This is a genomic window from Motilimonas sp. E26, from assembly GCF_021278025.1.
Taxonomy (GTDB): Bacteria; Pseudomonadota; Gammaproteobacteria; order Enterobacterales; family CBDFNC01; genus Motilimonas.
Window position 1 is genome coordinate 1 of the sequence record NZ_JAIBHJ010000032.1, and the last position, 41,979, is coordinate 41,979.

A 41,979-nucleotide genomic window follows, 5' to 3' on the forward strand; every position below is an offset into this window, starting at 1 on the left:
ACTTTTACAATTTATTTACCGCGCCAAAACTTGGCAAAATCAGCCAAACTCCATTACACCTGCATAAATAAACAGCAGGTATAAAAGTGCAGGTCCTGCCTATCCATTATGCCGCTAGGCTTAAACATACAGCAATTTGGGACACTTTTTCTCGTTGCAATCCTGTCACCATGCTCTGAATTCGCTAATTATTAATAAGCAAACCTGATGCATGAAGTTAAACCTTTTACGATTACAGCATTACTTGGCGCTAATAAGCTTTTAATAGGCTTCACTTGGGCTTTGGTATTACTCGAAAATGCGTTGATCGTCTTGATCCCCTTGTTCATCGGCTACGCCATCGATGGCTTATTACAAGACGACTTTCATGACTTTTATGTTCTGAGCACCATCTTGGTACTGATTGTCGCGTTGGTGGTAGCAAGGCGTATTTACGATACCCGAGCCTTTGGCACGATCCGCGTTAATCTTGGTTTGTCCGTTGCCGAAAAATTAGCACACTTGCCCATTAGTACTCGCAATGCACGACTTGATATGTCACGAGAGTTAGTGGATTTTCTAGAAAACGATATTCCACCGTTGATGACCGCAATTATCCAACTGGTAGCTGCATTAGTTATTTTAACGAGTGCCCATCTTGGCTTAGGACTCTCTGCCATCGTTGCCGGCATACTAATCATTGCAGCTTACGGCGCCGCCCATAGCCAATTTGTTACCACAAATGCGGCGCTCAATAATTGCAAAGAGCAACAAGTTGATGTGCTAGAGCAAGGGGTCAGTCGCTCTATTCACGCTTATTTGCAAAAGATAAATCTGAAAGAAATCAAACTATCTGATACTGAAGCCATCGTATTTGGTTTGATTTTCTTACTGCTCTTTATCTTTGTCTTGTTCAACCTTTGGCTAGCTACTCACAGCCTAACGCTGACGCCGGGCAGTATTTTCACCATTGTGAGCTACTCGCTGGAGTTCCTAGACGCCGCGATTTTGCTGCCCATCACCTTACAAACTTGGTCGCGCTTAAGCGAAATAATACAACGTCTTAACACCCCAGCCCCAATCAAAGTAAACGGAGAGATACAATGAAAAATAGCAAGCTAATGCCCCTGATTGGATCTGTTTTGCTGCTGGGTATTGCTATCACGGTCGTGGTATTACTTGAGCCAGTTCCGGCTGAGCCCAGCGCCAGAGTTGAGCCACATTTGCCAGTGTCGGTGATCCAAGTGACGCCCGCGCCTTATCGGCCCAAACTTACGTTAACGGGCCATACCGTGGCGCGCTGGCAAACCCAATTGAAAGCGCAAACAAATGCCCAAGTGACGCGCTTAGATACCGCCCTTGAGCCGGGAACGTTAGTCAAAAAAGGGCAAATTCTGGCAGAACTTGACACCTTGCAGCTTGAGTCTGAGCGCGCCAATGCCTTAAGTGAAATCAAACAAGCTGAGTTACTGCTGCAACAACAGCAACATGAACAAACCGTTGCGCTGAAAATGCTAGCCGGTAAACGCAGCTCGGAGTTTGCCCGTAAAATCCCGCAAATCGCCGCGGCCAAAGCTCAGTTAGCGCAGGCGAAACAACTTCTTAATTCTATTGAACAAAAAATACGCGACAGCCAAATTCGCGCTCCTTTTGACGCTATCATCTTGCAACGCTTTATTAGTCCTCAACAATTTTTAGACGTTGGTGAGCCATTATTTGAGCTTGCCGCCAGCGATAGTCTAGATGTTGTGTTGCCCGTGGCCGAACAACATTGGCAACTGATCCATGCCAGTTTCGGCCAACCTGACATTAAGGTGATCGACCGTCAATACCAGCAGTGGCCCGCCAAAGTACGATTTGTCGCGCCGCAAGTTGACCAAACCACCAAGCAGCGGCAAGTGGTATTAGCGATAAATAAACCTTTTCAGCAATCATCGCGTTTACTGCCAAATCAACCTGTCACCATTGAAGTTACCTTACCTGCTTTCCCGCTAGCTACCAAGCTACCTATCAGTGCGCTGACGCCAGATGGATTGATCTGGCAGATTAATAAAAACAATACTTTACAACAAACTGACGTGCGAATTTTGGAAACAACCCCTGATCATGTTTGGGTAACTTTTCCGTCAAATGACCAACAGCAAAATGCGAAAACGATCGCCGTATACCCACTTACGTCAATGCTAGAGGGGGTAAAAGTAAAGCCTATTCCTTTTGCTGAGCCAACAACAACCGCCGCTAAAGTTCATTTTCTGACAACACTGGGAGCACAACGATGAAATGGTTAACCCATTGGTTTATTCACAACCCTGTTGCGGCAAATTTACTGATGCTAGCCATGATCGCCAGCGGATTGCTCAGCTTATCGCAACTGCGGGTGGAATCCTTTCCACAAATCGCGCCCTCAAGTTTAACCATTACCATTGCCTACCCCGGCGGCACCGCACAACAGATTGATGCCAGTGTAACCCAGCGAATTGAAGACGCCCTTGGCGATGTAGCAGGGATCAAACGATTAGTTAGCCAATCTTCAGCGGGTATGGCGCAAATTCGCGTGCAAAAAAAATCCAACGCTGACTTAGGGAAGTTACTTGAGGATGTACGTAACCGAGTTAATAGCATTGTCGGATTGCCCACTCAGGCCGAACGACCTCAGATAACACGTGAAGACTTCACCAATTTAGCCGCCTTTGTCATTATTTCATCCAAGCAAACCGCTCAAAATTTGCAACCCATTGCACGCCAAGTGGCTCTGGCATTGAAACAACATCCCGACATTACCAAGGTGACTAATTTAGGTGAGCGTGCTCCGCTAATCGTCATTGAGCCCAATATTACGCAGCTTCAAATGGTGGGCCTTAACATTGAATCTTTAGCCCAGCGCATTGAACAAATGTCTATAGAAACCCGCAGTGGTGAGTTAAAAAGTGCGCAAGGCCGGATCACCTTACGGGGCGATGGCTACGCCGATAATCTCACCCTATTAAAGCAACTTGATATTATCGCGGAGCCCTCAGGCATCATCAAACTAGGTGATATTGCCAGCATTTACCGCGACTATGAAGCGACCGGAGCCATCGTGCGCAATAATGGCGGAAGTGCCATTGCGCTGCAAATTAATACCAGTCAAAACGATAACTTACTTCACATTAGTCAAGCCATCAGTTCTGTGCTCAAAGAGCAACAAGCCTTGTTACCCGCTGATATTTCCCTAGCGGTAATGGCGGATATGGCACCTTATATTGAAGACCAACTCAACCGACTAACGAACAATGCTTGGCAGGGGCTATTAATAGTATTGGTGATTTTAGGCCTGTTTTTACGCCTTAGATTGGCCATGTGGGTAGCTTTAGGGATCCCAATTGCCCTTTGTGGCACCTTAGGAATGATGAACGTACTTAACTACAGCATTAACGACATCACTTTATTTGGCATTATTTTAGTGTTGGGTATTTTGGTCGACGATGCCGTGGTAGTTGGCGAAAGCATTCATGAAACCCGTTTAACCAACCCCGATCCAAAACAAGCAGCATTTAAGGGGGTGGAATCAGTAGCGGTCGCCACTGTGTTCGGAGTGCTCACCACCGTGGCCGCCTTTTCTCCAATGCTCTGGATCAATAACGAGTTAGCCAAATTATTGGCCCGCTTTTCAGCGGTGGTGATTATCGCACTGTTATTTTCACTCATTGAAAGTAAATTTATCCTGCCATCACATCTTGCCGCCATGCCCGCTCAAAGTAAGCCATGGCCCGCAGTGGCGAAATTACAATCATCGGCGCAATCAGCCTTGCACTACTTTAATCGCCAGTGTTACGCGCCCTTACTGTGCTATGCTATCCGCCATAAAGCCGCTTGTTTAATCAGCTTTTTTGCTTGCGTGCTGCTAGCGTATGGTCTGTGGTCGACCGGCTTTATTCGCAGCTCTGCGTTTCCCGAGATCCCCGGCCGCTATCTCAGCGCAACCATCACCTTAACGCCTGGCGCGCCATTGCCGCTGCAGCAACAAGCCCAAATGCAATTAGAGCAAGGGGCCAATAGACTCAATCAACAGCTGCAACATGACTACCCATTGAGTGCTCCACCCATCACTAACTTATTGGTATGGTCAACCGGTTATGGCGAAATAGAAGCCACGGTTGAACTCACTAACGAAGCCTTAACCGTGTTGCCCAACAACCTGGCACTGAATCAATGGCAACAATACAGCGGCCAATTTGAAGGTGCATATGCGGTCTCATTTTCGGCAGCGGACGCCCCTGCGGGCGGCACTTTTATCAGTATTTCTTCAGCAGATCATGCCCTTGCGATGCAAGCCAGCAACCAACTGGCCAAACATTTAAGCACTTTATCCGGTGTACATGATGTGTATGATGACGGCCAAGGCGGCCAACAACAAATACGCATTACCCTTAATGAATTTGGTCATCAACTGGGATTAACACAACAGCAAATTGCGCTGATGATTGGCGGCGCTTATGGTGAACGTGAAATTCATCGCTTATTGCAACAGGGCCAAGAAACCAAAGTGATATTACGCTATCAGGCCAAGCAGAAAGCCACTCAACAACAACTACTGCAAACCCCTATCTTCTTATCTAGCGGCAAGACGGTAATGCTAGGAGATGTGGCTAATTTAAGCTTCGAGCAAAAGCCAGAGGTGATCTATCGACGCGACCGCCAGCAAGTGGTGAACTTATACTGGCGACAAGATCGCACGGTGCAATCGCCAGAACAAACGCTGCAACAGCTCAAGCCGCTGATGGAAGATCTAGCCACGCGCTACCCCGGCGTTCAGATTCAATCAGGGGGTGAGTTTGAAGAATTAGGCGAAATTCAAGCAGGATTTAAAACAGCGATGCTCTTAACCTTATTGCTTATCTACGCCTTGCTTGCTGTGCCGCTCAAATCTTACTGGCAGCCGTTAATTATTATGGCGGTGATCCCTTTTGGTTTTGCTGGGGCTATTTTTGGTCATGGCATAATGGGCTTACCTGTCAGCATTTTATCTCTGTTCGGCATGATGGCAATGACAGGTATCGTCATCAACGACTCGCTGGTACTGATGACACGGTTTAACCAATATTATCGCGCCGGCATGCCATTGAATAAAGCCTTAATAAAAGCAGGGACGAGCCGTCTTAGGGCTATCTTTTTAACCACCATGACCACGGTATGTGGTTTATTGCCGCTGTTATTTGAAAGCGCGGAGCAAGCGCAATATTTAAAGCCTGCAGCCGTATCCTTGGTATTTGGCGAACTATTTGCCACCAGTATTACCTTGATTATTATTCCTGTGTTGCTCGGCCTTTTTACATCTTCAAAGCAGCCCGCAATAGCAACTGAATCGATGAATCTCTTACTTAAACAAGTAGATAGTTAAAATGCAAATAACATCAGCTATGATTGAACCATGGCAATCGACAAAATTAAACCTGATGACAACTGACTTGAATAATACCGCGCGCCCGGAATCTGTGGCTAGCAAGCCTTTCATTCTTGTGCCAGAAATGGCGCTATTGGAGCAGTTGCCGCCTCATTTACAGGCGCGGTTTGAAAAAGCTTTACAACTAATGCATCACGCCTTGAGTGAAGGGCTAACCTGGCAACAAGTGGCTGAGCGCTGCGCGATTTCCCCTTCACATTTTCATCGTCAATTCACCCAAATTTGGCATGAAACACCGGGGCAATACCTAAACCGCATTCGGCTGCAAATAGCCGTGTATGAGCTATTTGAATTGCACCAATACAACATCACTGACATCGCCCACCGCTGTGGTTTTTCCTCTTCGCAAGCACTGGCTAAAGCGCTAAAACGAGAACTTAATATGAGCGCGAAGGCGCTGCGAGAAATGGCGCGTAGCGCAACGCCTGAACAAACGGCTCAGATGTTGGAAAAAATTGCCCATCCCACTTGTCCCGAGACTAATACCAAGCATGCAGCGAGTATCCAACTCACTTCTCAAGCCAATCATGCGCAAAAAGGCAACAGTAAAAACCTAGAGCAGCAACTAGCGCAAGATTTACCTTGCCAGCTTATTTGGTATCCTGAACGAAGGCTTAGCGTAACTAAACAAGATAACTTCAGTTGGGATCGAGAGTTTGTTACTAAAGGAAAGCAAACCAAAGGCTTATTCGCGCTATCGCCAGTCAACCAACTAACACGGCCATGGCATGAAATAGATGTTTGGCTCGGCACTGAAAATACAAATAACGAAGCCAACCTATTTCTGCCTGCAGGTAATTATTTATGCACTGAGGTTTACCTCGTGTCGGATATTGGCTACATCGCCGCTTGGCAAGGATTGCTCGATTATGCAGAGCGCCATCAGCATCAAATCGACCAGACAGGCTACAGTGTCGAGCAAATACGTGATCTGGAGCTAACATTAACCGGCGGCGCAACGTTCGCGATGCAGGTTCCAATACTGTGACTGGCTCCCAAGCTTATCAAGTGGAGCAATATTCCCCCTACTGACTTCTTATGCTATTGCGCCGAGTGCGCTAAACGCAAAGCATTAATCATGATAAACAGCTCTGCCGTGGCGTTAGCATCATTTAATGCACGGTGATGGCCATTAAGGGTGATGCCTACATCTGCGCAAAGTTTACCTAATGAATAGGAGTCGTGACCAGGCAGCCACTTTCTGGCTAACACAACGGTACACAACTTAGCGCGGCGATAACTTAAGCCACAACGCGCAAATTCCGCCTTGATCATGCCCATATCAAAATTCACATTATGGGCGACAAAAATCGCGCCTTGGCTAAAAGCATCTATCTTTTCGGCTAGCTGCGCAAAAACAGGCGCATCGCGCACCATTTGATTATTAATGCCCGTTAGCGCGGTAATTTGCCTTGAAATATGTTTATTGGGGTTCACTAAACTCGACCACTGATCCACCACCTCTCCTGCCACGACTTTAACCAAGGCAATCTCGGTGATCCTGTCATATTCTTTTTGCCCGCCGGTGGTCTCTACATCAACAATTACATACGGCTGGGCGGGATCAAGCTGCCACGCCACTTGCTGAATAGACACATCAAATCCTGCGCTTAGCAACTGATTCATGGTCACCATTTGATTGCGGCGCAAGCTGTCACCGGGCGCTTTAACCTCAACGCAAAACAACTTGCCATCGCGCACGCCAATCAAGTCAGGATAACCATCTTTTAAGCCGCGATAATTTTTACTCATGGCGCGCAGATGCTTGCGCAGCGCATCCATTGGGCTATGGCGAACCAGTAAACAAAGCTGATCATAGAGATTGTCATACCACGCCATAAAGCAGTTTGGCTCGCCATAATGGGCGGTTATTTGCTGCAACAGCCACGCTAGCATCGCCTGCGCATCAGTAAAGTGTTGCAGCCGCGTTTCTACCTCAGCGGCAAAAGTGTCGTAGAAATTATTTTCTTTAATGGATTTCGGGCGCAGCGCAAATTCGTTACTGAGTTGGTTTTTGTCACTTTGATAAAGCTCAGGCCAAAAGCTAAGGCAAAACAGCGCGCGCCAAATGCCATTTTCACTGTGGATAGCCGTGATACCATGGCGCTGGTAATAATCAATCAAACCTTGCTCTGGCGCGCCAACAAACGCTTCGTCCAGTGGAATAGCAGTCCCTGAGTTACGTAGCATCTCGGTCAGTAATGACGTGCGCTGGGAGCCAAACTTTAAACGCGAAAAATCCTGCGCAAACAGCAATAAAGATTCATCTGCCGAAGCCTCAAGAATGGCGTTTAATTTGGCTTGGCAAAGGGTCAATTCGCCCTCGCCGTACAAGGCGCGAATATGCTTTTCCTGCGCTTTAGGATGATCGCTTTGTGCCAGCAACGTCATTGCTATATCGGGCGCATGGGTCAAGCAGTGATGCGCCAATTTGTAGCTTAATAAGTTATATTTTTCTTGGCCGTATCGCCCTATCGGCTCGACCTTTGCTGATGTTAATAGCGCTTGTGCGAGGGCGGTTTTTTCCTCATCACTCATCACCTTTAACTGGTGCAGCCACTGGCTGTAGTAAAACGCAGTTTGCGCTTCTTCTAATTCATCAAAGTGCGCATTTAATTGGCTCGCGGCTGCGCTACTACTGTTGCCATTGGTTTTTAATATGCCGAGATCGCGCATCGAAAATTGCGCTAAGGTGCCGCCAAGGTGGGCAAAGTACAAATATAAAAAATAGTCAAAGGTGTCTTTAAAAGCCGACTGCACATAGGCCTGATAAGTGGGATCGCTAGTAGGTTTAATGGCGCAACTTTGCTTAAGTGCACAGTCAACCCACGCCTTTTTTTTGGCTGAGTTCGCCGGCATATCTACCACGCCCGCTTGAGCGCATACCTCTTGCAACTGCGCTTTGGTCAGCTCAGGCAATAACTGCTTGGCGGGTAATTGCGCCGCCGACGTGATCAACTGATGTTGCTCAAGCTCCGCCAATGCGGCAGTGATATCCAAAATTTCAGCGTAGTTAAATCGCGCCGGCGCAACAAAGGTACTTTTTCGATTTACAATGCGGATCAACAAGCATAACGCAGCCTCACTCAAGCGCTGCACAAGCGCATACTGGCGCTGCTGCTCTGCGTTAAGTAAGTGCATACTAGTGGCATCAATAAACGCCACCAGCTCGTAAAAATGGGCTAAATAATACTTTTCAGGAAGTGTTTTCATTACGCTTAAGCACTGTATATAGATACAACCTATAGTATGGCAAGCGAACGTTAGTGTCTAGTGTCTGGAAAGTTCGGCACTTTTTCCTTTGTCACACAGCTAGCTTTATAGATTGTTTTATATTTACAAATCGACTATTTTCTACTTTGCCCCTTGATTAAGTGATTTGCAAAACATGACTTGGATTAATCTGCTCATTACTCAACTTAAAAAGCACGCTTTTCTGTTTATGCTAATGCTCTCCAGCGCGCTGGTTTATATCGAAGTGACAGCGTCTCAAGAACAAATACCAACTAAATTGAGCTACCTCGTTGGCATTAGCGCAGCTTGGATTATCGCGTCTTTACTTTCTACTTTTAGCTGCGACAAGCAAAACAATGATTAGGTATTAGACATACAACAACTTCCTCTATTCAAACCCAGCACCATCCCTCACTGAAGACAAGCAGCTATTCCACATAAACTGGCATAAAACCATCATATAACTGAAACAAAATTAACATCTTGCCGCTATACCCTTTGCCGCTCTCAGACTTCCATTTTGAATCAATTTATAACAAATAAAGGCAATAAAGATGATCGTAAAAAAAGGGCTCCCTACCTTAGCCATGGCGCTATTGTTTAATACTGGTTTAACCTGCGCCGAAGCGCTCAACGTCAGTCATGTTGATTCACAAAATGGCGCGCCGTTGCCCTATCAAGTATTAAGAAACGATATTACTGATCATGCTAAACCCGAACATATGCTGGAGATCCGCAACGGCGGTTTCGGTTCAGATATGACCGCCCATCCAACCAACAAAAATCAGTTCTACGCATTAACCGATCGCGGCCCCAATGCCACTTATAAACAAGGTGAACACGGCAAAGGGAAGATTTTTCCCACCCCAGACTACACCCCTCGTATTGGCTTATTTGAAGTTAATGCCACTGGCAAAGTGACACTGGTTCGCACCATTTTATTAAAGCAACCCGATGGCACACCTATCACGGGGCTACCAAATCGCTCTGGCTTGGGCGGCACCGGCGAAACGCCCTACGACACAAAGGGCCAGCCTATTACGGTAAATGCAGACAAACCTTTTGATGCGAAAACCAACCCACTCAAGTTGGATGACTTTGGTCTCGACGGCGAAGGACTCGTCGCCTTAAAAGACGGCACTTTTTGGGTTAGCGATGAATACGGCCCACATATAGTGCATTTTGACAGTGATGGCGTTGAACTTAGCCGTATCAACCCCTTCCCCAAAGACAAACGCACGACTCTCAACCTACCTGCCGAGTTTGCTAATCGCCGCCCTAACCGCGGTATGGAAGGCTTAGCCATTACGCCCGATGAGTCCACCTTGGTCGGTATTATGCAATCAACCATGCATAACCCAGACAAAAAAGTAAAAGACTTGAATTTAGTTCGGTTGGTCACGGTCAACTTGAAAACAGGCGAGATTGGCCAGTATCTTTACCAACAAGAGAAGGCGCAAAATGCCAACTCAGGTATTGTTGCGCTCTCGGCTAACGAATTTTTAGTGATTGAGCGAGACGGCGCTTTTTTACGTGACGACCCTAACGCCATGAAGCATATCTATCGCATCAACCTTGCTAAAGCCACTAACCTAGAAGCCATTAAAAGCGGCGATACATTAGTACAAGATGAAAAACTGGGGTTAACCATAGCAGGAAAAACCCTTGAGCAAGTGGTCATGGCACAAGGTTGGGACGCGCTAGCATCACACCAGATAACACCGGTCAGTAAGTCTCTAGTGGCAGATTTAGTAAAAGAAGTGAAATATCCTCACGATAAATTAGAGGGCATGTGGCTAATCAACCCCACCACCCTTGGCGTGCTCAACGACGATGATTTTGCGACTTGGTCAAGTGACGGCAAGCTAGCGCAAAAATACCTTGATAAAGATAACAAAGTGATTGATGCCAGCACCCTTTACATCATTGATTTAAAATAAATGATTTAATAACTTCGCTGACGAGGTGGAATTCTTTGTCAGCGGGTTTAATCTAACCTTCACCTACTATTTGAACGCACCTCTGAATGGCTACCAAAGCAACTGAACTAGCACGAGCGTAACGCAAGACTATCTATCCGATTTGCATAAACTGTGGCATGACTCACTTTTCTGATATACTGCCGCCCTGCTCTGTTGCACCCTGTTCATCAAAAATATCGGCTGCACAGTTTGCCCCTTTTTATTTATCTGAGACACCCCATGCCATTTTCAACACTTGGATTATGCGCTCCAATCTTAAAAGCCATTAGCGAGCTTGAATACAGCGCGCCTACGCCGATCCAAAAACAGGCTATTCCTGAAATATTGCGTGGCAATGATCTGCTTGCCGCCGCGCAAACTGGTACCGGTAAAACCGCCAGTTTTGTATTGCCATTACTGCAAATGTTTCAAGACTTACCAAAAATTCGCCCTAAGCGCATTCGCGCCCTGATCTTAACGCCCACCCGTGAGCTAGCCGTCCAAGTGGCAGATAACATTGCTAAATACAGCAAATATTTGCCGCTAACCTCCATGGCCATGTATGGCGGCGTTGATATTGCGCCGCAAAAGCAGCGTTTAATTGAAGGGATAGATATTCTGGTCGCCACGCCGGGGCGTTTATTGGATATGCACAGCCAGCGCGCGCTGCATTTTGATGAATTGTCGGTATTGGTGCTCGATGAAGCCGACCGCATGCTCGACATGGGCTTTATTGAAGACATTAATAAAATTATTGAACGCTTGCCTACCGAGCGTCAAAATTTATTGTTCTCGGCCACCTTGTCAAAACAAGTGCGCTTTTTGGCAAAAACGGCGATTGAAGATCCCGTTGAGATTGAAATTGTTAAAGACAATGCCAGTGCGCCGCAAATTGAGCAGTGGCTAACCACGGTTGATAAAGACAAAAAGTCGGCCTTGATTAGTCATTTGATCACCGAACAAAACTGGCAACAAGCGCTGATTTTTATTCAAACCAAAAAAGGCGCGGCTAAGTTAGTCAGCCAACTAGAAAAACGCGGCATTGCTGCTGAGGCCATTCACAGCGGCCGCAGCCAAGCGATACGTGAACAACTATTAGTTGACTTTAAATCAGGTAAAATTCGCTTTTTAGTCGCCACCGGCATTGCCTCGCGCGGTATCGACATTGACGATCTTGAGCGCGTAGTGAACTACGACTTGCCCGATGAAGCCGATGATTACATTCACCGCATTGGTCGTACTGGCCGTGCTGGCGCCTGTGGTGAGGCGATTTCGTTTGTTTCTAAGGATGACTTTAGAAACCTGTGCGCCATTGAAAGCCGTTTAGGCCAGTTAATTGTGCGCAAAGAAATTGAAGGCTTTGCGCCAATCAAAGAAGTGCCGATATCTATTTTGAACTTTAAGCCAAAATTTAATCCTGCTGCTAAACCTAAGCAGCGTAAAGAGAATACTGGCCAAGACAAAAAGCGCAGCGCATCCGCAGGCACAGTGAAACCACGTCACGACAAAAGTGGCAGACCAGGAAGTGACAAACCCGCGCAACCAGCGAAAAGCGGCGAGCGTGAAAACCCATGGACCAGCGGCAAGTACCGTTAATAAGGCGATATGATGATTACTTTTACCACCAACGTGGGCGACATTGAGATTGAACTGGATTTTGAAAATGCGCCGCTCAGTGCAAAAAACTTTTTACGTTACTGTGAAGAAGGTTTTTACGATTACACCATTTTTCATCGCACCATCAAGGGCTTTATGATCCAAGGCGGTGGCATGACGGCAAAAATGAAAGAAAAACCGGCCCATGCCCCTATTCGCAATGAAGCCGACAATGGATTAAAAAATACCTTAGGCACCCTGGCTATGGCGCGCACCGACGAGCCACATTCTGCCACCAGCGAATTTTTTATTAACGTGGCCGATAACGACTTTTTAGATCACACTGGCCGCACTGCTGATGGCTGGGGTTACGCCGTGTTTGGTAAGGTGACTGCAGGAATGGAAGTGGTGAAAAAAATCGCCCGCGCTAAAACCACCACCGTGGCGGGCTACGATGACGTGCCTGTTGCAACCATTACCATCGAAAAAGTGGTCATCAACCTCAGCTCTGTTTAAGCCTATCGCAGCAAGATAAAGTATGCTTTACGGCAAAATTTCGTTTTCAGGGATGAAAACGCCAAGCGTATAGGGAAATATTTACAGCGTTTTTGCAGTAAAGCATACTATTGTGCTTATCCAAGGTTCGGGTTAATCAATACCGCGCACTCAATACTATAAAGCAGGCGCAAAGATAAACCACCTGCGAACAAGCAACGTAAGGTAGAATACCCATTTCATTACCAACGTAGTTTGAGCAATAATAACTATGGCGCATATTAATTTAGATTTTACGCAAAAAGTGGTTATCGATACCGCGCAGCAGCCTTGGGTCGACAGCCCACTGGCCGGCGTTACCCGCAAAATATTATCCCGCGAAGGCGCTGAAAGTGGCCACGCCACCAGCATAGTACGATACGCCGCTAACTCCTATTTCAAGCCTCATCATCATCCCATGGGCGAAGAAATTTTTGTACTTGAAGGCGTATTCTCCGATGAAAACGGCGACTATCCCGCCGGCACCTATCTGCGTAACCCGCCCGGCAGCTCACATCAGCCTTTTAGTAAAGAGGGTTGCGTAATTTTTGTAAAACTAAACCAATTTTTAGCCGATGATTTAACCAGCGTGCGGGTGAATACTAATGAAACACCTTGGTTAGCTGGGCAAGGTGGCTTGCAAGTAATGCCATTACATCAACACGATGTTGAGCACACCGCGTTAGTAAAATGGCCAGCAGGTGAGCAATTTGTGCCCCATCGTCACTTTGGCGGCGAAGAGATATTGGTGCTTAGCGGCGAGTTTTGTGATGAATACGCGCGATACCCAAGCGGCACGTGGCTGCGTAGTCCACATATGAGTGAGCATCATCCCTATGTTGAGCAAGAAACCGTTATTTTGGTGAAGGTCGGGCATTTGGGCACTGCTACTCAATAACAAAGATTAAGCGCTGTAATATACCCATGCAACCTCCAGATGCTTATCCAGCAAGTATTGCTTTTTGGATAAACCCTATTAAGGCGATCACAATTTAAGTCCCTTTCGAGCTAAATCAGCCTAATCCTCTTTCTAAATGCCAGTAGCTTATTGTATTTAAAATCATTATGCATACACTGGCTAGCATCTTGTTTCATCAAAATAATCTCTTTGCATAAATCAGAGTAGGCTCTATCACGTGGAAGTATCTGAATCTCTCGTACAAGAATTGGCGCCGGATCAAGCCTCAATTAATGCCGCAAAAAAATTACTTAAGCCCGGTAAGTGGCCGGCTTTAGGTCAAGCCGCAGATGTGAATACTATTTGGGGTGAGTGCCAAGGCTCAGGCTCAACGCCTTATTACACCATGGCTGATGTGTCTGATCACGGCTACAAATGCACTTGCCCGTCTCGTAAGTTTCCTTGTAAGCATGTATTAGCTTTGTTTTGGCAGTTTTCTGATTTACCCGACAACTTTACTAAAACCACGCCACCAGAATGGGTGAATGATTGGTTAGGCCGCCGCCGACGCAGCAGCGCTAAAGTGAGTGAGAGTGACGCCGCTGCAAAAGGCAATCACTCAACTGCCGCGACGAACGAGAAAAAATCAACCGCTCAAGTATCACTTAACCAAACAGTAACCGAATCGCCATTAAGTGAAGCAGCACAGGCTAAGCGCGAAGCAGATAAAGTCATGCGCGCGATGAAAAATCGCGAAAAAACGCGTGCCAGCGTGCAACAAGGTTTGGCTGAACTGCAACAATGGATTAATGACCAGCTAAGTAACGGCATTATTCGATTTTTAAAAGACAGCCAGGGTAAATGTCGACAAATTGCCGCACGCTTAGTGGACGCAAAAGCCGCGAATTTGGCCGCGCGCGTTGACGAACTCCCCGCCAGAATACTGGCTCGCCCACTGCAACAACAACCTAATGCAGTATTACAAGAATTGGCTAAGTTGGCGTTGCTCACTGAAGCTTGGCTAACCAACCCTGATGATATTGACGTACATCGCGCGGTGATAGCCAGTGAAAGCCGCGAGCAGTTAATCAATGCATTGAGCAATGAAACAAGCGATGAACCTAGCCATGAAGTAAACAGCATTAGTGACGCTGTAACTGGCTTGTTGCCACAAAAAGTAACCGGCACTTGGCAAGTCATCGGCGAAAAGTCTGAAATGCGTCGCAATGGTTTGCTAGCATCCCTGCGTTGGATTGTACGTTTGCCTGAGGAGGCAGAGGGATATCATGTTTCTCAGCCTGAGAATCTTACTTTAGCGTTACTATTAGATTACTTACCCGTATCCAGTGGCAGCAGTCAAATCAAAACTGCCATGGGCAAGCAAATCAAGGGGGATGTAATTTTTTACCCCAGCCGAGTCCCCTATCGTGCCATTTTGGGTGAGCATCAATATCTAACGATCTGTGACACCCCTTTAACAACCGACAATGGCGAGTCTCATCAAAATAAACCAGCCCTTAGCTGGCGCGATCACTTTTTAAGCCAACATCAACAGCAGCCTTGGACGCATGAAGTGCCCTTTATGGCGGCTTCGGGCCGTGTTAGCCAAGACGACGCTGGCCAATACTGGTGGCATAGTGATGTCAGTAATGAATCTGTGCTATTGATAAACCCAGATCTTGAACCTTTGGTGTTAGGTAGCCAGCTACGCTCAGCTTTGATGTTACTTGATGGACAATTCGCTGAGCTGATAAGTGTGGACACTGAAAAATGGGGAATGATTGCATGTCTGTAGTAAACAGTAGCGCCTCGCACAACACGAACGAAATAGAGCAAGCACTCCACCAAGGCGAGCAATTAGCAAAAAAATGGTTAGTGGGTCATGGCCAAATTCAGTTAGACGATTTGCCAAACAGCTGGCATGGGCAATTAGCACAACTAGAGCCAGCACAACTCAATTTGCATGGCTTGATTTTAACCCAGCAGCAGCAATTGGTAATGCAATATCAACAACCGCCCAAGGGCCTAATCGCTGCGCCAGACTTACCCGAACTTGATTTCCCCTGTATTGCCCCTTCATTGCGGCCATTGTTTAAGCGAGTCTTAGCTCAATGTAAGCAGCAGTTAAATGCTGGTCATTTACCAGTATTAAACTTACTTTCTAGCCGGCAAGTGTGCGCGCATCCCAACGACTGGATGCCAACCAAACACTCTAACACCACACCAAGCCTTTATATGCCTTGGTTATATTGGTCGAATAAACAAATCAACAAATGGCAAGGGCAACCCACTAGTGAGCTAGACCCACAGGCTTGGGCCGAGCTATTCCCCGCAGAGAAGCGAGAGCGGCTAACGCAACTGCGCCATAGCGACCCCATGTTAGCAGGTCAATTAATTCAGCAAATAGCGCAAACTGAGTTAGCGGAAAAACGCCTGCAGCTCTATCAAATACTGAGCGTCAATCTCAGCGCTCATGACCAACCTATTTTGCAAGCTTGCTTGACGGATAAATCAAAAAAAGTAGTGACACTCGCTAAGCAATTACTGGCTCGATTAGGTTGCTACATTGAAGACGAACAAATGCAGCAACAGGCTCAAGAATTAGCGCAGTGGTACCAGATAAAATCCAAAGGCTTGCTAAAGCACACTACCCTAGTGGAGCCTGTGCCATTAAAGAACAAAAAGCAACAGGCCCTACGCACCGAGTTTATTGCTGAAGTATCCTTACCCGCTTTGGCCAGCGCGCTTAACATTTCGTTAGCACAATTGTGCCAGGGTTGGCAATTTGACCAACAACGCGAACAAGACAATCTTGGTTTTATCCGCAACGTATTTGATTCACTGCCCGAGCCCGAGCTGGACATATTTATCACCCGTTGCTGTGATGAGCTAAGTGCCGACGGTGTATTTTGGCATGTGTTAAACGCCATTCAATTACGGTCTTCAACGCACGCCGCTGCCGCCGTGTTATATCAGCTACTCGACAAACGCACCCTGCAGTTAAGCTTTGCCAGCTGGCTTTCGTTAATCGATGCCCCTTTAGCAAAGCTGAACTGGCTACAATTTAGCAGCTGCCATGCATGGGCTGAGCTGCAACAAGAAATCAAACAAGAGCTTAAGGAAAAACATTACCTTGAGCACTATCACAACGAGGCAGAGTTACGTGCTCTGGGATTAGTTTTACCGCCAGAGGTCGCGCAGCGTGTCTATGATGAGCTGATCGCGCTGGGCATGATGGCTGCCGATCCTATGTTAGACGCACTTAAACTCAATATTGGGCTTGGCTTAGCGCAAACCCAAAATTCAAGGAATTTATCATGAGTGACACCCTTCGCTTACCCGTTGAGCAAACCTACCAACACGAACTTGACGCTTTAAAAGCCGAAGATACAGGCAACAAGCCTTATAACTGGGCATTATCCCCACAAGCAGTGGTGACCTATTTAGTGGGCGGTGAAACGCCATCAGGTGTCGAAATTTCGGCAAAATATATTGGCCAACGCCGCATCATTGAAACTGCTGTTGCTACCTTAGCCACCGATCGCGCTTTGTTACTATTAGGGGTTCCGGGCACTGCAAAGTCGTGGGTGTCGGAGCATTTAAGCGCCGCGATCTGTGGTTGCAGCACACAAGTGATCCAATGTACTGCAGGCACCGATGAAAATCAGATCCGCTACGGCTGGAACTACGCGCAACTGTTAGCTCATGGTCCAAGTAAAGCAGCGCTAGTCGCCACACCACTGTTTCGCGCTATGCAAGCAGGTAACTTATGCCGTTTAGAAGAACTAACCCGAATGGGCTCGGATGTACAAGATACCTTGATCACCGTGTTGTCAGAAAAAATGCTGCCTATTCCTGAGCTTAATGATGCCATCTTCGCGCAACGGGGCTTTAATATTATCGCCACAGCCAACAACCGCGATAAGGGAGTCAATGAGCTTTCATCAGCATTAAAGCGTCGCTTTAACGTGGTTGTGCTGCCCTTACCTGACTCTGTAGAACAAGAAGTCGCCATTATTAACAAACGCGTTGCCGAAATGGGTAAATCCCTTGATTTACCTGTACCGAAAAACACCGCCGCCGAAATAGAAAAAGTCGTCGCTATTTTCCGCGAGCTAAGAGGGGGAGAAACCCTTGATGGTAAACTTACCTTAAAAACCACTTCCGGTAATTTATCGACCGCGGAAGCCATTGCCGTGATGGTCGGCGGGCTTAGTCAAGCAAACTGGTTTAACCAAGGCCAATTAAGTGCGGCAGAGATCAGCCAAAATTTACTCGGCGCGATTGTAAAAGATCCGGTACAAGATCGCGCCGTGTTAGAAGAATACCTTGAAACCGTGCTGAAAAAACGCAAAGGGTTTGAAGACTATTACCATCACTTAAATCAGGTGTTATAAGGTTAGCTGATGGCACTTTCTGATATTCACTATTTTGGTATTCGCCACCATGGCCCAGGCTCAAGTAAACGGTTGTTGGCCGCCTTAGATCAATTGCAACCCACGCGTTTGCTTATTGAAGGGCCAGCCGACTGTGGCCAACTACTTCCTTTGCTTGCCCACCAGCAAATGAAGCCACCGGTAGCATTACTTAGCTACGTGGTAGAGCAAGCCGAAAGCAGTATTTTTTACCCCTTCGCTGAGTATTCTCCTGAATATCAAGCTTGTTTATGGGCGCGGCAACATCAAGTGCCCGTTGAGTTTATTGACTTGCCCATTGCGGTGCGCCTAGCGCAGATGCAAGTTGAGTTAGCGCCACTTCAAGCAGATGAAGCCCTAGGCGAAGCAAACGACAGCACTGATCAACCTGAGCCAAATTCCGAACTCGATGAAGATTTATCGGCTTTGCTGCGCGATCCCATTGCCGCACTCGCCCACATAGGCGGATACCAAGATGCGGAGGCTTGGTGGAACGACTTAATTGAACAAAACCGTGATGACAACTTGGCTATTTTTGCACAAGTCGAACTCGCAATGACGGCACTCCGTGACCCCATTTCCCAAGACTCGCCCGCGCTTGTGCAAGACCATTTGCGTGAAGCATTTATGCGTTTAGAGATCGCCAAAGCAGCAAAAACAGAAGATGGCCAGATAGCAGTCATTTGTGGTGCTTGGCATGTACCCGCTCTAAAAGCCAAACACGCGGCAAAAGATGATCGCGCTTTGGTTAAAACCTTACCCAAAAAACTCGCCGCCAGTAAATATAAATCAACTTGGATCCCATGGACCTCATCTCGATTAGCCAGCCAAACAGGTTATGGTGCGGGCGTGAGTGCGCCGATGTGGTATCAACACCTTTGGCAACATCGCGACAATGAAGATCATATAGCACCTTGGCTGGTGGCCATTGCCGAGCAGTTACGTAAGCAAGGCGCCATCATTTCAACTGCGTCAGTGATTGAGGCGCAGCGACTATGTCAGAGCTTAGCCGCCGTGCGCGAACGACCTCAAGCCAGTTTTGAAGAAATTATCGATGCAGTGATCAGTTGCCTATGTTTCGGCGAGCAGGCTCAGTGGCAACAAGTCAGCGATAGCGTGTTACTGGGGCATCAAGTTGGCCAGATCCCTGATGATACTGAGCTGGCGCCGCTGCTGGAAGACTTACAAAGATTACAAAAAAAATACAAACTCAAGCCGGAAGCGCTTGGACGAGAGCATGCCTTAGATTTACGTAGCGAGATTGGCCAGAATAAATCGGTATTACTGCACCGGTTGCAACTGCTTGAAGTACCTTGGGGCAAATTGCTCAGCGCAGGGAGCAGTCGCGGCACCTTTAGGGAAAAGTGGTTATTAGTTTGGCAACCCGAATACGCCATCAAGCTAGTTGAAAATATTGTTCACGGCAGCACCATTGAACAAGCGGCGAATAATAAAGTGATGGCCACTCTCGCCCAAGAGTCTCACTTAGCCAAGCTGGCACAATTAGTACATGGTTGTTTAACGGCAGAGTTAACCACTGCTACAGCGTTTGGTTTAAATCAGTTAACCTTACGCGCAGGCCATGTCAGTGATTGTCACGATTTACTCACCAGTATTGCCCCACTTATAGACATCAGCCGCTACGGTACTGCTCGGACCATGTCACTGGCACAAATTGATGATCTAACAGAACGCTTAGCCGTTCAAGCGGCGCTGGCATTGCCTTATGCTTGTCGTAATTTAAACGATGAAGAAACTTTGCACTATCGCGATAACATCAGTCAGGCTCATCGCGCATTAGTGCTGCATTTAGAGGCTGGGGATACACTCGCACTATGGTGGAAAGCCATTGAAACTATTGTACATAGTGACCAATCAAGCTTGTTATTAGTGGGGTTGTGCGCACGCTTATTGTATCAAGCTGAAAAGTTAAATCGTGAACAACTCAGTTTAATGCTTAATAGAATGCTCTCGCCTGCTTTACCTCCTGCTCAAGCGGCGCGATTTTTCGATGGTTTTTTCAGCGATGCCGTCGATCAACTCTTATATGACTCTGTGTTACTCAACGCAATAAACACTTGGCTACTACAACTGGAGGAAACGAATTTTATTGAGTTTTTACCTTTGTTCCGCCGTGTTTTTTCAAGCCTAGATACGATGGAGCGAAAACGGCTATTCGACACGCTATTTAATTATCGATTGCAAGGTGAAACCCTGCAAACGTTAGACATGACTCAACTCGATCGTTGGCAACATCAGCTACTGCAATTGACGAAACTCGCCCGCCGCGATAAGGATTGGCTTGCATGAACGATAATACAAATACGCCCCATCCAGACGAGTCTGGTAAGCAGCAAATAATTGAGCAGCCTGATGAAAAATCGCGCCGTTGGCGCTTAGCTTTAGGCGTCGATGATGAGCAACAACAGGCGCTGAGTGAACGCGACCAACGCCTGTCTGGCGCATTGTCTGCCTTGTACGGCGAAGACCCGCAAAAAAGTAGTGGCCGAGGTAGCTTAGGACGTTCAGCGCCGAAAGTATCAAAATGGTTAGGCGATATTCGCGAATTCTTCCCAGCACCAGTGGTTCAGGTAGTACAACGGGATGCCTTTGAGCGCTTAGGCCTAAAAGAAATGTTGATGGAGCCTGAGTTTCTTGCCGCCATTGAAGCAGATGTTCACTTGATTGCGGACTTAATCAGCTTGCGCTCGGTGATGCCTGAAAAAACCATCGACACTGCGCGCCAAGTGATTGAAAAAGTGGTCAATGAATTGCTGGCTAAATTAGAGCAAAAGACCAGCGAAGCGATTCGAGGCGCGGTCAATAAGTCGAAACGCAGCTTTCGACCTCGCTTTAATGATATCGACTGGCACCGCACCATTCATGCTAATCTGCGCCATTATCAGCGTGAATATAACACTGTAGTACCAGAAAAATTGATTGGATTTATGCGCCAACAGCGTCGTCTCGCCGATTTAGATGAGGTTATTTTGTGCGTTGACCAATCAGGCTCGATGGCAACGTCTGTGGTTTATAGCTCAATTTTTGCCGCAGTAATGGCATCAATACCGGCGGTCAAAACCAAATTGATTTGTTTTGACACCAGCATTGTTGATTTAACCGAAGAGTTAGCCGATCCGGTGAGTGTATTATTTGGCGTACAATTAGGTGGTGGCACCGACATTAACCAAGCCATTGCCTATTGTGAAAATCAGATTGAACAGCCAAGTAAAACCCATTTGCTACTGATCTCCGATTTATATGAAGGCGGCAATGAAACAGAGTTAAAGCAACGTATTGCACAGTTAATAAAGCAAGATGTTAACGTGATAACCCTGCTAGCACTGAGTGACGACGGTCGCCCTGCATACGATGCTGAAATGGCCAGCGAGTTTGCAACATTAGGCAGTCCGGTGTTTGCCTGCACTCCTGATCAGTTTCCTGATTTAATGGCCACAGCCTTAAAGCGTGAAGATGTGCTGGCTTGGGCTGCTGATCAAGATATTAAAGCCATTAGACCGACTGAATAAAAGTGATGATGGATAGCGGTGCGACAGCCAACGTGCCGCTATTGTTAACCAGTTAAGCTTAAGTATTAATCATTGATCTTTTTAACTCGCCCAACATCACCACTTTCTAATCGTACCTTTATGCCATGAGGGTGATTCGCTGAGTTAGTCAAAATATCTTTAACCACTCCATCGGTCAGCTTGCCGCTGCGTTGATCTTGTTTTAGCACTATCGACACGGACAAACCTTTTTTAATATCAGACCGATTAGTTCCATTCATTTCTTTTTATTCCCATTGTGTATTTTGAAGCGGCAGTGTGCCTGAAGCCCACTACCTGGGTCAACAATGCTGCAAGTCAGTGACAATGCCCCCTTGAGACTATTTGGCGTTTTTAAAAGATAGGAGAATTTCCCTTTCGGCTTAAGAAATCGTTAAGAAAACAGGGGAATACTCATCTGGCTCAAACCGCTAATGTTTATTTATTAGTTACTTTTATTAGGAGTTACCCATGTTAACGAGATTTAAAAACATCCCCTTTATTGCCCTTGCGTTCGTCGCCAGCGCCAGTTATGCCGATCCACAATGTAGTCAAGCACCAGAATCTGATTGGATCCCATTTGATACCGCCAAACAACAGTTAGTTGACGAAGGTTATACGATCAAAAAATTCAAAAAAACCGATACTGGCTGTTATGAACTTTACGGTAAAGACAGCCAAGGTGAGCGCGTTGAAATTTATTTCGATCCAACCAACATGCAAGTGATTAAAGAGGAGCGTGGCTAATGGAAAATAGTCCTTCACAACCTATTTGGGATATGGTCGTCAGACTCACTCACTGGGGGGTAGCAGGGTTATTTTTTGCTAACTTTTTCTTCACCGAAGAAGGCAGCGACATCCATGAATGGGTTGGTTATAGTTTAGTCGCCTTGGTTGTGGTGCGGTTGTGCTGGGGACTCATTACCGACTCTCCGGCTCGTTTATCACGCTTTTTTCCCTCTGTCACAGCAGCCATTGAGCACTTAAAAGAGGTTAAACAAACCAAGCAGGATACCCATCAAGGACATAATCCAGCTGGCGCGCTAATGGTTTGGTTTATTTGGCTCAATCTATTGCTGATAAGCTTATCTGGTTGGGCCATGGGAACAGATGCGTTTTGGGGTGAAGACTGGGTGAAAGAAGTTCATGAGTTTTTCGTCAACCTGACTATGCTAGCTGTTTGTGGCCACGTTTTTGCCGTGTTTGCCATGACCAAAATAACCAAAAATAATTACCTTAAAGGGATAATTAAAGGTCATCGCTAACTCATTATCCGCCGCCTGCAGGTAGCAATCTGCTCAGGCGGTGCATCATATTCTCCTATCATCACGCAACTAACTTAGGTCGCCTCATTTATCACTTATTGGTCAATGAAATTATTTTTTCCTGCTATGCTCTTTATTATCTTTATAGTATTACGTTTTGTGCATTTAGCTGTCGCGCAACAATTGCAATCCATTAACATAGTTAGGAATTAATTATGAATTTGTATCGTATCGTGTACGCCAGCACCCTCTCTGAATCGTTTAGCAGTCAAGATATTGAACATATTCTAGCGTCTTCTCGGCGCAACAATAAAAAGCAGGATGTGTCGGGTATGCTTTTATTTAGCCATCGTTATTTTCTGCAATGTTTAGAAGGATCGAGAGATAACATTAATCAAACATATCAGCGTATTTTAAGTGACGAACGCCATTGTCGAGTAACTATTGTCAGCTATGAAAATGTTACACAGCGTGAGTTTTGCGCTTGGTCAATGGGCTATGTGCCTGAATCTCATTTAACAAGAGAGCTGCTGTTTAAGTTCTCGGCTTCAGCAACCTTTGACCCTTATACTCTATCTAACGTCAGCGCATTGGCGTTATTAAAAAGTTTACATGGAACCGTTATTTAGAATAAAGCTTGGCAGTATCGATTAAGTAACCTGCCAAGAATGTTCAACAAGCAAGGTTTTTTGCTGAAAAATTTTACCCACAAACTGGTCGCCTACATTAAGTTTACCTACCCCTTGTGGTGTGCCTGTCATCAATAAATCGCTATCATTAAGGGTCATAAAACTGCTTACTTCTGCGACTATGTCTGCAGGCTTGTAGATCATTAAATCATAAGTGGCTAACTGAATCAGTTGCTCGTTAATATATAGCTCCATACGTAGCTCACTCACATCACCTTTAAACGGGACAAACTGGCTGAATACCGCTGATTTATCAAACGCTTTGGCTCGCTCCCAAGGAAGCCCTTTAGCCTTTAAAGAGGATTGTAGCGCCCTTTTCGTCAGGTCTAAACCAACACCCACTGCAAGTAATTGTCCAGACTGTAAAGCAAACGTTATTTCTGCTTCATAATGCACCTCATCATCGGCACTGGTACATAACTCCCTAGCAATAGCGGAGTTAGGTTTAACAAAGATCACGGGGTGATCTGGCGTTTCATTGCCCAACTCTTGGATATGTGCGACATAATTACGGCCAATACAAACGACTTTCGACGGATAAACTGTTTCGCCATCTACTAATACTCCATTCATGAACAACTCCTATGCTGATGTAACTTATACCCAATCAACCTAGAGATGCTTGGGTATAATCGATAAGCTCGCAAGATATCACCTTAAATCGATAGCAACAATGTCAAGCGTTAAGAGAATTGAGCACTAAAAACTCAACCTGTCTCAAGCAGTCTGTAGGAAAAAGCCCTGCAATCAGTAATGAAAGCAGGGCTATTGAATACTAACATTTAAAACGATTAGGCTAAGTCAAACCGATCGAGATCCATTACTTTAGTCCAGGCTGCGACAAAGTCTTCAACAAAGCGAAGATGTGAATCACTGCAGGCATAGACTTCGGCAATCGCGCGTAGTTGAGAGTTTGAGCCAAACACCAGATCAACTCGGCTACCTTGCCACACTACTTGACCACTATTACGATCATATCCCGTAAAGGTGTTTTCAGCCGCATCCACAGGTTTCCACTCAATGTTCATATCCAGTAAGTTGAGGAAAAAGTCATTACTTAACATGTCTTGCTGATGAGTAAAAACGCCAAGGGGCGATTGCTCGGTATTAATATTTAGTACGCGTAAGCCCCCCACTAACACTGTCATTTCTGGTGCCGTTAAGGTAAGGAGCTGGGCCTTGTCAAGTAACAGCTTTTCAGCAGGTACCGAATAGGCTTGTTTTAAATAATTTCTAAAACCATCTGCAATCGGCTCAAGCACAGCAAATGATTCAACATCGGTTTGCTGCTGTGACGCATCGGTACGTCCAGGTGTAAAAGGAACCGTGATGTCAACACCCGCGTTTTTAGCTGCTTGCTCAATGGCAACCGCGCCGCCAAGTACAATTAAATCCGCTAGGGAAACTTGTTTAGCGCTGGTTTGCTTTTGATTAAAGTCAGTTTGTATTGCTGTGAGCGCGGTGAGCACTTTAGTTAATTGCTGAGGTTGATTAACAGGCCAATCTTTTTGTGGCGCAAGACGAATGCGCGCACCGTTGGCACCACCACGCATATCTGAGCCGCGAAAGGTTGATGCCGAGGCCCACGCAGTGGTAACAAGCTCAGAAATTGATAATCCAGACGCCAGTATTTTTTTACTCAGTTGCGCAATGTCTTGATCATTAACCAGCGCATAAGTTTGCTCAGGGATCGGGTCTTGCCAGAGCATGGTTTCATCTGGTACTAAAGGCCCTAAAGCGCGAGATTTTGGCCCCATATCACGATGGGTCAGCTTATACCATGCGCGCGCAAATGCATCGGCAAGTTGCTCTGGGTGCTGGTGAAAACGTTTTGATATTTCTCTATAAATCGGGTCTTCGCGCAACGCAATGTCAGACGTTGCCATCATTGGGGCATGACGACGAGTAGGATCGTGAGCATCAGGTACACTACCCGCGCCCGCGCCATCTTTCGGGGCCCATTGCACCGCACCCGCTGGGCTTTTTACTTTTTCCCACTCATAACCGAATAACGTATCAAAATAACCATTATCCCAGACTATTGGATTGGGCGTCCAAGCGCCTTCAAGACCACTGGTTATAGTGTCAACCCCCTTACCCGTGCCTTGACTATTTTTCCATCCAAAGCCTTGTTCGGCTAATCCTGCAGCTTCAGGCTCTGGACCTACTTGTGCAGGATCACCCGCGCCATGGGTTTTACCAAAAGTATGGCCACCAGCGATTAAGGCAACGGTCTCTTCATCATTCATTGCCATGCGAGCAAATGTGTCGCGAATATCACGCGCTGAGCCAAGGGGATCAGGCTCACCATTTGGACCTTCTGGATTAACGTAGATAAGTCCCATTTGTACCGCTGCTAATGGATTTTCTAGCTCACGATCACCGTGATAACGTTTGTCATCTAACCAAGTGCCTTCGGTGCCCCAATAGATATCTTGCTCTGGCTCCCAAACATCTACTCGGCCACCAGCAAAACCAAATGTTTTAAAACCCATGGACTCTAAAGCGCAGTTACCAGCAAAAATCATTAGGTCGGCCCACGAAATTTTATTGCCATATTTTTGCTTAATGGGCCATAGCAAGCGTCGCGCTTTATCTAAATTACCATTATCTGGCCAGCTGTTTAACGGCGCAAAACGTTGTGAGCCAGAGCCCGCACCGCCACGACCATCTGCCGTGCGATAAGTGCCCGCACTGTGCCAAGCCATACGAATAAAGAATGGGCCATAATGGCCATAATCAGCAGGCCACCATGCTTGGGAATCGGTCATTAATGCATAAAGATCGGCTCGAAGTGCTTCGATATCTAAACTGTTAAATGCTTTGGCATAGTCAAATTCAGGATCCATCGGATTGGATAAAGAAGAATGCTGATGAAGAATGTTGAGATTAAGCTGGTTTGGCCACCAATCTTTATTTTGCGTACCGCCACCCGCGGCATGATTAAATGGACATTTACCTGATTCTGTCATTTACTGTCTCCCTCTCATAATATTGATTGTTCAGTCAGTTGCTTCGGTCTTCGTCGCATTTTACGTTGCGATAACAGCACCACATGCTAACGATGCAGTCTTCAACCTATTTCAAGTTAAGTACATGCTACGCTTACAAGTTTAGAATAGATCATTAATTATCTTTTAGTATTAAGCTGGCCGTCTCTGCTACCTCGGGATCAGCACATCAGCTCCTGCCAGCTTATTTATCATGGCCTCACCCGCAAGCCATTCTCCAAAACCTGCTTCAGTATGAAAATGACTGGCGCCTTTAAATAACACGCCCTGACTACCCCACTGGTCAACCATCCATAAGCTGCGCTCAAGTGCCGTATGATCGTCATTGTCGCTGTAGGCTAAAATAGTCGAAAATGGTAGCTGTTCTTTCGGTAACGGACGCTGTACTTGAATAGGCTTAATGGCAGAGTCTGCGTCAATATCCGCTGGCGCAACCAGTAAAGCGCCAATCACCTTACTGCCGTTTACATTGCTACCTTCATAAACGTTCGTTTTCGCATATTGTAAAGCCCATTGAGCGATGGCAACCGCACCGCAACTGTGCCCTACCAGAATGACATTACCTTCTATCTGGCTGACGGTGTTATTGACTCCCATGATCCATTGCTCTCGGACGGGGTTTTCCCAATTGTCTTGCTGCACCCGCACCACATTGCGGTATTTGTTTTCGATGATGGTTTGCCAATGTTGCGGCCCAGCATTGGTGTAACCAGGTACATTTACAATAGTGGTTGTTGTCATTTTTTATTCAACTCAAGTGGTTTCCTTAATAATCTATTGCACCATGCCACGGCTTACTAAGTAAACAAGCCAGCCAAAAAAGACTGGCTGCAAGTAACACAAGACTAAATGCCTTAAATAAATTAGGTTACTTTTTTGTTTAAGGTCAGTGAATACAAATCATGACGGCGATCTTTCATGGTGGTTACGCTGCCATGACTGTGTAAGGCTTTAAGCAAATCGAGATTGACATCCACAATGACGCTCATTTCTGAATTGGGTGTCGCTTCGGCTTTGATCCCGGTATTTGGGAACGCAAAGTCCGATGGTGTAAACAAAGCAGATTGTGCATATTGAATATCCATGTTGTTAACCTTAGCCAAGTTACCCACCGCACCAGCAATAGCCACGTAACACTCATTTTCAATCGCCCTAGCCATCGCGCAATGTCGCACACGGGTATAGCCATTTTGCGTGTCAGTCAAAAAGGGCACGAATAATATATTCATACCCTGATCTGCCAGTAGCCTTGCGTACTCTGGAAATTCAACATCGTAACAAATCATGATGCCAATTTTGCCGCAGTCGGTATCAAACACTCGGATATTTTGTCCACCCGTCATGATCCAGTTTCGGTCTTCTGACGGTGTGATATGTATTTTATCGTAGCGCTCCCATGTACCATCTCGGCGACATAAAAAGCCCGAGTTATAGAGCTCAGTGCCATTTAGAAATGGCATACTGCCAGTAATAATATTGATGTTGTACTTAATCGCAAATTCAACAAACTTGTCACGAATGGCTTCAGTAAACTCAGCCAATTTACGAATGGTTTCAGGAATACTTAAGTGATGAAACTGCGCCATTAATGGTGCATTAAACAACTCGGGGAATAGGATAAAATCACTTTCATAATCGGATACAGCGTCGACAAAGAATTCGGCTTGTTCAAATAAGTCTTCCAAGCCAGACATTTGTCGCATTTGCCATTGCACCAAGCCTAAACGCACCTCCGACTTTGGCGCATTAATCAGTTTAACCGAGCGGGTGTAGTAAATATTTGGCCACTCGATAAGCGTGGCGTATTCATGGGATTCAACGTCGCCGGCAAGGTAGTTTTGTAATAATTTCCGAACATGAAAATCATTTGCCAACTGAAAGCTTAAAACCGGATCGTGTATTTCTTTTACCTTAACTTTTTCAATGTATTCCTTAGCCGTCATTTTATCTGCAACTTTACTGTAACCTGGCATCCGACCGCCAGCCACAATCGCTCGTAAATTGAGGTTTTCGCATAATTCTTTACGGGCGCCATACAACCGCCGAGCTAAACGCATGCCTCGGTATTCTGGGTGAATAAAAACTTCAATGCCATATAACACATCGCCATCGGGGTCGTGGTGGGTAAACGTCATCTTTGAGGTAATTTCATCATAAGTATGATCATCACCAAATTTGCTGTAATTAATGATCAGTGAAAATGCGCACCCAACCACTTTACCGTCCACGCAAATACATATTTGACCTTTAGGGAAACGGGTGAGTAATGCATCTAAGGCTTTTTCATCCCATGCATTTAGCTCTTCTACAGGGTAAACGTCCGCGCATGCATTTCTTAGTTCTTCCATGTCAGCTTTGCTTAGATGACGCACTTCTATATGATTCGAACCCATGTTATTCCTTGACTTAAATAAAATAAATTGTCAGCTATAACCATATACTATTAAATTGAACAATAAAGTGAGTGATTGGTGATTATTTGCCCTTTCATGGATCTGACAATAAAAGCAGCTAAAGCTGAATAGGCATCTTCAAGTTGATTGGGTATAAACAACTTAGTCGATTATGTCATCGAGAGAGAATCAATATGGACTTAGAACTGGTCAAAAACGCACTGTCTTTTGTGCTATTTAACTATAGCGGTAGCCCTATCACAGTGGCTCAGTTAATGCTTGTACCTTGTTTACTCGTGTTGACTTGGTACTTAGTTAGCCGCTTAGGCAGACTGATCCGAAAAGCACTTCAAGCACGTAATGTTAGCCCTGATGCAGTGCATTTGTTTTCTCGAATTTATCTCGTGCTCACCATTACTATTTTAGTGATCACCAGTTTAGAGGTGCTTAATATTCCCCTCACAGCCTTTGCTTTCGTTTCGGGTGCGATTGCCATTGGCGTTGGCTTTGGCGCACAAAACATCATTAATAATTTCATCAGTGGCTGGATTTTAATGTGGGAGCGCCCCATTCGCATTGGTGATTTTCTCGAAGTGGGTGAAGCGCGCGGTGTGGTTGAGAGTATTAATACTCGCTCTACCCTGATCCGCCGTAATGATGGTGTGCATATGTTAGTGCCTAACAGCCAATTGCTTGAAAATACAGTGACAAACTGGACCTTGATTGATAATAACGCGCGCTCAACCGTTCGTGTCGGCGTCGCCTATGGCGAAGATGTGGTGTTAGTCGCCAAGCTGATACAACAAGTTTTGAATGAAAGAAAAGAAATTCTCAAGCAACCAGTCGCTTCGGTTATTTTTGAGGACTTTGGTGATAATGCTTTAATTTTTGACGCCGTGTTTTGGATTTGTGCCCATTCAGAAACCGATTTAAGGATGATTCGCAGTAATATCCGCTTTCGAATTTATGAGCTATTTAATGAACATAATATTGTCATTGCCTTCCCGCAACGTGATGTGCATTTAGATGGTCAATTAACCCTAAAGCAAGAAAAAGATTAGTTTTCGCTTTTTCGCCCACACAAAAAAACCGGCCGTATTTGGCCGGTTTGCATTGATAACTCATTAGTTAGGATTGCTTTTGTTTCAGCATTTGCCAGTATTTCTCATAAATCGCGTTAGCATCGCCAAGGTCGTTATGGAAGCTGCCTTTTTCAAGTACTTCAGCCGGTGGCACCACCATCGGATTATTACGTAGCTCTTCACTTAACAGCGGCACCGTTGCTTTGTTTGGTGTTGAGTAACCAATTTCCTCAATGATGATTTTGCCAATTTCTGGGCGCAATACAAAGTCGATAAACTTATGGGCACCTTCTACGTTGGCTGCGCCTTTTGGAATAACAAAGCTATCAACCCACAGCGTTGCGCCTTCTTCTGGGTAGATATATGCAACGGTATCCATTTCAACTTGTGCCATATAAGCTTCACCGTTCCACATCACGCCCATGGGCACATTGCCTTGGATCAGTGGACCTTTTGGTGAATCAGACAAGAATAGTTTTACATTTGGCAGTAAATCAACCAACAGCTCGTATGCTTGACGAATTTCATCTTCGTTACGGGTATTGTTTTCAAAACCTTTCACTTTTAATGCCATTAAAAAGATGTCACGGACATCGTCTAGCAATAAAATTTGACCTTTGTACTCAGGCTTCCATAAATCGGCCCACTTAGTAATAGTTTTGGGGTCAATTTCGTCAGTGTTAACGGTGATCGCCGTGCTGCCCCAAAGGTATGGCACACTGTATTGGTTATTAGGGTCATATGATTGATTAAGTAAGTTTGGCTCTAAGTTACCAAAATTTGTTAATTTAGATTTATCAATGGGCTGGATCAGATCGGCACGTTTCATACGCTCGATAAAAAACGTGGTCGGAATTGTAAGATCGTAACCTTTCCCTTTTAATAACTGTAACTTAGCAAACATTGACTCATTACTGTCAAACGTCGCCACTTCCACTTCAATGCCCGTTTCTTTAGTAAATTGCTTTAAAACGGTATCGGGAATGTAATCAGCCCAGTTGTATAACACTACTTTTTCAGCTGCTACTGCAGAAAAACTCATCAGCGTTGCCGCTGCAAGTGTTAACCATTTATTCATTTGTTTGTTCCTTTATACGCAAATGATTGCAAAAGTATATTTAAGCATCACTATTTACGCTTGTAGCGCAGTAATAGCTGTGAAATAACGATTAAGACTACCGAGCCAACAAACAGCAAGGTAGAAATGGCATTGACCTCTGGCGACACACCGACCCGCACCATGGAATACACTTTTAACGGTAATATTTCATAGCCCGGCCCGGTGACAAAGGCGCTAACAATCACATCATCAATTGATAAGGTGAAACTGAGTAACCAACCCGATGCCACTGCTGGCAAAATCATAGGCAGGATAATTTTGCTAAACACTTGCCACTCATTAGCGCCCAAATCGCGCGCGGCTTCGGTGACCGACATGTCTAAACCCTTAAGCCTTGAGAACACATTAATGATCACAAACGGTAAGCAAAAAGTAATGTGCGCTATCAATAAGGAAATATAGCCAAGCTCTATCCCTAAGGTGACAAATAAGATCAGCAGCGCAATGGCCATCACGATATCAGGCGTTAACATACTGACAAACACTAAAGACGATACTGCGCCTTTGCCGTAAAAACGATACCGCTGCAATGCCACCGCTGCTAACGTACCAATTACGGTGGCCGCAGTGGCACTGGTGATACCAACAACCAATGAGTGCCAAGCGGCTTGCATCAAGGCATCGTTTTCAAATAACTTTTCGTACCATTTAAAGGTAAACCCTTGCCATTTATTGCCATATCGTGAGCCATTTACCGAGTTCACCATTAAGACAAAAATCGGGCTGTAAACATAAAACAGCACTAAGCCAATAAAGCTTAATTTAAAAATCCGAGTCATTTATGCCCCCTTGACGGTTAGACAACTTAGTGGCTCGGTAATAAAGCCAGAGCATAAATGACAGCAGTAATATCATTAGTACACTTAGGGCTGCGCCAAACGGCCAGTCTCGGGTTTGAATAAATTGATTTTTTATCACGTTACCCAGTAATGCGTGTTTCGAGCCACCCAATAAATCGGCGACAAAAAACATGCCCATAGCTGGTAAAATCACCATCAAACTGCCCGCAACAATGCCCGGCAAGGTTAACGGCAAGGTGATGCGCCATAGCCGTTGCGCGGCGTTGGCACCTAAATCTTTGGCCGCATCCAATAAACGTAAGTCTAGTTTTTCCATCGCCGAATAAATCGGTAAGATCATAAACGGCAATAAGATGTAACTCAGACCAAAGATCACCGCAAACGGGGTGTACAATAAGTCTAACGGTTTATCAATCAGCCCTATCCCTAACATGGCATCGTTAATCAAACCTTTCTTACCCAGCAGGTATTGAATGGCATAGATACGCACTAACGAGTTAGTCCAAAAGGGTACGATTAATAAGAATAAGATGATCGGACGCCATTTACTTGGCAAGCTCATCAGACACATCACAAAAGGATAAGCAATTGCCAAACAAATACTTGCCGTGATCAGCGCCATCGACAATGAGTCCCACAGCAAACTTATAAAGCTTGGGTCAAACACGCTGCGCCAGCCATCAAGACTGAATTCAAAACGAATTAAAAAGTCTGGGTCGCGGGTTAAAAAGCTGGTGACTAATACCATTAAACTCGGCACTAATACGAACAGAGCCAACCAGCTAGTGGCAAGGCCTATCGCCCAGAACCGAAATTGATTAATTTGCATCTTCATACGGCAACACCACTTCCCAGCCTGTCGTCCATTGCAACGCTACTTTTTGTTCTAAGCGATAGTCAAAATCCGGATCATCTTCATCAAAAAATTCACTGGCGATCACTTTCGTCCCCGACGCTAAACGAATGTAAGAATCCAAGGTTTTACCTTTGTAATTACATTCATAAATTTGCCCTTCAACGTGCACCGTATTCAGGGCTAAATCAGGCTTAGTTAAACGCACATCTTCGGGGCGAAGTAGCACATGAACTTTGTCATTCGCGGCAAACGGATAATCGGTTTTCACTACCCAATCAGCGCCTTCGGCGATCACTTCTACGTGATCGTTATCAATGCGGCGCACCACATGGCCATCAAATTGATTAATTTCACCAATAAAACGGGCGACAAACAAATTGGCGGGATTCTCGTAGATTTCACGCGGTGTTCCTATTTGTTGCACTTTGCCTTTGTTAAGCACCACAATGCGATCTGACATAGACAAGGCTTCTTCTTGATCGTGCGTGACATAAACAAAAGTGATGTTCAATTGGCGTTGTAAGCGTTTTAGCTCAATTTGCATTTCTTGACGAAGTTTGTAGTCAAGGGCACTAAGGGACTCATCCAATAACAATAAACGTGGACGGTTAACCACCGCGCGAGCAATGGCAACACGCTGCTGTTGGCCGCCAGATAATTGATGCGGTTTACGCTGGGCAAAACTGTCAAGGCGCACCATGCGTAGGGCTTCATCGACACGAGTGTTGATTTCAGCTTTCGCTACCTTGTGCATTTTTAAGCCAAACGCAACATTTTCATATACCGTCATATGAGGAAATAAAGCATAGCTTTGAAACACAGTATTAACCGGACGCTGCTCAGCTTTAAGTACTGAAAGGTTTTGCTGATCGAGCATGACCGAGCCACAATCTTCTTGTTCAAAACCTGCAATAATGCGCAGTACCGTGGTTTTACCACAGCCTGAGGGGCCTAATAAGGTGAGGAACTCACCATCATAAATAGTGAGATCTAACGCGTCGAGCACCGTGTTGTCGGCAAACGTTTTACTGATCCCAGAGAGTTGCAAAAGAGGTTGATACTCAGTCACAGTCTATATTCCAAATGGGTAGCCATGTCGGTTATTCATTTCAAGATGAATAATGCCAATGGGCTGTCAAAATAACCTTGGCATGCACCCACACCAAGAATGATAAATCGTGTCATTTTTATTTACACTTCAAACGGGATAGCGTTGAAGTGTTAGCCTAGCTTGCGCTATTGCTGGCTATTTTATTACGTTATTTTGCCCTGAGATTTGGCCTCAGTGTGGCATCAAGCAAGACGTAGGCACGCTGCTGATTTTTCGGCATTTTAACTTGAAAAGCGCTAAACACAACAATTATATACCGCTTCAGAAAAAATAATTTAAACCAATTAAATTCAACAACTTAAACACAGTAATTTTTCCTCTTTACAGCAACTGTAGGGTACAAAGGGCAATCAACAGCTAATGGTAATCATAAATTACCTGCTTACTCATCACCTAAAGAATCGTCATTCATGCAACAAATATCTGGCCAATAAGGCACGCAGATGAATGCAGTTCCGATGATGACGAGCAATAAAACATAGCTATTTACCCTCTCACAAAAGTGCAAAGATCCGAACCATTCAATTAGATCACATTTTTTGTGTTTTTTTTGCACAGCTGACTTGACCAACAATTTATCTCGATATACTGTATACATATACAGCATGTATATTTAAACAAGAGGCGAACTATGCAGCTCATATCTCATTCATTATCTCAGCCAAATCTTAAGTCAATGACAATCGATTTTTCCAGTATGATCAATAAATTGGATGAGAAAAGAGCCTTTTCCGAGCAGCCTATCTATCAGCGTGCACGCCATGACTCTCTGCTCAATAAATTAATACACTATGGTCAGCAGCCGGGTTGGCTTGTCTTTATTGATCCCCCAGCTAAATTAAATTTACCGCTGTTGGCTAGCTTAGGTTTGGACTGCCAAAAAATATTATGCATCAAATCACATCAGCAACTTAGTAAGGTACGGTGCTTAGAGTTAGCATTGCAATCTACACACACGCGTTTAGTAGTTTGCAGTATTGACGGTTTAGAAAGTGCAAGCTTGTCAAAGTTAAAAGCGGCTGCTCGCATAGGCATGGGCTCGGCTATTTTTCTGGATGGAAACGATATTGCTCAAGCGCAGCAAACAACTAGATTACATTAGAGGCCTAAGTAGTCTAATTCCCCCATACATTTCTATAGGCATAAAAAAACCTCCACTAGGGAGGTTTTTTATTAGGTATTATAAATAATTAACCAAGGATATTTGCCAGCTCTTGGCTAACGGCATCAACACTTTGTGTACCGTCTAATTTGTAATACTTGCTTAAACCCGCTGCTGCATCTTTAGTGTAAAAGTCTACCAGTGGCTTAGTTTGTTCGTGGTAAATAGCTAAGCGCTTACGTACTGTTTCTTCCACATCATCAGGACGGATCGCAAGGTCTTCACCTGTTACGTCATCTTTACCTTCCACTTTTGGTGGGTTATAAACAAGATGGTAAACACGACCTGAGCCAGGGTGAACACGACGGCCACTCATGCGTTTAACAATCTCTTCATCAGGCACGTCAAATTCAAGAGTGTAATCAACGTCAATGCCATTTTCTTTCATTGCATTGGCTTGTGGGATCGTACGTGGGAAACCATCAAGTAAGAAACCCGCTTTGCAATCTTCTTGTGCAACACGCTCTTTAACCAGGCCGATGATTAAGTCATCTGATACGAGTTGGCCAGCATCCATTACTTCTTTTGCTTTTAAGCCTAATTCGGTACCGGCCTTAATGGCTGCGCGTAACATGTCACCAGTAGAGATTTGTGGCACATTGTACTTTTCCATTATGAATTGAGCTTGTGTACCCTTGCCTGCCCCTGGCGCGCCTAAAAGAATAATGCGCATAAAAACTCCCCTAATATTATTTTGTGCTTATAGTTTAAAAATTTAGAAGCAGCAATTTACACTGCTGCTTAGAATTACTCAAGTCTATGGCCAAGTTAAGCCTGTTAAACCTTAGTCTAACGTTGTCGTACATGGCGGTAATGATCTTGCTTAACACTATACATATTTTGATCCGCTACATTGTATAGCATTGAAAATGCGGTATTTTCTGTCGATGCGTAACCGATACTGCAACTAAACTGATCAAAACCACCAAGCACATCAAAAGCAAAATCAACACGAGGTTGCTCTTCTAACAACCGTTTATACAGTAACTGGTTTTTCTCTAATTGTTCATTCGTCAGAATAATCGCGTATTCGTCTCCGCCCAAACGGTAGCACTTGTCTGTGATCCCAGCTGCACAATATCGCAGTAATTCGGCCACTTTAATCAGTAACTGATCTCCGACTTGGTGACCTTTATTATCATTTACCTGTTTTAAGCCATTCACATCGATAATAAATAAGCCAACTTCAGCATCTAACTGGGTCGCATAAGCTTCTAAATCATCATCAAAAGCTTTGCGGTTGGAGAGACCCGTTAGGCTATCGGTATTCGCTAAATAATCGAGTTCTTGGGTTAATGCGCGGATCTCTAGAAAGCTACTAAGCTCTTTGCCAAACAGCAATAACCATTGTGAATACTCTATTGCAGGCATTTTATTAACAGCTAACCAGCCAACTGGCTGTTGACTACTGCCAAGTCGTAATACTGGCACCCCACTGTCTAGTGAACAAATTCCTTGTTGCCAAGCTTCATCGCCCAACTGGTTAACTTCGTCTTGCATTGCGACGAGATCAAAATGGGCAGAAGTTGATTGCAACATAACTTCCCCATTGCCTCTACCATCTGCAAGATACAAAGCAAATTCCATTTTATCAATCGTCAACTGCAAGTTATCTAATGTCAGGATCGCAACATTCTCATTGCTCATGGCATTTTGTAATGCACGGCGATATAAAATCACCCGTTCGAGTACGGTATTACCTTCTTCCACTAATCGTAACGTGTGTTCTAGCTCTGCTGTGCGCTGCGAAACCTTATGCTCGAGCTCTTTATTTAACTCTTCGACCCGGTTTAAGTATTTTTCTCTTAGCCCATCGGCATTAATCAACTCTTTATTCTTTTGCTTTAAATGAATAACTTGATGCCCTATCGTACGCTTCATTTCCATGATCAACTGATAAACTTGGTTGAACTCAAGAATAAAAAATCGATGCCGTTGTGGCGCATTAGAATCGGACTGGAAATCACGGATTAGCGTGTAAAGTCGGCCAAGGGTTTTTGAAATCAATCGAGAAAAAAGGATGGTAATGAAAAGTGCGATGCTAAGAGCAGCTATTTGTACACTGAGTAACGGCGCTAATACTGCTTCGACCTCTTGAACAAGGCGCGCTGAAGGCTCAGCTAACACTACTTTAAGTTCAAAAGGGTTAAAGTAACCTTCTGGTTGTTCCGATACCACAAAGTCATAAAAGTTTTGCTCATCGGGGCTATTCCAATAGTCGCCACCTATCCACTTTTCACCCAAGTAAAATGCAACACTAAATTCAGGGACGACAAGTCGTAGCACTTGGCTAAAACTGTCAATTGAAACTAAAGCCAACAAATAACCTGTATGCCGTTCATTAACATCATTTAATGGCGTGATAAGGGCTACACCGTATGGATTAGCCGCGTTTGGAACTAGTTTTGGATTGCTGTAATGAATAAATCCACTGTGCTCCAATAAACCGCCCAATCCTTTAAACTGCTTCAAAAAATTAGCTTCTTGTACATCATCGACACTAGCACCAATACCGGTTATAACTTGGCCTTGCGCATCCATAAAATAAAGTGAATGAACCCCGCGGTAGGTATTCGTAAACTGCCTAAACGCATTATTTATGATCCTTGGTTGAGTATGCTGTATATCACTTTGTCCTTTCTCTTTTGCGAGATAACTCAGACTTGTCCCTAACATCGATATGTGATTAATCAACTTTTCACCAGCTAAACGCGCATGTAAAGCTAAGTTGTTTTGCGCGGCCTTTTCAACTGCGGCATAGGTTTGTTTGTATTGCATAACGGCAACGAAGCTAGCAGGTGCAATCGCGACAGCAAAAATCATTAATACGGCAAATACAGGTAGCCTTATTTGCATAAGCAATAGTTCCACAGCTGATTTTGAATAACATACATCAAAGCGCATCCTTGCGTTATGTTGCGTGATTTGAATTTAACACCGCTCACTAAGTTACTAGGCTTAGTTCATTGCACACTTAAATGAGAGCGATTCTTGAGTAATTTAATCACTTCTAAGTATAAGAGATTCGGTAAAAATTGGCGTGACCCACTGCACTTATCTTTGTTTCGCAATAAAAAAGGGAGCATTTAGCTCCCTTGGGTAAGTATAGAAATGAATTTACTTCATCAGTAGTGTATTTATGCGGCTTACAAACTCTGATGGATCATCTAAACTGCCTTTTTCTGACAATACCGCTTGCTCAAGTAATAGATTTAACCATTGCGCAAATGATTCTTCATCTTGAAGATCAGCTACATGCTTGACCATCGCATGATCTGGATTTAACTCAAACACCGGCTTTTGCTCAGGTACTGTTTGACCAACAGATTGCATTAACTTAATCATCTGAGTACTCATGTCTTGAGCGCCAGCAACAATACAAGATGGCGTATCCGTTAAACGGTGAGTCAGACGAACTTCGGCTACTTTATCGCCTAACGCCGTTTTAGCTCGCTCTAAAAAGCTTGCAAACTCAGTTTCTTGCTTCTCTTTTTGCTCTTTCGCTTCAGCATCTTCTAAATCGCCAAGATCTAAATCCCCTTTGGTCACAGATACTAGCTGCTTACCTGCAAACTCATTTAGGTGGCTCAGTAACCATTCATCAATGCGATCGTACATCAAGAAGACTTCAATGCCCTTCTTGCGGAAGATTTCTAAATGCGCAGAGTTTTTCGCGGCATTAAAACTATCAGCAGTAATGTAATAGATCTTTTCTTGGCCTTCTTTCATACGCTCAATATACGCATCAAAAGAAACATTTTGCACTGCCTCATCAGTATGAGTTGAAGCAAAACGCAATAATTTTGCAACTTTCTCTTTATTGGCGAAATCTTCAGCAGGCCCTTCTTTTAACACTTGACCAAATTCTTTCCAGAACGGCTGGTATTTTTCTTCATCTTTAGCAAGTTTGTCCAACATCGACAACACTCGTTTACTGCAAGCATTACGCAACTTAGTTGTCACTTTAGTATCTTGCAGAATTTCACGTGACACGTTTAGCGGCAGATCGTTCGAGTCCAGCACACCTTTAACAAAACGCAGGTATGTTGGCATAAACTGATCAGCGTCATCCATGATGAATACGCGCTGTACATAAAGTTTCAAGCCGTGTTGTTTCTCGCGATTCCACATGTCAAATGGCGCACGTGCAGGAATATACAATAAGCTTGTGTACTCTTGTTCACCTTCAACTCGGTTATGAGACCACTTCAGTGGATCCTCAAAATCATGGGAGATGTGCTTATAAAATTCTTTGTATTCTTCGTCAGATATTTCGCCTTTACTGCGAGTCCACAGTGCGGTTGCTTTGTTTACCGACTCCCAATAACCTGGCTTAGCTGGAATTTTCTCACCATCAGGGCCCTCTGTTTCAGGCTCTTCTGCTTTCCACATCTCTACAGGAATACTAATATGATCAGAATATTTACTCACTATTTGACGTAATTGCCATTCGTTAAGTAAGTCTTCCTCGCCTTCACGTAAGTGTAGGATGATTTCAGTACCACGATCTGCCTTAGTAATATCGGCAACTGTGTAGTCGCCTTCACCAGCAGACTGCCATTGCACGCCCTGATCGTGGCTGACACCAGCAGCACGCGTATTTACGGTTACTTTATCTGCTACGATAAAAGCAGAGTAAAAACCAACACCAAATTGACCAATCAGCTGTGAGTCACGCGCTTGGTCACCAGATAGCTGGTTAAAAAATTCTTTTGTACCTGATTTTGCAATCGTTCCTAAGTGCTCAATCACTTGATCACGAGTCATACCAATACCATTATCGGCAATGGTGATGGTCTTAGCGTCTTTGTCGAAACTTAAACGAACTTTAAGGTCACCATCATTTTCGTACAAGGTGTCATCTGATAATGCTTTGAAACGCAGTTTGTCTGAAGCATCTGCGGCATTAGACACTAACTCACGAAGGAAGATCTCTTTGTTACTGTACAAAGAATGGATCATTAGCTGTAATAATTGTTTTACTTCGGCTTGAAAGCCATGAGTTTCTGTATGTACGGCGTCTGTCATCTTACGTCTCTTATTTTACAGGGTTTAACACTAGGACTAAGGTGGGGTTACAGTGCAGAGGTTTCAAGGGAAAATTGATAAATTTTCCCTTTTTTATTGGTTTGCTATCTCACATATCCGAGATTTAGTTTATTTAATAGAAATACGACCAGCAAAAGAATGAGACAACGTTGTACCATCAACAAGCTCCAATTCACCACCAACGGGCACACCATGAGCTATTCGGCTAACATTGATTTGCTGCTCTCGTGCTAACTCCGCAATATAGTAAGCCGTAGCCTCTCCTTCAACAGTAGGATTAGTAGCCAAAATCAACTCACTTATATTGCCTTTTGCTAATCGAGCCGCCAAGGTATCAAGACCAATATCGTTAGGACCAATGCCATCTAACGGAGAAAGATGCCCCATTAAGACAAAATAGGTACCTGAAAACTGCGCGGTTTGTTCAATGGCGAGCAAGTCTGCAGGGCTTTCAACCACACAAAGTTGGCCATTTTGCTGCCTTTTTGGATTCTGGCATAAACGACAAATGTCATCTTCGGTAAAAGTTCGGCAGCTCTGACAGTGCCCGATATTATCGATAGCAGAAGCAAGCACATGGCTTAATTTACTCGCACCGCTGCGATTTTTATCCAGTAAGTAAAAAGCCATCCGCTGGGCTGATTTAGGGCCAACACCCGGTAAACACTGTAAGCTTTTTATTAATTCATCTAATAACGGGCTAAAACTCATAAAAGTACTGCTCCAATTTAAAAGCTCATGGCCAAGCCCAAGGCATAACCATCACTATTTTGACCGAACATATAGCGTAAAACCAATCTGGTACGGGTGATAAAAATATCGTAATCACTCGAATCTAGCTCTAGCCCCACCCCGGCAGAGCTCATATAATCAAAGCCTAATGCACCGCGTTGCTCACCTAAGAACTGTGTATGTGCTCCTTCAAGTACATAACGCAAGGGCTTATTAAGTAATTCATAACCTGTTGGCGCTCGGCGACGAAGATATAACGAGAGATTTTCAGCATTAGCTTGGCCCCTAGCGCCAGAAGCCGTAGATCCAAAGCTATTAAGCCTGATATAGCTATAACGCAACTCCGCATCAATATCTTGCCGCTCTGAAAATAATTCGTAATCCAACATTATCGACCCACCATAGCCATATGCATTAAGTGAGCCTCCATCAATAAATGAAAGATCCAAGTCAGACTGATTATTGACATACCACCGAGCAATTTTAATATCGCTGACCACTCTTCCCAGAGATACATTAACTATCGGCCGCAATACCAAATTCTCATCAAGTTTGAAATCCCAGCCAACCCCGCCGCTAGCAGAAAGGCTATTCCACTTCAAAGGCAGTGTGCCGGTAACATTACCACTAGTTATCACAAACGTAGGATCGAAGCGGCTAAATGCCAAAGTCCCCTCTAAGTAAATCGGCACATCTTCACTTATGGTTGCACCACCACCTAATTGCGTCATCATAAGATCCGACGATTCAGGATTGTTTTGATCAATACTTAAGGTACTGGTAGTAACGTCAGGAACGACACTAAAGGACATCAAAGACAGCGCAGCATTAGCACGTGCGATGATTTTATCATTCGAAATCTGGCTAACGGCATGGTCTGAAAAGATACATAGGTACAATAGCAGGTAAACTCTATTTGCTTTTTTTATCATGCCAACCATGGTTAACTCATCTGTACAGTTTGTTCGTACTGTATCGTTTCTCAAGACAAAAAAAAACCTGACTCAAGGTCAGGCTTTATCGATTTGGAGCGGTACACGAGGCTCGAACTCGTGACCTCAACCTTGGCAAGGTTGCGCTCTACCAGCTGAGCTAGTACCG

General features: G+C 44.8%; 34 protein-coding genes. 19 read left to right on the top strand and 15 right to left on the bottom strand.

Going from position 1 to position 41,979, the window contains the following annotated elements:
• Nucleotides 1–207: 207 nt before the first annotated feature.
• From K1M91_RS18580 to K1M91_RS18595, 4 genes are read left to right on the top strand one after another with little or no spacing between them, the layout of a single operon-like run.
• The gene (locus tag K1M91_RS18580) at nt 208–1,086 is read left to right on the top strand and encodes an ABC transporter six-transmembrane domain-containing protein (protein ID WP_232803759.1); all 879 of its coding nucleotides are present in this window, start codon (nt 208–210) and stop codon (nt 1,084–1,086) included.
• Entirely contained in the window at nt 1,083–2,258 is a 1,176-nt protein-coding gene (locus K1M91_RS18585; RefSeq protein WP_232803760.1) for an efflux RND transporter periplasmic adaptor subunit, read from the top strand. Before K1M91_RS18580 ends, K1M91_RS18585 begins: the two co-directional genes overlap by 4 nt.
• Nucleotides 2,255–5,359 carry an efflux RND transporter permease subunit gene (locus K1M91_RS18590; RefSeq protein ID WP_232803761.1) on the top strand — a complete coding sequence of 1,035 codons (3,105 nt, stop codon included), beginning with the start codon at nt 2,255–2,257 and terminating at the stop codon, nt 5,357–5,359. Before K1M91_RS18585 ends, K1M91_RS18590 begins: the two co-directional genes overlap by 4 nt.
• Before the next feature lies 1 nt (nt 5,360).
• A complete protein-coding gene (locus tag K1M91_RS18595) occupies nt 5,361–6,410 on the top strand; it encodes a helix-turn-helix transcriptional regulator (protein ID WP_232803762.1) in 1,050 nt (349 codons plus the stop codon).
• 53 nt (nt 6,411–6,463) lie between these two features.
• Here the strand turns inward: K1M91_RS18595 and K1M91_RS18600 are convergent, their stop codons facing one another.
• On the bottom strand, nt 6,464–8,635 hold the full coding sequence (locus K1M91_RS18600) for an exonuclease domain-containing protein (protein WP_232803763.1): 2,172 nt from the start codon (nt 8,633–8,635) through the stop codon (nt 6,464–6,466).
• A gap of 175 nt (nt 8,636–8,810) precedes the next feature.
• Here K1M91_RS18600 and K1M91_RS18605 point away from each other — a divergent pair, with 175 nt between their 5' ends.
• The 10 genes from K1M91_RS18605 to K1M91_RS18650 all read left to right on the top strand — a co-directional run bounded on the left by K1M91_RS18605 (nt 8,811) and on the right by K1M91_RS18650 (nt 21,590).
• Nucleotides 8,811–9,020, top strand: a complete 210-nt coding sequence (locus K1M91_RS18605) for a hypothetical protein (protein ID WP_232803764.1) — start codon at nt 8,811–8,813, stop codon at nt 9,018–9,020.
• Nucleotides 9,021–9,210: 190 nt separating this feature from the next.
• Nucleotides 9,211–10,596 carry an esterase-like activity of phytase family protein gene (locus K1M91_RS18610; protein WP_232803765.1) on the top strand — a complete coding sequence of 462 codons (1,386 nt, stop codon included), beginning with the start codon at nt 9,211–9,213 and terminating at the stop codon, nt 10,594–10,596.
• A gap of 261 nt (nt 10,597–10,857) precedes the next feature.
• On the top strand, nt 10,858–12,213 hold the full coding sequence (locus K1M91_RS18615) for a DEAD/DEAH box helicase (protein WP_232803766.1): 1,356 nt from the start codon (nt 10,858–10,860) through the stop codon (nt 12,211–12,213).
• A 12-nt stretch (nt 12,214–12,225) separates the two neighbouring features.
• The gene (locus K1M91_RS18620; RefSeq protein WP_232803792.1) at nt 12,226–12,729 is read left to right on the top strand and encodes a peptidylprolyl isomerase; all 504 of its coding nucleotides are present in this window, start codon (nt 12,226–12,228) and stop codon (nt 12,727–12,729) included.
• Between the two features lie 250 nt (nt 12,730–12,979).
• Nucleotides 12,980–13,645: a cupin domain-containing protein gene (locus K1M91_RS18625; RefSeq protein ID WP_232803767.1), complete on the top strand. Its 666-nt coding sequence runs from the start codon at nt 12,980–12,982 to the stop codon at nt 13,643–13,645.
• Nucleotides 13,646–13,883: 238 nt separating this feature from the next.
• Entirely contained in the window at nt 13,884–15,440 is a 1,557-nt protein-coding gene (locus K1M91_RS18630) for an SWIM zinc finger family protein (protein ID WP_232803768.1), read from the top strand.
• Nucleotides 15,431–16,966: a DUF5691 domain-containing protein gene (locus tag K1M91_RS18635; protein ID WP_232803769.1), complete on the top strand. Its 1,536-nt coding sequence runs from the start codon at nt 15,431–15,433 to the stop codon at nt 16,964–16,966. Before K1M91_RS18630 ends, K1M91_RS18635 begins: the two co-directional genes overlap by 10 nt.
• Nucleotides 16,963–18,042: an AAA family ATPase gene (locus K1M91_RS18640; protein ID WP_232803770.1), complete on the top strand. Its 1,080-nt coding sequence runs from the start codon at nt 16,963–16,965 to the stop codon at nt 18,040–18,042. Before K1M91_RS18635 ends, K1M91_RS18640 begins: the two co-directional genes overlap by 4 nt.
• Nucleotides 18,043–18,051: 9 nt before the next feature.
• On the top strand, nt 18,052–20,370 hold the full coding sequence (locus K1M91_RS18645) for a DUF5682 family protein (RefSeq protein WP_232803771.1): 2,319 nt from the start codon (nt 18,052–18,054) through the stop codon (nt 20,368–20,370).
• Nucleotides 20,367–21,590: a VWA domain-containing protein gene (locus tag K1M91_RS18650; protein ID WP_232803772.1), complete on the top strand. Its 1,224-nt coding sequence runs from the start codon at nt 20,367–20,369 to the stop codon at nt 21,588–21,590. The genes K1M91_RS18645 and K1M91_RS18650 overlap by 4 nt, the downstream gene beginning before the upstream one ends.
• A 65-nt stretch (nt 21,591–21,655) precedes the next feature.
• On the opposite strand, the gene K1M91_RS18655 is transcribed toward K1M91_RS18650, so the two are convergent.
• Nucleotides 21,656–21,850: a YwbE family protein gene (locus K1M91_RS18655; RefSeq protein ID WP_232803773.1), complete on the bottom strand. Its 195-nt coding sequence runs from the start codon at nt 21,848–21,850 to the stop codon at nt 21,656–21,658.
• A gap of 229 nt (nt 21,851–22,079) precedes the next feature.
• Between K1M91_RS18655 and K1M91_RS18660 the strand changes: the two genes are divergently transcribed.
• From K1M91_RS18660 to K1M91_RS18670, 3 genes are all read left to right on the top strand, one after another.
• On the top strand, nt 22,080–22,355 hold the full coding sequence (locus tag K1M91_RS18660) for a PepSY domain-containing protein (protein WP_232803774.1): 276 nt from the start codon (nt 22,080–22,082) through the stop codon (nt 22,353–22,355).
• Nucleotides 22,355–22,873, top strand: coding sequence for a cytochrome b/b6 domain-containing protein (locus K1M91_RS18665; RefSeq protein ID WP_232803775.1), 519 nt, complete (start codon nt 22,355–22,357; stop codon nt 22,871–22,873). Before K1M91_RS18660 ends, K1M91_RS18665 begins: the two co-directional genes overlap by 1 nt.
• A gap of 215 nt (nt 22,874–23,088) precedes the next feature.
• Nucleotides 23,089–23,502 carry a BLUF domain-containing protein gene (locus tag K1M91_RS18670; protein WP_232803776.1) on the top strand — a complete coding sequence of 138 codons (414 nt, stop codon included), beginning with the start codon at nt 23,089–23,091 and terminating at the stop codon, nt 23,500–23,502.
• A gap of 21 nt (nt 23,503–23,523) precedes the next feature.
• On the opposite strand, the gene K1M91_RS18675 is transcribed toward K1M91_RS18670, so the two are convergent.
• From K1M91_RS18675 to K1M91_RS18690, 4 genes are all read right to left on the bottom strand, one after another.
• Nucleotides 23,524–24,135 carry a fumarylacetoacetate hydrolase family protein gene (locus tag K1M91_RS18675; RefSeq protein ID WP_232803777.1) on the bottom strand — a complete coding sequence of 204 codons (612 nt, stop codon included), beginning with the start codon at nt 24,133–24,135 and terminating at the stop codon, nt 23,524–23,526.
• A gap of 218 nt (nt 24,136–24,353) precedes the next feature.
• Nucleotides 24,354–26,534 (bottom strand): catalase/peroxidase HPI, encoded by a 2,181-nt coding sequence (katG, locus tag K1M91_RS18680; protein WP_232803778.1) that lies wholly within the window; start codon nt 26,532–26,534, stop codon nt 24,354–24,356.
• A gap of 189 nt (nt 26,535–26,723) precedes the next feature.
• Nucleotides 26,724–27,314, bottom strand: a complete 591-nt coding sequence (locus K1M91_RS18685; protein ID WP_232803779.1) for an alpha/beta hydrolase — start codon at nt 27,312–27,314, stop codon at nt 26,724–26,726.
• Between the two features lie 122 nt (nt 27,315–27,436).
• Nucleotides 27,437–28,966 carry a bifunctional GNAT family N-acetyltransferase/carbon-nitrogen hydrolase family protein gene (locus tag K1M91_RS18690; protein ID WP_232803780.1) on the bottom strand — a complete coding sequence of 510 codons (1,530 nt, stop codon included), beginning with the start codon at nt 28,964–28,966 and terminating at the stop codon, nt 27,437–27,439.
• A 194-nt stretch (nt 28,967–29,160) separates the two neighbouring features.
• On the opposite strand from K1M91_RS18690, the gene K1M91_RS18695 reads away from it, so the two are divergent.
• Nucleotides 29,161–30,027 (top strand): mechanosensitive ion channel domain-containing protein, encoded by an 867-nt coding sequence (locus tag K1M91_RS18695; RefSeq protein WP_232803781.1) that lies wholly within the window; start codon nt 29,161–29,163, stop codon nt 30,025–30,027.
• A gap of 67 nt (nt 30,028–30,094) precedes the next feature.
• On the opposite strand, the gene K1M91_RS18700 is transcribed toward K1M91_RS18695, so the two are convergent.
• From K1M91_RS18700 to potA, 4 genes are read right to left on the bottom strand one after another with little or no spacing between them, the layout of a single operon-like run.
• Nucleotides 30,095–31,126 (bottom strand): extracellular solute-binding protein, encoded by a 1,032-nt coding sequence (locus K1M91_RS18700; RefSeq protein ID WP_232803782.1) that lies wholly within the window; start codon nt 31,124–31,126, stop codon nt 30,095–30,097.
• A 50-nt stretch (nt 31,127–31,176) separates the two neighbouring features.
• On the bottom strand, nt 31,177–31,947 hold the full coding sequence (gene potC, locus K1M91_RS18705) for a spermidine/putrescine ABC transporter permease PotC (RefSeq protein ID WP_232803783.1): 771 nt from the start codon (nt 31,945–31,947) through the stop codon (nt 31,177–31,179).
• On the bottom strand, nt 31,931–32,803 hold the full coding sequence (gene potB / locus K1M91_RS18710; RefSeq protein ID WP_232803784.1) for a spermidine/putrescine ABC transporter permease PotB: 873 nt from the start codon (nt 32,801–32,803) through the stop codon (nt 31,931–31,933). Before potB ends, potC begins: the two co-directional genes overlap by 17 nt.
• The gene (gene potA, locus K1M91_RS18715; protein WP_232803785.1) at nt 32,787–33,893 is read right to left on the bottom strand and encodes a spermidine/putrescine ABC transporter ATP-binding protein PotA; all 1,107 of its coding nucleotides are present in this window, start codon (nt 33,891–33,893) and stop codon (nt 32,787–32,789) included. The genes potB and potA overlap by 17 nt, the downstream gene beginning before the upstream one ends.
• Before the next feature lie 673 nt (nt 33,894–34,566).
• Here potA and K1M91_RS18720 point away from each other — a divergent pair.
• Nucleotides 34,567–35,037, top strand: a complete 471-nt coding sequence (locus tag K1M91_RS18720) for a SulA-like leucine-rich domain-containing protein (protein WP_232803786.1) — start codon at nt 34,567–34,569, stop codon at nt 35,035–35,037.
• A gap of 88 nt (nt 35,038–35,125) precedes the next feature.
• On the opposite strand, the gene adk is transcribed toward K1M91_RS18720, so the two are convergent.
• From adk to K1M91_RS18745, 5 genes are all read right to left on the bottom strand, one after another.
• Nucleotides 35,126–35,770, bottom strand: coding sequence for an adenylate kinase (gene adk, locus K1M91_RS18725; protein ID WP_232803787.1), 645 nt, complete (start codon nt 35,768–35,770; stop codon nt 35,126–35,128).
• Between the two features lie 116 nt (nt 35,771–35,886).
• On the bottom strand, nt 35,887–37,953 hold the full coding sequence (locus K1M91_RS18730; RefSeq protein ID WP_232803788.1) for a diguanylate cyclase: 2,067 nt from the start codon (nt 37,951–37,953) through the stop codon (nt 35,887–35,889).
• Between the two features lie 261 nt (nt 37,954–38,214).
• Entirely contained in the window at nt 38,215–40,125 is a 1,911-nt protein-coding gene (htpG, locus tag K1M91_RS18735) for a molecular chaperone HtpG (protein WP_232803789.1), read from the bottom strand.
• A 129-nt stretch (nt 40,126–40,254) separates the two neighbouring features.
• On the bottom strand, nt 40,255–40,857 hold the full coding sequence (recR, locus tag K1M91_RS18740) for a recombination mediator RecR (RefSeq protein ID WP_232803790.1): 603 nt from the start codon (nt 40,855–40,857) through the stop codon (nt 40,255–40,257).
• Between the two features lie 17 nt (nt 40,858–40,874).
• Nucleotides 40,875–41,810: an autotransporter domain-containing protein gene (locus K1M91_RS18745; protein WP_232803791.1), complete on the bottom strand. Its 936-nt coding sequence runs from the start codon at nt 41,808–41,810 to the stop codon at nt 40,875–40,877.
• Between the last annotated feature and the right edge of the window lie 169 nt (nt 41,811–41,979).

Excerpts from the sequence above, each read along its gene's own strand:
- K1M91_RS18580 (WP_232803759.1), top strand. The coding sequence starts at position 208 with ATGCATGAAGTTAAACCTTTTACGATTACAGCATTACTTGGCGCTAAT.
- K1M91_RS18585 (WP_232803760.1), top strand. The coding sequence starts at position 1,083 with ATGAAAAATAGCAAGCTAATGCCCCTGATTGGATCTGTTTTGCTGCTG.
- K1M91_RS18590 (WP_232803761.1), top strand. The coding sequence starts at position 2,255 with ATGAAATGGTTAACCCATTGGTTTATTCACAACCCTGTTGCGGCAAAT.
- K1M91_RS18595 (WP_232803762.1), top strand. The coding sequence starts at position 5,361 with ATGCAAATAACATCAGCTATGATTGAACCATGGCAATCGACAAAATTA.
- K1M91_RS18600 (WP_232803763.1), bottom strand. The coding sequence starts at position 8,635 with ATGAAAACACTTCCTGAAAAGTATTATTTAGCCCATTTTTACGAGCTG.
- K1M91_RS18605 (WP_232803764.1), top strand. The coding sequence starts at position 8,811 with ATGACTTGGATTAATCTGCTCATTACTCAACTTAAAAAGCACGCTTTT.
- K1M91_RS18610 (WP_232803765.1), top strand. The coding sequence starts at position 9,211 with ATGATCGTAAAAAAAGGGCTCCCTACCTTAGCCATGGCGCTATTGTTT.
- K1M91_RS18615 (WP_232803766.1), top strand. The coding sequence starts at position 10,858 with ATGCCATTTTCAACACTTGGATTATGCGCTCCAATCTTAAAAGCCATT.
- K1M91_RS18620 (WP_232803792.1), top strand. The coding sequence starts at position 12,226 with ATGATTACTTTTACCACCAACGTGGGCGACATTGAGATTGAACTGGAT.
- K1M91_RS18625 (WP_232803767.1), top strand. The coding sequence starts at position 12,980 with ATGGCGCATATTAATTTAGATTTTACGCAAAAAGTGGTTATCGATACC.
- K1M91_RS18635 (WP_232803769.1), top strand. The coding sequence starts at position 15,431 with ATGTCTGTAGTAAACAGTAGCGCCTCGCACAACACGAACGAAATAGAG.
- K1M91_RS18640 (WP_232803770.1), top strand. The coding sequence starts at position 16,963 with ATGAGTGACACCCTTCGCTTACCCGTTGAGCAAACCTACCAACACGAA.
- K1M91_RS18645 (WP_232803771.1), top strand. The coding sequence starts at position 18,052 with ATGGCACTTTCTGATATTCACTATTTTGGTATTCGCCACCATGGCCCA.
- K1M91_RS18650 (WP_232803772.1), top strand. The coding sequence starts at position 20,367 with ATGAACGATAATACAAATACGCCCCATCCAGACGAGTCTGGTAAGCAG.
- K1M91_RS18655 (WP_232803773.1), bottom strand. The coding sequence starts at position 21,850 with ATGAATGGAACTAATCGGTCTGATATTAAAAAAGGTTTGTCCGTGTCG.
- K1M91_RS18660 (WP_232803774.1), top strand. The coding sequence starts at position 22,080 with ATGTTAACGAGATTTAAAAACATCCCCTTTATTGCCCTTGCGTTCGTC.
- K1M91_RS18665 (WP_232803775.1), top strand. The coding sequence starts at position 22,355 with ATGGAAAATAGTCCTTCACAACCTATTTGGGATATGGTCGTCAGACTC.
- K1M91_RS18670 (WP_232803776.1), top strand. The coding sequence starts at position 23,089 with ATGAATTTGTATCGTATCGTGTACGCCAGCACCCTCTCTGAATCGTTT.
- K1M91_RS18675 (WP_232803777.1), bottom strand. The coding sequence starts at position 24,135 with ATGAATGGAGTATTAGTAGATGGCGAAACAGTTTATCCGTCGAAAGTC.
- katG (WP_232803778.1), bottom strand. The coding sequence starts at position 26,534 with ATGACAGAATCAGGTAAATGTCCATTTAATCATGCCGCGGGTGGCGGT.
- K1M91_RS18685 (WP_232803779.1), bottom strand. The coding sequence starts at position 27,314 with ATGACAACAACCACTATTGTAAATGTACCTGGTTACACCAATGCTGGG.
- K1M91_RS18690 (WP_232803780.1), bottom strand. The coding sequence starts at position 28,966 with ATGGGTTCGAATCATATAGAAGTGCGTCATCTAAGCAAAGCTGACATG.
- K1M91_RS18695 (WP_232803781.1), top strand. The coding sequence starts at position 29,161 with ATGGACTTAGAACTGGTCAAAAACGCACTGTCTTTTGTGCTATTTAAC.
- K1M91_RS18700 (WP_232803782.1), bottom strand. The coding sequence starts at position 31,126 with ATGAATAAATGGTTAACACTTGCAGCGGCAACGCTGATGAGTTTTTCT.
- potC (WP_232803783.1), bottom strand. The coding sequence starts at position 31,947 with ATGACTCGGATTTTTAAATTAAGCTTTATTGGCTTAGTGCTGTTTTAT.
- potB (WP_232803784.1), bottom strand. The coding sequence starts at position 32,803 with ATGAAGATGCAAATTAATCAATTTCGGTTCTGGGCGATAGGCCTTGCC.
- K1M91_RS18720 (WP_232803786.1), top strand. The coding sequence starts at position 34,567 with ATGCAGCTCATATCTCATTCATTATCTCAGCCAAATCTTAAGTCAATG.
- adk (WP_232803787.1), bottom strand. The coding sequence starts at position 35,770 with ATGCGCATTATTCTTTTAGGCGCGCCAGGGGCAGGCAAGGGTACACAA.
- K1M91_RS18730 (WP_232803788.1), bottom strand. The coding sequence starts at position 37,953 with ATGCAAATAAGGCTACCTGTATTTGCCGTATTAATGATTTTTGCTGTC.
- htpG (WP_232803789.1), bottom strand. The coding sequence starts at position 40,125 with ATGACAGACGCCGTACATACAGAAACTCATGGCTTTCAAGCCGAAGTA.
- recR (WP_232803790.1), bottom strand. The coding sequence starts at position 40,857 with ATGAGTTTTAGCCCGTTATTAGATGAATTAATAAAAAGCTTACAGTGT.
- K1M91_RS18745 (WP_232803791.1), bottom strand. The coding sequence starts at position 41,810 with ATGATAAAAAAAGCAAATAGAGTTTACCTGCTATTGTACCTATGTATC.